The following is a 57,671-nucleotide window of genomic DNA, read 5'->3' as shown; positions in this document are numbered from 1 at the left end:
TTTAGTCAGCCATGAACTGGCGAAGCTTAAGAAATGGAATACGGGTGATTTCATTACATTGGATACAGGTCGAAAAATAGGACCGATCCTTGTCGATGATTCAGAAAGAATACGAGGCGTTCGTATTCTTGCTGATATGTCGCTATTAAGGTCACTGAAGAAATCATCAGGTTTGATGGTGATCGCATGTGGGCAAATGTCGTCAGATAAGGTTGAACTGCTTAGAAAGATGCTGCCAAATGGCATGACCTTATCAAGAAGCTCGCAAGCTGAGCTTGAGTCTCTTACGCAGGCATTTCATACAAATCTATCTGCAATGAGCATGCTATCATTTTTAGTCGGCTTGTTTATTTTTTATCAGGCAATATCTTTGTCATTGGCACAGAGGCAACCCCTAGTCGGAATATTGAGGCAGGTTGGTGTGTCTGGGTGGCAGTTAACCATGGCTTTGTGCATAGAGTTGTTTGTTCTCGTTTTCATTAGTTGGCTTGGTGGCAACTTACTGGGCTTGGTGTTAGCAAATCAACTTATTCCTGCGGTATCACAAAGTTTGAGTGATTTATACGATGCCAATGTCGGTTTGTCGATTGAGTGGGCATGGCAATGGAGTATGTACAGCTTCATGCTAGCTCTTGGTGGCGCACTTGCTTCCTGCGCCTGGCCGCTAGTTCGTCTTCTAAAAACTCAGCCAATTCGTTTGAGTGCTCGTTTATCATTGATGCGTTACACAGGGATCGAATTCACTTGGCAAGCTTTTGCTGCTTGTGCGCTGTGTGTATCAGCTATAGCGATCTACCAGGCTCCAAAGACCCAAACGTCAGGTTATGCGATTATTGTGCTAATGCTACTAAGTGTTGCTCTAATTACCCCATTTATTATTTGGAAGATCTTTACGGCACTTTCGTACTCTTTAAGGTGGGTTAAGGCTCGTTGGTTCTTTTCTGACGCTGCTGCAAGTATGAGTTATCGTGGCGTTGCTAACATGGCCTTCATGCTTGCCATGGCGGCGAACATGGGGATTGAAACCATGGTAGGGAGTTTTCGTGATACGACAGATCAGTGGCTAACGCAGCGTTTGGCTGCAGATATCTACGTTTATCCGTCTAATAGCACGGCTCAGCGCATGAGCCGTTGGCTTGAAGAACAACCAGAAGTCGATAAGGTTTGGTGGCGTTGGGAAGAAGAAATCCCAACACCGCAAGGTATGATTCAAGCCGTAAGTACTGGCGATTCTGTCGGTGAGCTGAACTCGCTAACCGTTAAAATTGCTGTTCCCAACTATTGGTATCATTTGCATCACTCAAAAGGGGTGATGGTCAGTGAGTCTATGGCTTTGAAGCAAGATTTAAGGCCTGGTGATTACCTAGATATGGGAGCCCCAATGGGTAGTGGTTGGCAGGTCATTGGCGTGTTTTATGATTATGGTAACCCTTATCACCAGTTGTTAATGTCACATGAGCGCTGGCTTGCAACCTTTGCTGGTACTGGTGATGTGGCATTGGGCGCAGTACTCAAAGACAAGGAACAATCTTTGATGGTGCAAAGAAAACTGCAAAGCACCTTTAGATTGAACGGTGAACGTATTTACGACAATTCTAGTATTCATGAAAGGGCAATGAACACGTTTGATCGTACTTTCTCCATCGCTGACACCTTAGGTAATATTACTTTAGTAATTGCGGTTTTTGGCATCTTTTTCTCGACAATAGCGGGTGAAATCTCGAGGCAACGTAACACCTCGCTTATGCGCTGTTTAGGTATTTCAGGTACGGAACTCGTCATATCAGGAAGCTTACAGTTGTTTGTCTTTGGCCTGATATCTGCCATTATAGCGATGCCTCTTGGCTTAACGTTAGCGCAGCTAATGGTCGATGTTGTTATTAAGCAGTCCTTTGGGTGGACGCTTGAACTGCATGTCGTTCCATGGTTATATTTTAAAACCTGTTTATGGAGTATGTTGGCATTGATGTTGGCGGGGGCGATACCTGTACTTCGTATGCTACGCAATACACCTATCCATTCCTTGCGAGACGCTTTATAGATGAATCGAACTTTTAAGTTTGCTGCTTTAGGTATTGTTTTATCGGCGTTTGTCGGTGTGCTTATTTGGTATATCCAAAGTGTGAAGCACACCGAGGAGCGGGAAAAAGTCAGTCATATTGAACATCTATTTGGTTCAGAGACACTTAAAGTCTTTGAGCCTGTATTGCCAAATACTCATGCAGAGCTTCCTAGGGATTTCGATTTTCATCCAGAATACCAACATGAGTGGTGGCAGCTAGTCGCAGAACTTACCGATCCTTATGGACAAACCTACTGGTTGCGTTGGCGTTTTTTCCGTTATGCTAGCGATGACAGAATTGCCACAGGTTGGGATAATCCACAAATATACATTTCAAATGTAGTGCTCAATAGTCATCTAGGAAGCTTGACGGATCAACGGTTCTCACGAGGTGGTATTGGGCAAGCTGGTGGCTTGAGTCGTCCATTTCGGGTATGGATTGATGAGTGGTCATGGCGTTCATTGAGCGAAACCCCTTTTCCGGGAAAACTATCAATCTCTACCGACGATTTTTCGGTTGATCTACTAATGATGAATAAGGGTCAAGCAACACCGATCGGCGATCGTGGCTATCATAAAAAGCACGATTTTTTACCACGCGCTTCGTTTAATGTTGAGATCCCGTTTCTCTCGCTTAGTGGTGTCTTGATGAACAAGCTCTCTTCTCAACATATCGCAATTCCTGTCACTGGTAAGGGGTGGATGGCGAAGGAGTGGGGCAGTGAGCTTGTCGGAACCCATTACATTGGCGAAGACAACTTCATGTTTCGGTTAAGTGAAGACAAAGTACTATTGGTTACTCAATATCGTTATGAAACGAACCTACCTTATGTCAGTGCGACGATCATAAGCGATGGTGGTGAGGTAACAAATATTGCCTCGAAAGACATAAAACTTGAGCCATTAAGCACTACATTCTTTGCACCCGGTAAACGAATACCACTAAGATGGCATATTGAAATCCCAACTCAACACATTGATATAATAGTGTCTGCGGATAGAAAAGATAACCGCGTTAATTTCGTACTGCCGCAATGGCAAGGCGAAGCGACAACACGGGGAAGTCATTTGGTCAATGGTTATATCCAACTAAGTGGTTACTAGAGAGATTATCCAATATCAGGCCGCTTTCTTGCTGTTCATCGTAAAATCGCCACTACAATTAAGTTAATGGCATGGTTATCAACTTACCTAGGGTCCTCAACCTCTTATTATTGTCGAATCCGTTGGTAAGAATATGACTTACTTTTTGTAAACTAGCCTGTCGACTTACATTTACTATAATTTTTGTATGTATCTGTGCTTGTTATATGGAATATCCGAATGTTACATGGATGAATGTTCGGTTTTTTCGAGGTTTAACATCCGTAGAATCGATTTTTGTTGGTTTGTAACTAGATATAAACTTCCTTTATTCGCGTTATATGAATAATTATTAAGGGTAAACAATATGAGTGACACCATTCGTGACTTTTTTAAGATGGAGTCTGCTGGGGGAATCATTCTTGTAATTGCGGCAGCAATTGCAATGATGGTCGCTAACTCTCCTCTGAATGAGTTGTATCAAGAGGTGCTTCATACATACGTGTTCGGCTTGTCAATTTCACATTGGATCAATGATGGCCTAATGGCGATATTCTTCTTCCTGATCGGCTTAGAGGTTAAGAGAGAATTACTTGAGGGGGCATTGAAGTCGAAAGAGACGGCAATTTTCCCTGCCATTGCTGCGGTTGGTGGTATGGTTGCGCCGGCGTTGGTTTACGTTCTGTTTAACAGTGGTGATCCTCAAGCTTTAAGTGGGTGGGCAATCCCAGCGGCAACAGATATCGCCTTTGCATTGGGCATCATGGCACTACTGGGGAATCGTGTACCTATCGCACTGAAAGTATTCTTGCTGGCACTAGCAATTATTGATGACTTGGGTGTTATCGTCATTATTGCTTTGTTCTACAGCAGTGACTTATCAACAATAGCATTGACGATAGGCTTTATGATGACGGCCTTGTTGTTCTTCTTAAATGCTAAGCACGTTACAAAAATTTGGGTCTATTTGGCGGTTGGCGCAGTGCTGTGGGTGAGCGTGCTGGCATCAGGTGTGCACGCGACATTAGCAGGCGTGGTATTAGGCTTTGCGATCCCGCTTAAAGGCAATAAAGGTGAGCCTTCGCCGTTGAAGCATCTTGAGCACGCATTACACCCTTATGTGGCTTTTGCAATACTGCCTATTTTTGCTTTTGCAAATGCAGGTATTTCATTGGAAGGTGTCTCGTTGTCAGGTTTGACCGCTATGCTGCCACTGGGTATTGCTCTTGGTTTGCTTGTCGGTAAGCCTCTGGGTATCTTTACCTTTAGTTGGGCGGCCGTGAAACTGGGTATTGCTAAACTACCAGAAGGTGTGAACTTCAAGCATATATTTGCAGTGTCGGTGTTGTGTGGAATCGGCTTTACCATGTCGATCTTTATCTCTTCACTTGCCTTTACCAATGTAAGTGCAGAGTTTGATACCTATGCTCGGTTGGGAATCTTAATGGGGTCAACAACAGCAGCGTTACTTGGGTATGCGTTACTGCACTTCTCATTGCCAAAGTCGAGAAAGGTTGAGAAAGCCGAAAATCTAAGTTGATAGTTAGCCAAAGTTTAAGAGCCCAGCAATGCTGGGCTTTTTTGTTTGCAAGTACAAAAGAGCGTGTCGGATGACCAACTTAAAATAGGCAAAAAAAAACCCAAACTAAAAGTGTTTGGGTTTATAAAAAAGGAGTTAATAAGAAAAAGCAGCATAATGTTCAATAGCGTTTGAGATTCAAATTTGAGTATCTCATAGTGGCTATAGTTAGTAGACTCGTCGTGTCGGCTAAAGTTCAAAATTTTTCCGTTTCCATCGCTAATTTTTTTCGCCTCTCAGTCAATTACAGTTTTGATAGAACCTTCCCTGTTAAATAAATGAAAAGCGTGATGTTAACCGCTTGTTAATTTAATAACCTGGGTGTATATTCAAACGACTGTTTAATACGGGCGATTGAAATGGCAAGTAAATTATCAACTAAAAATAAAATCCTTGATGTCGCTGAAGCGTTGTTTGCTGAACAAGGTTTTAACGACACATCTCTGCGTGCTATCACGAGCAAAGCCAATGTTAACCTAGCCTCGGTTAACTATCACTTTGGTGACAAAAAAACACTGGTTCGAGCCGTTCTAAATCGTTACTTAGAAGCTTTTATGCCTGCGGTTGAACAAGCACTCTATGAGTTAAACGAACGCGATCGTTACTCTATGAAAGATGTTTTTGAAGCGATGAAAGGCCCACTACTAGCACTCAACGAGGTAAGAACTAATGGGGCGAGTCGTTTTATGCTGCTCGTCGGTAGAGGATATACCGATGTACAGGGGCATCTACGCTGGTTTATCACCACCCGATATTCTGAGGCGTTAGCGATGTTTACACAGTCAGTGACGAAAGCTAACCCTAATCTTGATCCTGTGACTCTATTCTGGCGGCTGCATTTCACCTTAGGTACGTGTGTTTTTACCATGGCCTCGAGCCAGGCTTTATCAGAAATTGCCTTAAGTGCTTTTGAGCAACAAACTGACGCAGAGGTCATTATTGACCAAATCATTCCTTACTTGGCTGCGGGTGTCGCGGCTGAGTAGAAACAACCAATAACATAGTTACAGAAAACAATAATTAAATAGAACAAAAGGATAGGTATTATGAGCTCTCTGAGAAGAAAATGGGTCAGTGATCCAGCATTTAAACTGTTCAAAAAAGTACTGCCGCCGCTATCAGCCACAGAACGTGAAGCGATGGAAGCGGGCAGTGTTTGGTGGGATGGTGAATTGTTCTCGGGTAATCCTGATTTCAATAAGCTTCACCAATATCCAAAGCCGCAACTTAACGATGAAGAGCAATCGTTCATTGATAACGAGCTTGAAACGCTGTTGGAAATGCTTGATGACTGCAAAATTGTTAAAGGTGATCGTGATTTACCTAAGGAAGTTTGGGATTACCTACGCAAAGAACGTTTCTTCTCATTAATTATTTCAAAAGAGTACGGTGGTCGTGAGTTTTCACCTTTAGCTAACTCTACTATCGTGACAAAAATCGCGACGCGTAGTATTAGTGCGGCTGTAACGGTCATGGTCCCTAACTCACTAGGCCCTGGTGAGCTTCTTTCACACTATGGTACACAAGAACAAAAAGACTACTGGTTGCCGCGCTTAGCCGACGGTACAGACATTCCATGCTTCGCGTTAACTGGCCCGGAAGCAGGGTCTGATGCAGGTGGTATTCCTGATGTGGGTACGGTGTGTTACGGCGAGCATGACGGTAAAGAAGTTCTCGGCATTCGTCTTAATTGGAATAAGCGTTACATTACTTTAGCCCCTGTAGCTACGGTACTTGGTCTTGCGTTTAAGCTGCACGATCCTGAACAACTACTTGGTGACAAAAAAGATATCGGCATTACTTGTGCTCTTATCCCAGCAGACCATAAAGGTGTCATTATCGGCGAGCGTCACGATCCTTTGCATTTGGCCTTTATGAATGGTCCGACTCGTGGCGAGGACGTATTTATCCCGATGGATTGGTTGATTGGTGGTTCTGAATACGCTGGTCGTGGTTGGCGTATGTTGGTTGAGTGTCTATCTGCAGGGCGTGGTATTTCACTTCCTGCACTAGGCACAGCAATTGGCCACGTCACCTCTCGCACTACGGGTGCTTATGCGTATGTGCGTAAGCAATTTGGTATGTCTATCGGTAAATTTGAAGGTGTTGCCGAAGCTATGGGGCGCATTGGCGGCCTGACTTATCTTCTAGAGGCGTCTCGTACGTTGACAACGACGTCTTTGGATATGGGTGAAAAGCCTGGAATTGTCACCGCAATTGCCAAATACCACATGACAGAAATGTCGCGTACCATCCTAAATGACTCTATGGACATACACGCTGGACGAGCGATTCAAGATGGACCAATGAACTATCTGGCTTCTTTATATCTTGGTGTACCTGTCGCCATCACAGTAGAAGGTGCGAATATTCTGACGCGCAACCTAATGATCTTTGGTCAAGGCGCAACTCGTTGTCACCCGTACGTATTGCAAGAAATGGAAGCGGCGGCTAACCCAGATCACGAAGCCGGCGCCAAGGCCTTTGATGGCTTGCTGTTTAAGCATATCGGTCATGCAACTAAAAACACTTTTGGGGCCTTTTTCTCAGCGTTAACTGGTTCTGCTTTTGTTGGATCGCCAATGAGTGGTGAAACGAAACGCCATTACAAAGATTTGACTCGTTTAAGTAAAGCGCTTGCAGTGAGTGCGGACTTTGCAATGTTAACGCTTGGTGGTGATTTGAAGCGTAAAGAGATGATTTCTGCGCGTTTGGGCGATGGGCTGGCATACCTGTATATGGCGTCAGCTGCGTTGAAAAAGTACGAAGACGAAGGACGCCAAAAAGCCGATCTAAACTACGTGCATTATGCGGTAGAACACTGCTTCTACCATGCGGCTAAGTCATTGAACGAAGCGTATCGTAACTTCCCAAGTCGTGCTGTTGGTCGTGTACTTAAAGGGCTGCTGTTCCCGTTAGGCAATCACTTCGAAAAACCGACTGACGGTGTCACGTTGGATATTGCCAAGAGCTTAATGGTACCAGGTCGTGACAGAGATCGTTTAACAGAATTGTGTTATATCGGTAAAGGTGATGATGACAATGTTGGCCTGATCGAAAACGCATTCATTGCAATGTACGGTATCAGAGACCTTGAGAAAAAGCTGTTTAGCGGTGTGAAAGCTGGCAAGGTAGCACGAAAGGGTCTGTTGGAAGATAGATTACAACAAGCGCTCGATGCGGATGTTCTTACAAACGACGAAGTCGAGAAGATTAAAGAAGCCGATGCACTTAGATACAAAGCGATTCAAGTGGACCACTTCAGCCATGATTTCTCAGAAGTGTTGACTAATAAGGTCACAAAAGCGAAGTTAAATAGCGTTGCCTAATCGCAGCTTTAGTTAACGAGAAAGAAAAATGGGCACCTAGAGTGCCCATTTTTTTATGGCACACATCACGGAGCAGCGGTTAACTGCTCGTCCAGACATCCAACCACTTACTAATTTCGTCGATTTTGACAGAAATTAGATGCGATCTGCCCTCGAAACTTTTATGCTACGTGGGATTTTTTGAGGAATTGAATATGATCATCAAACCAAGAATTCGTGGATTTATCTGTACTACTACTCACCCAGTAGGCTGTGAAGCTAACGTAAAAGAACAAATTGCTTACACTAAAGCGCAAGGCGCTATCAAGAACGCACCGAAGCGTGTATTGGTTGTAGGTTCATCAAGCGGCTACGGTTTATCTTCTCGTATTGCTGCGGCATTTGGTGGTGACGCGGCGACTATCGGCGTGTTTTTTGAAAAACCAGCAACCGAAAGAAAACCAGGCACGGCCGGTTACTATAATTCAGCAGCATTTGAGAAACTTGCGCATGAAGCTGGCCTTTACGCAAAAAGCGTAAACGGCGATGCTTTCTCCCATGAGGCGAAACAGAAAGTAATCGATCTTATCAAAGAAGATTTAGGTCAGATCGATATGGTTGTTTACTCACTGGCCTCTCCAGTACGTAAGCTTCCAGATTCAGGTGAACTAATACGCTCATCTCTAAAGCCTATTGGTGAAACGTATACTTCAACAGCAGTAGACACCAACAGCGATACCATCATTGAAGCTAGCGTTGAGCCGGCAACAGAACAGGAAATCAAAGATACTGTTACTGTGATGGGTGGTGAAGATTGGGAACTCTGGATGACGGCGCTGAATGAAGCAGGCGTTCTAGCAGAGGGTTGTAAGACTGTTGCGTATTCATACATCGGTACTGAGCTAACTTGGCCAATTTATTGGGAAGGTGCGCTAGGTAAAGCGAAGATGGATTTGGACCGTGCAGCGCACGAGCTAAATGACATGCTCGCTAAGACAGGTGGCAGCGCCAATGTTGCTGTACTTAAGTCTGTTGTAACTCAAGCAAGCTCAGCGATTCCTGTTATGCCACTGTACATCGCGATGGTATTTAAGAAGATGCGTGCTGAAGGCCTTCATGAAGGCTGTATGGAGCAGATCTATCGCATGTTCAGCCAGCGTCTATACAAAGATGATGGCTCTGCTGCAGAAGTGGATGACAAAAACCGTTTACGTCTTGACGATTGGGAACTGCGTGCAGATATCCAAGAGCATTGCGAAAAGCTATGGCCACAAATTACCACTGAGAACTTGAAAGAGTTAACGGATTACGTTGAATACAAAGAAGAGTTTTTGAAGCTCTTTGGCTTTGGCGTTGAAGGCGTTGACTACGATGCGGACGTAAATCCGTTAGTAGAGTTTGACGTTATCGATTTATAAGATCGATTGAATGAATAAAGGGGCGCGAAAGCGCCCCTTTTTTGTTCTGGTGAGAGTCGCAAGAAACCGCTACTCCAAAGGCTATGAAAGAATAATCAAGACCGTACCTGCCAGCGTCATCAAAATGTTGGCGATAGCATAAGTACCCGCATAACCTAAAGCCGGGATGGTTGAACGGGCGTGTTCGTTGACAACGTCCATCGCTGGAGCACAGGTTCTTGCGCCAACAACGGCTCCGATTAATAACGCGCGGTTCATTTTCAATATGTACGCGCCAACTAAATAGGCGAGAATAACCGGTAACACACTGACAATGAAGGCAATGGCTAACACTTGTGGACCAACCTGAGAGAGGTATTGAAACATTTTCCCACCAGCACTTAAGCCAATACCTACCATAAAGAACATCAAACCAAGATCTTTAACCATATTTAACGCACCTTGTGGCACGTATCCAAACGTAGGGTGGTTTGCTCTTAAGAAGCCCAATGAAATACCGGCGAGTAATAGCCCAACGGCATTACCTAGGCCAAACGACACTTGGCCAAAAGTCATCGTTATCAGACCAAACATAATGCCAAGAATAAAAAAGCTACAAAAGGCTAAAAGATCTGCGACCTGGCTATGAATAGAAATAAAACCGATTTTCTCAGCTAAAGCATGTACGCGACTTTTTTCGCCACTGACCTGTAAAATATCACCTTTAGAAAGCACCACATTGGCGTCCATCGGCATTTCAATCTGAGCGCGGATCACTCGGCTTAGGAAGCATCCATCTTCGGACAAATTAAGGTTGGACAAACTTTTGCCAGCAATATTATCGTTTTTAACGACGATTTCCTCTTCGACAATTCTCAAGTCGAGTAGGTTGCGGTCAAAGACTTCTTTACCATGGCGAAAGCTAGGATCTAGACGGGCATGGCTATCAGGGAAACCCACCAAAGCGATTTCATCGCCATCTTGCAAGATGGCATCACCATCAGGGTAGCCAAGAATGCCGTTGCGTCGAATGCGTTCAATGTAGCAACCCGTCTGGCGATAGATGCCAAGTTCTCTTAGGTTTTTGCCATCAGTCCAGTCGATAAGTTCTTGTCCAACGCGATAAGCTCGAATAATAGGTAAATAAACCTTGCGTTGTGATGAGCCGCCCAGCCCGCGCTCTTGAGCAATCTGTTGAGCGGAGTCATGCAAATTTTGCTTTTGTAGTTTGGGTAATAGTTTGGCCAGCATAATCATGCTCACTAAACCGACCAAATAGGCCATGGCATAACCGACAGAAAGGTTTTCAATGACTAGGGAAAAATCCATCCCTCTTGGGATAGTTGCAAGGCCTGAGTTAAGCGCATCTTGCGCACCAACAAGTACTGGAGTTGCAGTAAGAGCGCCGGCCATCATACCAGCAGACAATCCATAGTCTAACTCTAGATAATGACTAAGGAAATAAGTCAGCGTTAGTGCTGTGGTGAGTACCACGAGACTAAGGATAAGATAGTGTTTTCCATCTCGAAAGAAAATACCAAAGAAGTTAGGCCCAGCTTCAATACCGACGCAGTAAATGAAAAGCATGAAGCCGATAGTGAGGGCTTCAGCATTAAAGGTGAAGCCGAGGTGGCCCATAATTAGTGAGGTAATCAGAACCCCAATAGAATTACCCAGTTGTAATGTTCCGAAGCGGATTTTTCCAAAGGCTAGCCCTATTGCCAGCACAACAAAAATGAGAAGGATTGGGTTTTGATTTAGCAGTTGTACTACGTCAATGTTCACAGCAATGGCTCAGAAAAACGTGATAGCGATAATAAAGTGTGGCGATTGTAGCGGAATAACGCAAAAAGATAAGTGATTTTTTTTAGGTTTTGCCATTAGCTAACATATTGATGAAGCGCGCCTAATAAACCGTCTCGTATAACATTGGTAGGTTAACGTAGGCATAAAAAAAGCCAGCGATGGCTGGCTTTATCGAGTTAGATATGAACTATACTCATTGCTGTGCAGTGATTAATGATTAGTCAAATAGACCTAAGTTTTCTTTTGCGTAAGCTTCAAACTCAGTGCAGCCGCCGATATGTTCTTGATCAATGAAAATCTGTGGAACAGTGTCAACAGGTTTGCCCACAGTTTTTTCTAGGTCTGCTTTTGAGATGCCTTCTGCGTGAATATCGACGTATCGATAGTTAAAGTCGTCACGCTTTTCTTTTAGAGTGTCAGCGTGCTCTTTAGCGCGAACACAAAATGGGCAACCTGGGCGACCAAAAATAACGACGAACATGAATGTTTCTCCTTGAAGCTGAATTTAGTGAGAGAGTTCGACACCAAATTGTCTGATTGATAACTCTTTCTTTTCGTTGCTTTCAACTATGCACTAACTGTGGAAGGAAATAAAGAAGGAATAGTCACTTGATGTGATAGGCAGAACCTATCGAACAAAAGTTATACTTAAGGGGTCTCATGATTTGCAGGCTTGTAAATATGACTAAGAAATAGGAGAGCTTACATGACGATCTGTGACCCAATGCAAAAGATGTAGAATAGTGCACGAAATGTTGTTTCGGTTTGGTCTAAATCAATATGTACAGACAATGAAGGGTGCATGCTTTCAAGAGCCTTGATTTCAAATTACCGACCATACTTTCTGGTAACAGCGAGATTCGATTTTTGTCACCGTGTGGATGTCAGCATTCAATCACGCTTTGCATAGATTTCGATGCTATTGGTGAGTACGACGGTCCAGTGAAAGGAATGTAGTATGTTTCAGTTTATGACATCGAATAGGATCATCTTTGGCGAAGGATCGTTAAAATCCTCTCTCTCAATCATTAATCAGTTTGGTTACAGTGTGTTACTTGTCACTGGGCAAGATCGTCAGCGTGCCAAGCCGCTCATCTCATACTTAGTTAGCCAGAAAATGCGCTACCAGCATGTCGCAATTCGCGGTGAACCCAATATCACTATGGTTGAAGAAACTGCCATCATGGGCAGGCGCTTTAAGCCCGATATGGTGGTAGCCATTGGAGGCGGGAGTGTTTTAGACATGGGTAAAGCACTGGCTGCGATTATCCCCAATCAAGGTGATGTCTATGACTATGTGGAAGTGGTCGGCCGTAATGTTCCTCTCAAAACCAAACCCTTGCCAATGATCGCTATTCCAACAACAGCGAGTACTGGAGCAGAAGTTACCAAGAATGCCGTACTAAAATCAGGGCAAGATAAGGTAAAAGTGAGCCTGCGTAGTCCAGATATGCTACCGGATGTTGCGATTATCGATCCAACGTTGACCTATGGGACAGATCCCTATACTTCCGGTCGAGGTGCCATGGATGCATTCACGCACTTAATGGAAGCGTATGTATGTGGTGACGCCAATCCATTGACGGATATGATTTGTGAACAAGGTTTACAAAAACTGGGCAAATCTATTCTATCTGGTTGTCGTCAGGATAACCCCAAAGCAAGAGCCGATCTTTCATTTGCAGCTATGCTTGGTGGGATGGCGATTACCAATGCAAAATTGGGCGCTGCTCACGGCTTAGCTTCAGCGCTTGGAGGTAAGATAAATGCACCTCATAGTGTGATTACAGCTCGCCTTGCACCCCATGTTATGACCGAGAATATAAAAGCGGCCAAGAAAGCGGGCAGAAGTGATGTACTGAATCGTTATCGTAAGATCGCACAAATCGTAACAGGGCGCACGAATGCCTGTATGGAAGATGGCATATTGTGGGTCAATATGATTTTGGATCGATTAAAGTTGCCGTCGTTATCAGAATTTGGTGTCTGTACAACCTCATTCGTTACCGTGGCGGGCGATGCGATGAAATCGGTGGCAATTAAAGGGAATCCGCTTCCGTTAACTGAAGACCGCTTGATCCATATTTTAAACCAAGTGTGTCAATGCCAGTGTGATAGTTCAGCTGAGCAGAAAGAGGGCGATCAACAGCAAGTGGAGTTCCGCTCAAGTACGACAGAGTTTGAAGATCATCTGTGATTATTATCAGCATTAAAAAAGAGGCCGTTGGCCTCTTTTTTTAATTGTTTAGCTTTTCGTAACGAGAATCTTTAAGCGCTTCTTTAACGCGTTTAAGGTTATCTCTAAAGCCACTGCCACGTCGTAATGTAAAGCCAGTCGCAAGTACATCGATGATCGTCATCTGAACAACACGGCTTGCCATTGGCATATACACATCGGTGTCTTCAGGTACATCAACAGTAATTGACAGTGAACTTGCTTTGTCTAGAGGAGAGTCTTTTGCAGTCACAGCGATCACGGTAGCACCGTTTTCTCTCGCTAAGTGTGCGATCTCTACCTGACTTTTTGTACGACCAGTATGTGAGATAAGTACAATAACATCGTTATCAGTACAATTGATGCAGCTCATTCGTTGCATTACAACATCTTCAAAGCAAGAAATTGGGATGTTGAAGCGGATAAACTTGTTTTGAGCATCGCGAGCAACAGACGAAGATGCACCAAGTCCAAAAAACGAAATACGCTTTGCTTGAGTCAGCAAATCGACCGCTCGATTCACCTGCATTGGATCCAAGCTGTTTTTCGCAACATCCAGACAGGCCATAGTAGATTCAAAAATCTTATGCGTATACGCGTCTGGTCCATCGTCTTCTTCAACGTTTCGGTTGACGTAAGGTGTACCATTGGCAAGGCTTTGCGCTAAATGTAATTTAAAATCAGGAAAACCTTTAGTGTCTAGTCGACGACAGAAGCGGTTTACCGTAGGCTCACTGACATCGGCCATTTTGGCCAGTGTCGCAATGCTTGAGTGAATAGCCGTTTGCGGTGAGGCCATAATTACTTCAGCAACTTTTCTTTCAGATTTACTAAAGTTTTCTAAGTTATTTTGAATCTTCTCTAATGTATTCATAGTGTTCACGAGGGTAGGGAGAACAACTTGCTGATTTATTTTCAGCTCCAATTAAGATCTTTATTGACGATGTTGGTCAACAGCAACGAAAATCAGCGTCATAACCCCAGTATAAACTGAACAAGGCTAATAGCTTCAATAAAAGATTACACAAAATAGTGAGAATATGACAGGCATCAAACAAACTTTTGGAAGAAAAATACAAATGCAGCAAATTTGAGCGAAATCATAGGCTTTCTAGCGCAGATTTGTCGTATCACTGTGGTGAATTAGAAATAAAATTTCATAATTGTAGTGATATGAGTATTTGCCGAATCTTCTCTTGCAACCCCCGTTGTTCAGTTTGTTTTTACTTGCCCACTATTTGATTGGCTATGGCATCTAAATCAAATAGTAGTGAACCCGCCAGGGCCGCGATACTTCGTTGCTCGGCCAAGATATTTTCTAAGATGTCATTAGAGGTAAGTGGATTCGCTAATACTACTCTAAATACGATGGAATCTCGTCGACCCCATTGACTTGGATTAAGTTGAGTTCGAGAAACAAAAGACAGGCCCGTTTCACGCTGAGTCTTTTGAATATGTTTGGTGAGCTCGTTAAGTAAGCACGTTATATCACTGAGTTGCTGCTCGTTGGCTTTTAACATAGCTTGTTTGATCTTATGTGGAACGTAACGATAGGTGAGTAGGCATAGCTCAGGTTCCGATACCAACTCAAAGTCGTCTTGTTGTTTGATCAGGTTAGCGAAAAACTGTGCCTTTTCGATACTTTGGTTGATCAGCAGTTCATAGCCCGGGCGGCTAATAATATGCATGCTTGCATAAACCAGCATTGCCATACCAGAACGAGAGCCCTCTAAAGTATGACTGCCGAGATCTTTTGAACCTTTTCGTAAAATGTACTGCGCATGATGTTCTACACTTCGCATGGCATCGGGATTCTTAAACAGAACCATGCCTGCACCCATAGGGATGTAAAGTTGCTTGTGGGCATCAATTGTAACGGAATCTGCCAGCTCGATGCCGGATAGTAGTGGTCGGTACTTGTTAGACATTAAAGTAGCGCCACCCCATGCAGCATCAACATGAAAATGACATTGTTCTTGGCGGCATATATCGGCGATATCTGCCAATGGGTCGACGGTTCCAGTTTCAGTCGTTCCAGCCACGCCTATCACAGCAAATGGCTTAATGTTTTTGGCTTTTAGCGCTGCGATTTTCTCTTTCAAATCTTCAGTGCAGAGACGATTATTTGAATCAGTTTTTACCGGCACCAGACCATCTTGTCCTATACCGAGGACATCGGCGGCTTTTTTCAAAGAATAATGGCCGCGCTCAGAAACCAAGACCGCGAGTCCTTGATAGCCGTAGTGCAGAATAGCTTTGAAAAGTCCTTCTTTCTCAACCCCCTGGAAGCTCCCTTGTGCTTTAAGGGCATTATTTCGAGCTACCCAGAGCGCAGTAATATTTGCAATAGTTCCGCCAGAGCAGAATGCACCGAGAGAATGTTCAGAGCTGTGCATCCACTGGCTATAGAATGGGTCTTTTTCACCATAAATTAAGCGGTGAAGCATACCTAAAACCTGACGCTCTAAGGGTGTAAAAGCCTTAGATGTTTCGATTTTAACCAGATTCTGGTTCAGAGCGATCATGATTTTTGACAGTGGCATCAAGAAATAAGGAAGTGCCGACGTCATATGACCGATAAAACTGGGGGAAGAAGTATGCACTGAATGCGCGACAAGTGTATCGAGTAGGTGCTCAGTATGGTCAGAGACGAACTCAGGTTGCTCTGGTATTTGAGAAACGGAGAAATCTTTCTCAATCTCAATCAATGGTTTTTCTTCGGCGACAATATGTTCGCGCAAAAATTGATTCAAATTGTTTGATAGGCTGTTTTCGATTTGTGTCAACGTCGAGTCTGGTCCTTCTGGGACGGTAAAAATTCTTAAAAGGCTCTCGAAGTTTACATCTGCCGTTTTTTGCTCAGATACCATAGGTGTAACTTTTTCTATTCCATTTCAGCAAGCGACACAATCTATACGAAATGCTGGAAAATGTCTTGTAAAAAATTGGGTCAAATGAAGGTTTAATTGTTTGGTGAATAACGCGATAACGTATTTAAGTAACGGTGAGGAGGAGACCCTTCGCATTGATATTGAAATTGAATGCGAAGGGCAGTGCTTGGCTACTGGCAATCCATTTTTTCGACCAGTTTTATCGACGAGTTGTACTTGTTTAATGCGGCATCAATTTTCTTAGGATGGCTTAGAAGATCAGCAAAAGCGCTTCTTAAATCATAATTCTGAGTATGAGGGGTTGATTGACGGTCTTGGTATGTGGCTTGCGCGGCTTTACCTAGTTCATCGTCTCTTTGTGCTAACGCACGGATGTCAGCTTGTTCAAGCATCAACCAGCTTTCAACTGAGCGTTCTGTTGCTATTTTTGTGGGGTCGTTTTCCAGATAGTAGTTCACAGCCTGTCGGTTCAATTCGAAGTGGTTTTTTCTACCGTCTAAGAACCAGTTTCCGACTTCTTCTAAGTTTGGATATTGCTTGCTAGTAAGAACAACAAGATCTTGATACCACTGTACCGATGCATCTACATAGGCTTCGTATTTATCGGAAAAGCACTGTTGGTCAGCTGCAACCGTTGAAAATGAGCTAACGAGTAAAGTCGTCGCTAGAAGCAACTTGTTCATATGAATATTCCTTTCTTGGGTGTATTTTCCGTTTCAGACGGATTTTTAGTGATTATAACTGTTAATTAGAATTCGTCAGATAAACTAACCTGCAAGCGAGACGAAGAAAAGCATTAAGACAGGTACGAGAATACTCAATATGAAGCCACTTACAATAGCTACAGGGACACACCTTACGCCTCCAGTACTTTGTATTACAGGAAGTGTGAAGTCCATTGCAGTTGCACCTGCGTAACCAATCGCGGTACATGGCCTAGAACGAATGAACAGTGGAATAAAGACCAGTGCTACAAGCTCTCGAAGCAGTTCTATCATAAAGGAGGCGCCACCGAAAACGGGTCCAAAGGCATCTCCCATTAGTATCCCCGCTAGAGAATACCAGCCAAATCCTGAAGCCATTGCCAGCCCCTGGAAAATGGGCAGGCCTAAAAAAATGGCAGACAGTGCTCCCCCAAGCAGGGAGCTCGATACAATTACTGATGCAATCATAATTCCCTGCTTGTTAACGATGATCTGCTTTAACGTCAACCCACTATTTCTTAGTTGGATTCCGATAAAAAATAGCAACAATATTAAAATCCACTCACTGGCGGTTTCTACCCAAGAAAGGCCAATCGGCAGCATTAATCCTGCGAAAAGACCGGCGCCCACCACTAGGATCAGCTTTAGAGACTCTAGAGCCATGCTAGAAATAGGCAGTTTACTATGGCGGCTTTCTGTTTCTAAAGGCATAACCCGATCAATCAACGGCAAGAATGCGAGATTGCAAAGGCCAATCACAATGAAGAAAGTGACTGTCATCGTTAGAATCGTTTGTAAATTGGAGCCAAAATTGTCTAAAGCTGCGAGACTAAGGCCCATCAAAGATAGAATGACTAATATTAGCCAAGATGTCGTTTTGTTTAGACGTTCGAGTAAAAGTTTATTTTCGATGGAAAATAGGTAGCCTATTACCAGTGGAGAGAATATAAAGAGCATCCCTGAAAACATAGCTTAGTGTCATCCTGAATTCGCGAGTGAGGTGTAGGACGGTCATTCTCTATTGGTTTTGTTATAAAAACAAGCTTGGATGCAATTGGTATTAGAGAAGAGCTTAATCGCCTAATAGAGATACGAGAAATGGCAAATAATTAAAGAGCCATCAGCCCCTTAATTATTTTTGGTTTATTGCTATCGTTATGATAAACCCGTTGAACTAATGACGTCTTGAGTTCTTGCCTTAAACTCGTCGTCACTTAAGTTGCTAAGTGCATACAACACCTGTGCGCCGTCAGTATTGATTTCAACATCATGTTCTTCAAGTGCCTCGTAATCATCGCGACGAAAGAGAAGTAGGTGGTTGGCAACTCGAGCAATATCCAAGTAAGACACTTCAGGGCGTTCCGATGAGGTTTCTTTGTTAGAAGCAACTTCAATAAAATTACTGTCAAACCCCCATGTCTTGAGAACTTGTTTACTGGTCACAGGGCAGCGTGAGTGGAAAATTTGCATGGCCAGATCTGGTTGCAAATAATTGCCTTTGTCTAAGTACAGGTGGTACTCGTTTACTAAGCAGAATAATCCAATATCGGCTAGTAGACCGACCAGTAACGCCTTTTCAACTTCAAGGTGTTTGTATGTATCTGGTGCTACTTCATGAAAGCCTTTTACCACCATAACCATTGTCGCTGCGAGCTCTTTTGAGACAGCGGCGCTTTTTACCAGTACTTCTTGACACTCAGGAGTCAAGTTAACAGAGTTTTTTAAAAGCTCTATTGATTGGGCGGTTACAATATCTCTGACGCGGACAATGCCTAAACGAGAAACGGCAGTGGTTAATTCATTGCACGTTATATTGCGTCTGTTAAACACAACAGAGTTGGCTACACGGATAACAATAGCAGCCAAACCTGGGTCTTCAACTAAGCAATCAGCCACATCGGCAACGGAGGTGTCTTCTAGTGTGCAAAGCCTTTGTATTTTGAGTACGACCTCAGGAATCGGCGGTAGAGTGATCTTACCGGTGCTAATAGATTGCTCAACGAGTTCTGCAAACTCTGTTTCTAGGCTTTCGATAAATAGTTTTTCATTTTCAGGAAGCCAATAAAAGGATAAGTGGTTCATGCTACTACGCCAAAGAGTTGATAGACCTAGTGTACCTTTGCATACGAGCAATTGACAATAACCACAGCGACAAAAAATTAGCGACTGGTCAATTATTTGACTATAGAAAAAATCACACAGCCTTGTTGTTCCACTTCAATTGTCTTCTCGGAATGCATGTTATGTGAGCATTATCTCATATGATTCGCCTTAATTTGACAGTAATGTGACCTTTACACAGACTTAATTTTCAAGGTGAACTATGATGTTTACAAAATATATAAACAATAAGTAATGGTTCGACTGCTTATTATATAAACATAACTTTATCGCAAATAACATAATTGTTATTAAAATCTGCTGCTTTTCTGGTGATCACTTTAATCGGGGTAACAAGATTAAGGATCAAGGAAATGATAGAACAATCTTTTTACGACTATACGATGCAATTTGGTGAATCTCAAACCCGCTCAATGTTTGGCGGTACCGGGCTTTTTAAACACAACGCAATGTATGCTCTGATAAGCAACGAAAGTGTGTTTATTCGGGGCGGTGGTGAATTGGATGAGATTCTGAAGTCTTTAGAGTGTCAAAAATTTCGCCACATTAAAAAGCAATCAACAGCAACGGTCAATTATTACGATGTGACTCAGTTGTTTTTGGAACGTCGCGATAAGCTTACCCCGTTGGTAAAATTATCGATAGAAAACTCAGTATCTCAACGCAGTGTTAAGAAGTCACCGTCGAGTAGACGGTTACGCGATCTACCGAACATGCAATTAACTCTTGAGCGCATGGTGAAAAAATCAGGTGTAGAGGATGTAAATTGCTTTATTGAGTTAGGTGCTGCTAAGGTATTTCAGCGCGTAAAACGTACGTACGGAAAAGATGTTGATGTTAAACTATTGTGGAAGTTTGCTGGAGCTATCAGTGGTGTTCATTGGGAATTAATTCAAGAACCTGTGAAAAAGCAGTTGTTAGAAGTATGCGCTAGTATCGACAATTAAGAGTGTTGGTTCATTTATTAAAAAAGGTCGAGTGTAAACTCGACCTTTTTGCTTTTGACCTCTCCAATATTAGGATGAGATTAACGCGATCAGAACTTGAAACGAGCGGTGAACATTAATTGGTCACCGTAAATGTGGTTAATACGACCTTCTAAACCAAGAGAAAACAGCTCTGTTGAATGGAAACGACCATAGATAGAACCCATCCATCGATCGAAATCTTCGATATTGAGATAGCCAGCTTTACCACCGATTTCCAACTGTGGACCAAGCCATTGGCGCACACCTAAATTGATTTCCATACCTGCTTTAGTTTTATGGTGATCACCGCTGTCAAAGACATGTGCGAGCATTTCACCAGTGAAGTCAGCCCAGTTGTTCACTGGAGCATGAAAGCCTAAGCCGCCTGAAATGTCGTAATCGCCTTTAAATTTAGAGTCGATACTACCCACAACGTGAGCATTTGGATGAATCGATTTGCTCATAGCTGCACCAAAAGTCATTGGGCTACCGCCAATACGAGCTTCAGCATAATCGTAACTAAAGTTACTCATGGTGGCTTGATTTTGTGTCTGCTCGGCGAATGCTGAATGAGATGATAGCAAGATAGCTGCGGCTATAAGAGTTTTGCGCATAGTTTCAATAAACCTTTTTATGTTTGTTAATTTCCTTGCCAATAATTATGCAGTGCTTGTGCTTATGGCGCTAACGTATTGGTGCACATGATAATCCAATTCACGTACTGTTCACCAATAAAAATCACGACTATTTGCTCAATTTCCCAAAAAATTACAATTTCATACAGTAATCGGTCAGTGCTAACTACTTATTAACATATAACACTATTCACCGAATGACATTCTATTGGCAGAAAGCGCATTGAATATTTTTTCGGTATCAAGCACTGTTGCCCAGGGGGCGAGATTTTTCTCGTTGGCAATCATATATTCTGTTAGTTGTTGTGTGACGACTTGGCGCAACTGTTTACCACTCCATGGCTTGGCGATGTAAAAATCCAAACTAGAGTGATTAACCGCTTCGATAGTGTCGTCATGACCAGCCTGACCCGTTAATAGTACCTTACGCACTGACTTATACTTATCATCATCATTGAGCTCAATTAAGAAACTCACTCCAGTTTGATTAGGCATGATGTGATCACAAAGAATAAGAGCAAGGTTTGTCCCTTCATTTTGATAGTCTTCTATTACTTTTTTTGCTTCCTCGGCGGATTCCGCGCCCTCAACGATAAAGTGATCTTCAAAATCAGATAAATCTTGCAATACACTATCGAGTACTTCTCTTTCATCATCGACACACAAGATTAAATAGTTACTCATAAGATGACTCCTTGTTAGTTGTTGTATTGCCACTTATTGATTTATAGGTAACCACACAGACATGGTGGTAAATTTTTTTGGCTCTGAAGTGACCTCAATCCAGCCATTATGTTGTGCCAGGATTTGTTGGCACACAGAAAGCCCTATTCCAAGGCCAAAATTGCCTTCTTTCTTGGTCGTAAAGTTCAGCTCAAATATAGAGTTTTGTTGCTCTACTGGAATACCGCATCCATTATCAGTAAAGCGAAATACGCCATACATAACCCCATCTTTCTCTTGTTGTTCACTACAAAGCGTTAATGTGCCTTGCTCTGGAAGAGCATCGACAGCGTTAGCGATGATATTTGTCCAAACCTGCTGTAGTGCAATCGGTAAGCAGAATATGTCAGGTAATTGCCCATATTCCTTAACGACCTTATGCCGTTTGAGTTTATTTTCAAAGATCACCAGCGTATCTTCAATACCATCATGGACATTGACGTATTGGTACGACTCATTGTCTTGGCGCGCGTAACCCTTCAAGCTCCTTACCATATCAGCAATACGCTGAGCACAGACCTGAATGGATCTGAGCGTTGCACCGGTAAGTTGGAAACTTTCGAGTTCCCGGAGTTCTTTGGCCAGTTGCTCTGGTTGCTGGAGAGCCTTCTCGACAAGTTGCGTGTTCTGTTGCAGGTTTAAAGATACGAGCCTTTTTGCGATTCTTCGATCATTTACCGTTTCTTGAAGCTGCTTAGAACGACTTCTGAGTTCAGAGGTGGACAGCGGTTGAGCCTGTTTAGCCTGCGCTAAGATCTGTGAACCTAGTTCGTACGTCGGGGTGGTTGCTGTACCAATGGCAATGATCTCGTCGATTCTGTCTGTTAGCGTTTCAGCACCCCTTAAAATGGCCGCTATTGGATTGTTGAGCTCATGAGCGACACCGGCAACCAACTGGCCTAACATGGCCATTTTTTCCCTTTCAATAAGTTGCTGGTGTGCTGATTCTAGAGATTCTAATGTCTTCTGAAGTTCGATTTTTGTATTAATACTGCGTTGTAGTCTACGGTTGAAATGACGTAACAACAGATTGGTAAACAACGGCAATAGCTCAGTGTTGGAATGCATGACCTGAGTAAATACGTCGCGGTCGAGCTTAATGACCTCAGTGTGAGTTAAGGTCATGGCCGTGGAAAATGAACTCTCACCGGTGACGAACGACATTCCGCCGATGATGTTGCCTTTGCTATGGCGGACAACTTCACGTTGTTGCCCCAAGTCATCCTTTTTATAGAGCGCTACTTGACCCTCTGTGATAAACCACAAAAACTGATTCTCTTGCCCTTCAACGGTGAGTAAATGTTCTGCTGAATAGCTTCGAACGGCTCTGGTTTCATCTTCTTGACCAAAGAAGTCATGTAGAGCACCAATTACCCGTTCAGCTAAATCTGAATCTGATAAATCATGGAAATCATGGATAAAACTGGCACGGTAGCTGTGCATTTTATGATCGATGTGGGCGCGAAGGATACGCTGCTGATCAAGGATACCACTGTATCGTAATATTTCGTTCGGTTCGACACTGATGACAAAGGTCGTGAGTTCCTTAACCACGGTTTTATGCAGTTCTTGTTCGTTGAGAGGGATTGTCAAACAGTGATCTAGGCGGCCTTCGTTAATGGCAGCCAAGATTGCGTGAATATCCTCTGAATCTGTTTTGGTCACAAGGACTTTACGTGCCGATTGAGTATGAGGGGATTTTTCTAGCTGAATAAGAAAGTCACCGCCGTCAAACTGCATTGAATGACGAGCAATAACAAGAGCGACTTCTTGGCTTTTCAACCCAATATGGTTGAGAACATCATGACCTTCCTCTACTGAGGTCGCCAAATGAATATCGAATTTTGTTTGAAATGTAGACAGTTCGGTATCGAGTTTATCCAAATTGCATAAATCGTTATCGAGGCATAACACCGCGTACCGATTGTGAAGAGTCATGTCGATATTTAACCCTATATTGATGTGGATTCCAAAATGGTTAGTCTAGATTAATATAACAATAAAAAGCATAGGGTTATGAGAAGTAGGTATGAGATTGGAGATCTAATCAAGTTGAGTTAGACTGAATGAAATACACTTCACAGAATATGCGAATCATATGCATCAGTTTAAGAAAATAGGCGCTATTGGCGGCGCTATCACACTTGTTTTATGTTGGCCTCTTGCGGTTGGGCACATTGGTGAGCGCGTCATCGAAGATGGTATCGCCCAGCTTAGTAATGAAGGTGTGACAGCTGAAATCGTTTCTTATAAAAGAGGTTATTTATCTTCAACAGTTGAAACACGCTACTTTGTTGCCGATCCTGAACTTAAAGAGCAGCTGGATATTGATGGAATACCCACTGAATTGGTGGTTCAAAGCAACATATCTCATGGCTTGTTAAGTCTTTCGGCACACTCAACGATCGTTAATTTCCCCACTTTCCCATTGACCGTTGATACGGTGACACAGCTAAATGGCAATACCGACTATCAAGCCAATTTACAAAGTTGGAGTTATCAGTCAGAACAAACCAGTCAGGGTGATCAGGTGACAATGTCTTTGTCACCTGCAAGTCTTTCTGGAACCGCGACAGTGTTGGGGCAGGTGACTTTTGAAGCGAAGTTGCCCTCGCTGCAGCTTGATTTCGAATCCGGTGAAAAACTTATGATTTCGGAATTAAGCGCGTCAGGGGACGGTCAAAAAGAAGGAGGCTTTTGGCTAGGTGAGCAATCGCTTTCTATGAAGAAATTTAACGTTGACGATACGCAACTTGATAGCGTGTTTGCAATGGACAACGCTTCGTACAAATTTGTTTCGAGTCAGGACAGTGAACGAGATCGTATCGATACTCAGCACTTAGTTGATGTTGCACAGGTGACTTCAATCAATGGCAATATGACTGAATTTTCTTTGGATTTTGCTCTAAAGAGCTTAGACAGTACCGCCTTTAGCGGTTTGGTCGATTTGTATCAACGCAATCCATCTCTTGGTCAAGCTGATATCACAGAAATAGCACCCTTAATTGAAACTTTGTTCGCGCGGGGATTTCAAGTTGAAATGAACAACATGAATTTCCGTCTGGACGAAGGTCAGTTTAAGAGCAATTGGCTACTTGAAATACCAGAAGGCACAAATAATGTTTCTCGTGATCCGAGCGTTGTTCTACCCGCACTTCAGGGACACTTAGATACCCAAGTATCTGATGGTATCGTTAATTTGTACCCACCGCTTAAGCAAGGTGTGGATGAATTAATGGTGATGGAGATGGTGAAGCAAAACGACACCGGATATCAGCTTAAAGCGAACATAGAAGGCGGCGAATTAGTGTTTGAAAATGGCCAGAAGGTGCCAATTGCAGCATTGTTTCTACCTTTGATGATGTCAGGCTCTGCGGGTTACTAACTTGCGCTGAGCGTTTGTTTTTGTGCCAAGCATAGATTTCGACGTTTAATAAAGAAAAGAGGCCGATGGCCTCTTTTCTTTCTTTTGCTCCAGTGAAAAAAATGGTATTACTGACTGCTTACTTCTATTTCAAGTTTTTGCAGGAGCATCAAGGTCATGGAGCCGATTTCAAAGAGCGTATTTAATTTTAGTGCCGGTCCCGCGGGTTTACCGAAAGCGGTAATGGAAAAAGCACAATCTGAGTTTGTTGATTGGAATAACTTGGGTACGTCCGTTATGGAAATCAGTCACCGCAGTAAGTCATTCATCAAAGTTGCTCAGGATGCTGAACAAGATCTTAGAGATTTACTGAATATACCAAGTAACTATAAAGTTTTGTTTTGTCAGGGTGGCGCACGAGCGCAGTTTTCCGCGGTACCTCTAAACTTACTTGCGGGTAAAAGCAAGGCTTGTTATATCAATGGTGGCTACTGGGCCGAAAGTGCGGTTCAAGAGGCCCAAAAATACTGTGAGCCAGTAGTGTTCGATGCAAAGGTCGAGTCTGAAGGTAAAGTCGCCATCGTCCCAGCCAGTGAATGGAAAATTGACGACGATGCAGCGTACGTGCACTTTTGCCCGAATGAGACGATTGATGGCATCGAAATTAATGACTTACCAGAGACTGATAAACCCATCGTCGCTGATATGTCATCAACGATTTTATCTCGTGAAATTGACGTATCGAAGTTTGGCGTTATTTATGCGGGTGCTCAAAAAAATATCGGCCCGGCTGGAATTAGCATTGCCATTGTTCGTGATGATTTGCTCGAGCGGGCCAGTGATGCAACTCCAAGTATCTTAAGTTATAAGACACTTGCCGAGAAAGAGTCGATGTACAACACACCACCGACATTCGCATGGTATCTCTCTGGGCTGGTGTTTAAATGGCTAAAAGAGCAGGGCGGTGTTAAAGCTATTGAAAAAGTGAATCGAGAAAAAGCCGCTCTATTGTATAACTGCATTGATAGCTCTCCTTTCTACAAAAACACGGTTGCCAATAATAACCGCTCGATTATGAACGTCCCGTTCCAGTTAGCAAAACCTGAACTTGATGGACAGTTTCTTGAACTGGCGGAGCAACGTGGTTTGGTTGCGCTTAAAGGCCACCGCGCAGTTGGGGGAATAAGAGCCTCGATATACAATGCTATGCCATTAGAAGGTGTGCAGGCTTTAGTGGACTTTATGAAAGAATTTGAAACGCAGTACGCTTAAAGTGTGACGGTATATTTTCCACTTCATAAAAAAACACCCGCGAATGCGGGTGTTTTTGTGTAGAGGTTGTAGAGCTTACTAGAGTGTTTGCAACAGTTCGCAATAGCGCCCTTTTGCTTTAACGAGTTGCTCGTGAGGGCCACTTTCTACGATTTCTCCTTGCTCAAGTAGACAAATCAGATCCATCTTGTCCAAGTCGACCAATCGATGCGTGATAAATATGACCGTTTTGCCGGAAAAGTGCTCATTAAAGAGAGACATAATTTGTCGCTCTGTTTGCTTATCAAGGCCTTCGGTAGGTTCATCGAGCAATAATATTGGCGCGTCATGGAGCAGAGCACGGGCAATGCCAATACGGCGCTTTTCGCCACCGGATAACTGACGACCGCCACTTCCTAGCCAGGCGTCCAGTCCGTTATCATCAGACAGAGCCTCTAGACCGACCTTTTGCAAAACCAGTCTTAACTCTGAATCCAAAGCCTTTGGTTTAGCCATAATTAGGTTATCACGCAAAGTGCCGTTGAGTATGTCGACCCGCTGACTGACAATGCTGGTGGCCTTTCTAAGTTGAGCTTCACTCCAGTGTTCAATTGGCTGGCCCGCTAACTTAATGCTACCGCCAGACACATTCCAATAGCGAGAAAGTAACTGGATTATGGTTGATTTACCCGAACCTGTTTGTCCCACAATTGCCAGTTTTTTCCCGGACTCTAGTGATAGGTTAATAGTGCTAAGTGCATTGCGAGAGCCATCTGGGTAGCCAAAGCTCACGTTATCAAACTCAATACTGAATTGATTGTTATGAGCAACATCCTCCTCTGGGAAGCACACTTGTGGTTTTGACAAAATGACTTCGTTGAGACGTTTTGCAGACGTTAATGTTTGACCAAGGAATTGAAAGGCTCCGGCGATGGGCATTAACAGCTCAAAGCTAGCCATAGTGGCAAAAGCGACTAAGGCAATCATAGGATCCGGTTGTTGACCTCCTACGCCGTCTGCCGCTAACCAGAGCATTAATACCAATATCCAGCCATTGATGAGAATAAGCAGTCCCTGAGCCATTCCGCTGATATTGGCGTTGAATCGTTGATTGCTAATCAGTCTATGCTGCGCCTTTAAGATAGCGTCTCTATAACGCTGCTCTGCGCCAAAGAGCGTAAGTTCGCTGTAACCTTGTAGCCAGTCGAGAGTTGATACTCTTAAGTCTGCTTTGTTGCGAGTTAGTGCTTCGCCATTTCGTTTGCCCAACTTATAGAAAACGACGGGCCAAATGAGTAGCAATGTTAGTAGTAAACCCCCTAGCACAAGGCCTAAAGTCATATCCACCCAACAAAGAAAAGCGGTAAGGCAAACAATGCCAAGCGTACCTACAACGATGGGGCTAATCAGTCTTAGATAGACGTGATCCATCGCATCAACGTCGGCAACGAGACGGTTGAGCATGTCTGCATCACGGATATTGACCGCTTTTCCTGGGATAAGCGGCGTTAGTTTCTTAAAAAAGAAAATACGCAGATCGGTGAGCAGCTTAAAGGTAGCGTTGTGGCTAACAACGCGTTCACCCCAACGACCAGCTGTGCGACCCATTGCAAAACCGCGTACGCCACCACCGGGTAGCATGTAGTTAAAGGTTTCTCTCGCGATGGTTAAGCCTGCTACTGCGGCGGCTGAGATAAACCAACCGGAAAGGGTCAGTAATCCAATTGAAGCAAATAAAGTCGCAAACGAAAGTAGCATGCCAAGGGATAGGCCAAACCAATGTTTCTTATAAAGTTTGATATAAGGAAGTAACTCACGCATCGAGATCTCCTTTGTACTTTTCAAGTTGGTCTAGGTTGCTAGAAAGCATGTCTTTGAAGGTTCCTGATGTTTGGCTCAATGTTTGATAGTTGCCACTTTGGACAATATCTCCTTTATCCATCACAAGGATTGAATCGACGTTCTTAAGGTAGGCCAACTGGTGAGTAACCATCAACGTGGTCTTGCTCGCTGCGAATTTCTCGATACCGGTATTGACCAGTTTTTCGCTCTTTGCATCAAGGCTGGCCGTTGGCTCATCAAGTAACCAAAACTGTCCGTTTTGTAACATGGCCCTTGCGAGCGCGATTCGCTGTGCTTGTCCGACTGACAAGCCACCAGAACGGTCGGAAATAGGGTAGTTGAGTCCATGCTCATCGACAAACTCACTGGCGTACGCTTGGTCAAGAACACGGTTGACTGCATGGTCGTCAATGTCGTGCTTACCCAGTGTGACATTGTCACGTATCGTCCCGTGAAGTAAGAGTGGATTTTGTCCTACCCAACTTATCACTTGACGCCACGTCGTATTGTCCAATTCGTTTAGCTCAATGCCATTGATGAGTAGCTGCCCCTGATAGGGCATAAAACCGAGTATGGCATTCACCAGGCTTGTCTTACCTGCGCCACTAGGGCCGACAAGAGCCGTTGTCTCACCAGCAGAAAGTTCAAAGTTAAGTGGCCCTGCCAACTTAGTGCCTTCAGGGCTGAATATTTCCAAATCATTCGCTTGAATATGTATATGCTCTTGACTGGGTAAAGGACGTGAACCGTTTGACGTCTGTTTGGTTTCTATCTCGAGAAAGTCAACGATACTTTCAGCCGCGCCCACCGCTTGCGCCTTAGCGTGGTAAAAAGTGCCAAGGTCACGCAGGGGTTGATAAAACTCTGGAGCCAAAATCAGGATAAACAAGCCAGTAAATAGCGTTATGCCAACACCGTAGTGTCCAAAGTTAAGCTCCCCAATAAAGCTAAACCCAAAATAAACCGCGGTGATGGCGATAGAGATTGATGTGAAGAATTCGAGCACAGCAGAAGACAAAAAGGCAAGTCTTAGGACATCCATAGTGCGCTTACGAAACACTTCAGATGCGCCGTGAAGCACTTCGGTTTCTGCACTTGCACGATTAAATAGGCGTATTGTTGTCATTGACTGCAGACGGTCGTAGAAGTGCCCCGATAATCTCTGCAGTGCTTTGAAGTTCTTGCGGTTAGCGTCGGCCGCTTTCATTCCTACCAGTGCCATAAAAAGGGGAACCAATGGAGCTGTAATCAAGAAAATTAAGCCTGCCGCCCAGTTGATAGGGAAAACAACGATCAAAATGATCACAGGAACAACAACGGCAAGAGACATTTGAGGTAGATATCGGGCAAAAAAGTCCTGCATATCCTCAACTTGCTCTAAAACAAGCGTTGCCCATGTGCCTGCCGGTTTTCCTTTGATATAGGCAGGACCTAGAGTGCGGAGCTTTTCTAAGACCAGTTCTCGAATATAGCAACGAATCTGCTCTCCGCATTTGAATCCCGCTATCTCACGTCCCCAGGCGCAGCCTGCACGTCCTAGTACAGCACACGCAAGCCCGGCAAAGTGTGGTACCAGAGTTTGCTTCTCAACGTTTTCGATAATAAGTTGGTGCAAAATTGTGGCGATGAGAGCCGCTTGCGCTAAAAGGAAAAAGCTTGAAAGTACACCAAGGCCAATAGCAATAAGTAGCCACTGTTTGGCAAGCTTACTCTGTTCCTTGAGCCATTGATTCAAGCTTCGTTGTTTTTTCTTATCCATGTAGAAGGCTTATGGTTGGTCGTTATTGTTATAAGGGTTGGCATTATATACCCAATTCCCTTGATGGAGAATCTTGTGGACTATACACAACAAAACCCAGTGGAAATACCCCTGGGTTTTAAGGTTTATCAGATAACGTGGCTATTAGTCTTCAAGTGAATCTAGATACTTTTCAGCATCAAGTGCAGCCATACAACCAGTGCCCGCTGAAGTGATAGCCTGTCGGTAATTATGATCCATAACATCACCGGCGGCATACACGCCAGGAATGCTTGTTTGAGTAGCATTTCCTTCTAGGCCAGATTGAACAATGATGTAGCCATTGTTCATCTCTAGCTGTCCTTCAAAAATCGCCGTATTTGGTTGATGGCCAATGGCAATAAAGGCACCCATCACATCAATGGTTTCTGTACTGTCAGATTGAGTATCTTTGATACGAACACCCGTCACGCCCATATCATCGCCCAAGACTTCGTCTAAAGTTCGGTCGGTATGCAGAACGATATTGCCACTTTGCACTTTATCCATTAAGCGATTGACGAGGATTTTCTCTGCTCGGAAGCTGTCTCGGCGATGGATAAGGTGCACTTCAGACGCAATATTAGACAGATAAAGTGCTTCTTCAACTGCGGTATTACCGCCACCGACAACGGCTACTTTTTGATTCTTGTAAAAGAAGCCATCGCACGTTGCACAAGCTGATACACCGCGACCTTTAAAGGCTTCTTCGGATTCAAGCCCCAGATATTTTGCAGAAGCGCCCGTCGAGATGATTAACGCATCGGCCGTGTAAGATTGTGAATCGCCAACGAGTTTAAACGGTCTGCTGCTAAGATCAACTTCATTGATATGGTCAAAAATCATCTCGGTTTCGAAGTTCTCAGCGTGAGCCTTCATGCGCTCCATTAAAGCCGGACCGGTTAAGCCTTCAGGATCGCCGGGCCAGTTTTCAACGTCGGTTGTCGTGGTTAGTTGGCCACCTTGTTGCATCCCAGTCACTAGCACAGGATTGAGGTTGGCTCTGGCTGCATAAACTGCGGCGGTGTAACCCGCAGGACCCGATCCTAAGATTAGAAGTTTACAGTGTTTTGTTGCGGCCATCTTTACTCTCACTTTAGGTTAAGTGTTTTGTTGATTATGTTCCCTATATTGGGGTTTGTTGGCCAATTTCAATAGTTAGAGCGCCGCAAATTGGGCTTTTCCTCACGTAAATTAGTGGCAGTGAGTCATTTCTGTAAAAAACCGGTGAACAAGGGTTATCACTATGAAAAATAGCGTAAAACCATATCACCTAGCTATTTCTGCTGGTTTATCAACCTTGCCAATCAAAAAATTAGACTTATTGACTGCTATTTAATTCCCTTTTGGTTTTATAGGTCGTTTTATTTGTTGGGGTGATATTTTGTGCTGATAATTCTTGATTTTGCAGCAGGGTTACTATTGAATGAATGTTAATTTATTGTTAACCGTAATCGTCAGCTAAATGGAGTTTAAAATGTTACCTTCTCATAGCAACACTTTGCATCTTACTCAGTTAAGTCATCACGCCATTGAGCAATTGTCACCGACTTTTGAGTCGCTACCAAAGACGCAGCACGCAGACGGGCAATATCGATTGAGACGCTATTCCGTGATCAGTTTTTCTGATGGGAAGTTACAACAGCTGGGTAAGCAAAAGTTTATGCAGACAAACGATATCAATCGTTTTCAAGGTAATGTGGTTAGGCAATTTGAACCAATCCTAGAAAGCACACTTGCTAGCGCTGGCATGAGGGAGTTAGTCGAGCTGTTCGCTTCGGCAAATTCATTGCCCAACAATCAGGAAATTGAAATTCATCAAATGAGGATTTCGGCGGTTTTTGATGAAACGCAAGTAGCACCCGAAGGTATTCATCAAGATGGCTTTAATCATATTGCCCTCGTTGGGATCGACAGAAGCAATATCGTTGGTGGTGAAATTATGCTGTATCGAAATAATAACGAAGCGCCGTTTTTTCGAAAAGTGCTGGAAGATGGTGAGGTGGCAATGCTGGCCGATGATAAACTATGGCATAACGCCAAACCTATCCGGTGCATTAATAAAAATCGCGCTGGGCACATGGATGTTTTTGTCCTGACTGCAAAGGAGCCAAGCCATGCGCTTCACTCCTGAGAAGGTTAGAGAACAGTTTCATGCACTGGCTCAAATTCATAATCAAATGCCGGTAACCTTTCTTGATGGGCCGGGTGGCTCTCAAGTGCCAAAACAAGTCATTGATGCAATGGGGCACTATCTTGGACGGTATAATTCAAATTTGGGTGGTCATTATTTTAGTAGTCAGCAAACCGTTGATGTAATGCAAAAGGCTCGTTGCAGTGCCCAGGCATTGTTGAACGCAGAATCAAAGCACAATATTGTATTTGGGGCGAATATGACGTCTTTGACGTTTCAACTGAGCCGCTCTATTTCGAGAGATTGGCAGCAAGACGATGAAGTCATTGTCACTGCACTCGATCACTACTCCAACGTTTCGAGTTGGCAGCAAGCTGCGGATGATAAAGGTGTAAATGTGCACCAGGTACGGCTTGATGAGCATGATTGCACTCTGGACATCGACCATCTAGAAACCCTGATTTCAAATAAAACCAAATTGATTGCTGTTACTTATGCTTCAAACACCACAGGCTCTATGGTTGATATCGAGCGTGTCGTGGAGCTGGCTAAGAGAGTCAATGCGATGGTCTACGTGGATGCGGTGCATTGTGCGCCGCACCATTTGATTGATGTTCAAGAACTTGGATGTGATTTTCTGGTCTGTTCGGCCTATAAATTCTTTGGCCCTCACTTGGGCATTGCGTATGTATCACCTAAGTGGTTACAGCGTCTACAGCCATACAAAGTGGAGCCTGCAACCGAACTTGGCCCAGGGCGTTTTGAAACGGGCACTCAGAACTTTGAGGCTCTAGCGGGATTCATCGAGACAGTCAATTATTTAGCTCAGTGGGCAGAACGTAGTCTGACTTTACGACAACGTTTGATAGAGAGCTTCAAGCAATACACAGAGCATGAGGCTAGGCTCAGCGAGCACTTTTTATTGAGGTTAAAGGAATACCCAGACATCACGTTATTTGGCATAAATGACCCTAGCTCTCTAAAGCGAACGCCCACTTTTGCTCTGCGTATAAAGGGTATTGAGCCAGAGCTGATTGCGCGATCGCTTGGTGAGCAGAATATCTGTGTTTGGAATGGCCATTTTTACGCTTTGGGACTGGTTCGTCAGTTAGGAATAGAAAAAGAGGGCGGAGTGGTGCGTGTTGGCTTTATGCACTACAACACGTTTGAAGAAATTGATCGCTTCTTTGATGCCCTTGCAAAGCTGATGTAACCATAGTCCACTCTCAGGCCGGGTCGTATTAGTCGCCAGGCCTGAGAGCAAGGTTTTATTCGTCGGACACTTCGACTTCGTATGACGTGAACTTTCTAATGTTGATCACTCCGGTATCGAAAATCAGGTATTGGCCTTTAATGCCTTGTAATGTGCCAGTGACCAAAGGCTCTTTATCAAAGTTATGCGATACAATTTTGGTTGGGTAAGCATCAACAGGATAACTCAGTTGCGTGATATTTTCGTTTAATACGGTGATGGCATCGTCACCATATTTAGCTTTGATTTCAGCAATTTTGTCTTCAACCAAAGGCAGTAGTTCACTCGCCCTTTGTTGCAACTCTATCGGCTCTCCATCCTGCTTTAGCAAGGTGCGCCAATTGGTTTTGTCGGCAATGTGCTTCGCCAGCTCTATTTCGATCAATCCCGAGATATGTCTTGTCTTAACCTTTAATATTGGTAGGCCCTGAGTCGCTCCTTGATCTATCCAACGCGTTGGGATCTGTGTGTGGCGAGTAATGCCAACTTTTAGACTGGATGTGTTCGACAAATACACAAAGTGATCGACCATACAATTGTCTTCACCCCATTGTGGCTCACGGCAGGTTCCCTGTTCATAATGGCACGTTTCTGGCTTCATGATGCACATATCGCAACTGGCCAACTTGCGCATGCACACGAAGCAGTGACCTTGTGAGTAGCTTTTCTTGGTCTTCTTTCCGCATGAGCTGCAAAAAATATTACCCGTATGTTTGAGTGAAATTGATTTACCGAGATATGGGGCTAAATCGACCTCTTCATCACCCACAGGTAAACGGTAGTGAAGCGTGTTTTCAAGACTTGCTTTCATTTTCGAAAGCGTTCCTTTTGCAAGAAGTGACATTGTATTGCTCTTTTTATGATGTTGTTTCTGCCAGTCTACCAAAACTCTTCACGGCAGTTCTACTGTTAATCGGTGAGAGAATAGTGTTGTGGCAAGGCTCGAGGTTTAACCCCAAACGATGGATTTCGAAAAATAAAGATCGCGCGTTGTTTATGCCCCAGCCAGCAAATAATTCGGCAAAGTAAACAAGGCTTATTCGGGCGATGTTGAGCTGAGTATCGGCTCTTTCGGCCCTAAGAACTTAGGCTGAGTATTCATGATGTACAAATCCAAAAACGCTTTGGTTCTAGCAAAAACTTCTCTTAACCTAATAGAGAATCCCGTTTTTTTAACAGGGCCAGGGACGGCAAGACAACGGGCGTTGATGTCATAGTAATTGGCGATAAACAGGGCGCGCTCGCAATGGAATTTTTGAGTGATGATAAGAAAGTCGTCAGTATCAAAGATCTTCTTGGCACGAACGATGGAGTCTAAAGTTCGAAAACCAGCGTAATCGAGATGGATATTCGCCTCAGGGACTTCGGCTTTTAGCAGATCGCGCTTCATGGTCCAAGGCTCGTTATAAGAGCGATGGGCATTGTCGCCGCTGAGCAAGAAATGAGAAACTTTTTGTTGCTTAAACAAATCAATGGCCGCTTCTATACGGTGGCTGTAATACTCATTGAGTGTGCGGCCAAGATATTTACTGGTTCCCAAAACTACGGCCACTTCAAACTCTTCGAGATTGTCGGCAGTGCTGACGATGCGGTCTTGTGCTTGCCAACTCACCCAACGGTCGATACTGATAACAAACAGCCCTGCGAATAAACAGGCAAGCAATATCGAAAGGCTAATTCGTTTGAATAGCCGGATATGAATGCGCCAGCGAAATGGCACTTTATTGCCTAAGTAGGTCACTAAATCTGTCGATTCCTTTGAGCCCAAATTCCTATACTCACAAAGCTGAGAACCACGAGACTGAACATCAGACCGGGTTCGGATTTACCCAAGAGTTTGGCCAGGTATGGAGTAAGCTTAATGATCACCAGTCCATATCCAAATGCATTAAGCAGTATAAAGCACACCGTGCGAACAAAAAAGTTAGTATTTCGTAATGAATTGCGTAAAAGGCGGTTTACGTCAGCGCCAATAACCACGAGCAAACAGGCCACGAGCGCCGTTGAGATTTCAATTAGATAGTTCGAGATGAACTGACCACCAGGAGCAAAAATTTCAAACATAAAGAGTTACCGATACTTAACTGCAAAAACACATTAGACAAGAAAAAGGCTCTTGTAAACAAGAGCCTTTATGTGATGTTGCTTCAGATTAAAACGCTGTTCGCTTATAACGTCGATACACTGGTTGCCAGAAGTGCTGATCGATGGCGGCTTCAAGGGCTTCATCCGTGATCTCTAGCGCATGTCCTTGCTCAATCGCTTTCTTAGCGACAGCAAAGGCAATACGTTTGGACACGAGGTGAATCTCTTCTAAAGGTGGCAGTATCATGCCTGTGCCGTTTTTAGCCAAAGGAGAACACTCAGCAAGCGCTCGGCTTGACTCCATTAACATTTCATCGGTGACACGTGATGCTTGAACAGCGAGCACTCCGAGGCCAATGCCTGGGAAAATGTAGCTGTTGTTGCATTGTGCAATAGGGTATTTTTGACCATCGATAACGACAGGGTCAAATGGGCTTCCTGTTGCGACCAACGCCTGACCATTGGTCCAGCGTAAGATGTCATTTGGGGTAGCTTCAACTCGGCTAGTGGGGTTCGACAACGGGAAAACGATCGGCTTCTCACAGTGTTGATGCATTTCTTGAATGACTTCTTTGCTAAAGAGACCAGGAGCTCCAGAGACGCCAATAAGTACCGTCGGCTTAGCATTGCGAACAACATCCAATAGCGAGAAGCCAGAGTTATCTGATTGCCAGCTAGCAGTGTTGCTGTCTTTTTGAACCAGACGCTGTTGGAAATCAAGAAGGTTCTGCATACCGTCTTGGAGCAAACCCCAACGGTCGACCATGTACACTTGTGAACGAGCCTGCTCATCAGAAATGCCTTCAGAAACCATTTGCGCGATAATAGCTTCAGCAATACCGCACCCAGCTGAACCGGCACCTAGAAATGTGACGCGTTGCTCAGACAATTTATTGCCAGCCGCTTTACATGCTGCTAGCAAGGAGCCCACAGTTACCGCAGCGGTTCCCTGGATATCATCATTAAAACAACAGATTCGATCTTTGTATCGCTCAAGCAACGGCATAGCGTTTTTCTGAGCGAAATCCTCAAATTGAATTAAGGCATCTGGCCAGCGGCGCTGCACCGCTTGGATAAAGTCTTCGACGAACGCTTCGTATTCTGCACCTGTAATACGCGGGTGACGCCAACCCATATACATAGGATCTGCTAGGCGTTGCGGGTTATTGGTGCCGACATCAAGTACGATTGGTAAGGTGTAGGCGGGGCTAATGCCACCACATGCAGTATAGAGAGCGAGCTTACCAATCGGGATACCCATGCCCCCGATGCCCTGATCTCCGAGACCGAGAATGCGCTCGCCGTCTGTCACGACAATGACTTTTACATTGTGGTTACGAGCGTTATTCAGTAAGTCATCGATTCGGTCACGGTTTGGATAAGAGATAAACAAACCACGACCACGACGGTAAATATTAGAGAAATTTTCACACGCAGCACCCACAGTAGGAGTATAAATGATAGGCATCATTTCGCTGATGTGGTTTTGTACCAAACGATAAAATAGTGTTTCGTTGGTGTCTTGAATATTACGCAAGTATATGTGCTTATCCATGTCACTTTCGAAGCCACAATATTGCTTATAGGCGCGATCGACTTGTTCTTGGATAGTCTCTGTATTTTCTGGAAGAAGGCCTTCTAAATTAAAGGAGATACGTTCAGATGCGGTAAATGCACTGCCTTTGTTTAACAGTGGCGCACTAAGCAATGCTGGTCCAGCATATGGAATATAGAGGGGTCTTTTATCGTTGTTCATGACTTACCTGTGTGGGTAAAGTTTTGGATTGGGCTGTTTAAGTAACAAAATTAACACATTTTGAGGGAAATCGCGATTGAGAATTTTGGTAGAGCGTTTAAAACACTTGGAGTCGAAGTTCCAATAATCACACTGCAAGCGGTTGTTGTTTCGGTATATACTGGATCAAAAAACCAATAGTAGCCTTTAAATGACGTCACTTCCTATCGATTCTATTGAATCTGAATTTCATCAAATCATTTCATCTAGCCATTTAGTGGTAGAAGCCGAAACTGGCTCAGGAAAATCCACCAGATTACCTTTGTGGGCGAAACAGCATGGCCGTGTGCTGGTGGTTGAACCCAGACGTATCGCTTGTACTTCGCTTGCGACTTATCTTGCGCAGTGTGAAGGGCAAAAAGTAGGTGAGCGTATTGGCTATGCCATCAAATTGCACAACGTATATAGTGATGATTCCCGAGTGGTCTTTGTGACTCCGGGAATTGCGCTGCGCTGGTACGCGGAAAACAAATTGGCGAATTTTGATATCGTCATGGTGGATGAATTTCATGAACGTCGCTGGGACACAGACTTGTTGGTGGCATTGCTTAACACAGAGCAGACGCATCGAATCATTGTCACGTCAGCCACCATTGAAGGCGAAAAATTAAGTCACTACATTGATGGGCACCGAATGGAGGCGCACGGGCGCAACTATGGCGTGGACATTGAGTATCGACGTACCGATAGTCGCCAGTTGCCTGACGCTAGGCAGCTTGAAAACAAAGTGGCTAAAGAGGTGGAACTGCTTCTTATCGAGACTACAGGTGATGTTTTGGTGTTCTTGCCGGGTCGGAAAGAAATCTCTTTGGTGCGGTCGGCCCTTAAGAAAATGCCCGTTGCATCGGATGTCATTATTGCGCCTTTGCACGCCAGTGTCTGTGATGAAGAAAGACAGTGCGCACTGGAGGTACAGTCAAGGCGCAAAATCGTACTCGCTACCAATGTCGCTGAAACTTCGTTAACCATCCCCAATATTGAAGTGGTTGTCGATTCGGGACTAGAACGCAGAAATATCCAGCGCAATGGTCGGACAACGCTGATGCTGACTCATATTTCAAAAGCGAGTGCAAAACAGCGCAGTGGACGTGCAGGGCGTGTGATGCATGGGGTATGTGTTCGATTGTATGGAGAGCACGCCGCACTCGAAAATGTGACTCCGCCAGAGTTGCAACGAGAGTCATTGGTTGAGCCTATGCTTGCCGCCGCCACGTGCGGCCATAGCCTTGAATCTTTGGACTTCATCGATGAACTGCCAAAGAAAACTCTGCTTCAAGCCTCTGAACAACTAGAGAAACTCGGAGCGCTTGATGCTAATGGCATCACAGAACATGGTCGTAGACTGTATCCTCTGCCAGTGGATACCTTATACGCAGATTTGATTACTCGCATGCCAAACAAAGCGTTAATGGAAGCGATGGTAGATTTAACAGCGGCTCTTTCTACAATAGGGCGTATTGCTCAGCCATCCAGTGATCCAGAAAGCGTAGAGAGGCTGAATCAACAAGAACCCAACTTATGTGATGGCGAACTGCTCATTCGATTGTTAAGAGGGCAAGTGTTTGATGGGGTAACGGTGGACGAACAAGCTCTCAACGAAGCGCAATTGTTAGCGGCTCAAATGCGAGATATCTTCAAATTGCCGAATCTAGAGGTGGCATCTCGTTTTAAGCGCCAAGAGTGGTTGACCGCTATTCTGACCAGCCATCCTGAGCTTGTTTTTGTGCGTCGTAAAAAGAGGCGAGACGCGCTGGGAAATGGATCTTTTGAAGTATTGCCTGCACGCAACACACGCTTTTCAGATAAAGAAGAAGCCGCAGTGGTCCTTGATACTCACAGTCTGCCTGGACGTGGGGTAAAACAAACACTCAATCTAGCGACCGTCATGTTGCCTATCCCACTGTCGCTGATGATACAGCACGAGTTTGGAGAGTGGATTCAGGGCGATACAATCACAGGCGAAGAAGGCGTATTGTCTGAGTTGAGACTTGAATTTGCTGGTCGTACGCTCACCACGAAACAGATCCAAGCCAAAGGGGAATTTGCCTTAAGACCCATCATCGAGGCGGTTCAATCTGGGGTGGTGATGCCGGGCTTTGCCAAACAAAGACAGCAGCAAATCAGTCATTGGAAAATGTATGTTGAGATGGGACTTTCTGAAACCCATGTCACTATTGAACATACGAATTTTGAATCCTGGTTTACTCATCAATTGTCACAACTTGAGATCTCTGATTTTCAAGAACTTGATCTGTTTGAAAGCGATGACTTCGTGTTTGAGGGTATCCCCGACTGGGAATACCCTGAGTTCGCGGAAAAGTATCCTCTAGAAATTAATTTGAGCGGATTAAGGCTCGATGTGGAGTATTACCCTGCAGGAAAAAGAGTGCTTGTCGTTTACCAATCAGGATCGAGAAAGGGTGACCCAAAGCGCAAAGAGTTACCAGCATGGCAGGGCTGGAAAGTGCAGTACCGTAAAGCCAGCCGATTACTCGATCTACGTTAGTAACGAAAAGTAGTGCCGTCAGTATCTTCTTACATGTATTAAGTGATTGCTATCGAGGTTGTATACACATTGTTTCAGTGCAATGTAATTGTTTGTTTTATGTTGCCATTTCGCTTTTTATATAGCGCAATGTAAGGGTTATTCCCTGTTGAGATGATTTTCATCTATCCTATTGCGATATTGGCTAAAGTCACTGATAGTAAGTTTAATGGTTCTGTGTCTGTAGTATCGGAGAAGTTATGCAATCAAGTGAAATAACTGAAGCAGTATTCGATTACACCAGTTTTCTTGGGGAGTCGAGCAGTCAAAAGTGGACCTTTGTCGATGCACTGTCGTCAATCGCACCGATATTTAGTACTGTGTGGGATGAGGCTACGAAGGATGTCAGCGATCCAAATGCTCGCTTGTGGGACATGGCAATGAAGAGTCTCTCGTCTCGTCGCAGTGACGAATCCAACTTAGTGACTCTTATCAAGATCGCTCGCCATGAAAACATCGAAAGGGTACAACTAATGATGCCTTACTCATTAGAGCCAGAGCAAATTGACGTTATTCAAGAAAAAACAAAAGCTAAAATTGTTCGTTTACAAGCGGATGACTTTCTTATTTCGATCTAATCAATCTTGATATCGAAGCAGTTTGTGGCGGATTTAAGTCCTAGTTGTTTTAACTAAACCAATTAAAAAAGGGAGCAAGTGCTCCCTTTTCTATTTGTATGGCTAACACCCCTTAGACAGGTGGCTTACCATTCGTCGGCAATCAAATCATAGTCACGACGTAATACATCAATGATTTCTTGCTTAGGGTTCTCACTTAGTGTGATGGCTCTGCCTGTAATCTTTTCAGCGATTCCCGTATAGGTTTTTGATACTTGCATTAGAGCATCGAGAGGTAGCTCATTGTCGCGTGCGAGTGCTTCTCGTTCGGGCATACGCTCTTTGTTCAACAAAATATCGGGATCAGGGAAGTGATTTAGTAAGAATTGACGGAAACTCTCTTTCGAGTTTTCGACGACTTCTCCTTGTTGATATTTTTGGGTATCCCAGATTCGTGAAGAGTCAGGTGTTCCTACTTCATCCATATAGATAAGCTTTTCATTACCTTGTGCGTCATTCACGTAGCCGAACTCAAATTTAGTATCGACAAATGTCTGGTCAACTTTTTCTAGCGCATCACTGATCACGTTAAAGCCTTGCTCTAATAAGTTCTCATAAACAGCAATATCGTTTACAGAAGAGAAGTTAAATGCAGCGAAGTTGTCGCTAATGTTTTGACGAGTGATATTCACATCATCAGCTTCTGGTACACCGGGGATCCCTTTGAGGATGCCTTTCGTGGATGGTGTCATTAACAAAGAATCGAGTTTGCTGTCTTTTTCCAGGCCTTCAGGAAGGGTAATACCACAAAATTCACGCTCACCTTTATCGTAAGCTCGCCACATTGAACCCGTAATATACTGGCGGCAAATCGCTTCGATCATTATTGGTTTCGCTTTTTGAACGATCCAAACAAACGGGTGAGGGATATCGAGTATGTGGCTATCTGCTAGTCCATTGTCTTTGAAAAGCTGGAACCAGTGATTAGAGATAGCATTGAGAGCCGCACCTTTACCAGGAACGCCTTGCAAACCACCTTCACCACGCCAAATGCAGTCAAATGCAGAAATACGGTCACTAATTACCATGATTGCCAGTGGGGCATCCGGAGCGACATCGTAACCTTTGTCTTGGATTAATCGGCGGCTATCTTCTTCGGTCAACCAATATACTGAACGAACTTTACCACTGTGTACCGGTTTGTCAGTACGAATTGGGAGATCATCATTAACGGCGAGTACTTGATCAGCGAGACTCATGGAGACATTCCTATCTTTGTAAGGTCATCAAATGGGTGATGACGAGCAACTACAGAGTTCTGTCGAAAATGGCAATGACAGAAGGCTCAGACATGCTGGGCATCATACCAGAACTAATCGTGCTATCCAGATAAAAAGCAAACGTTTGCTTAATTTTTTTGAAAACGGCTAAGATTCGATTAATTATCGACAATTTAGTGACAAAAAAAGAGGCCAAGTAATGTTGGCCTAATAAAGAAAGCAGTGATCAAAAAAGTATTAAGCTAAAGAAATAAGCCAGTCAAAATCGATTAATGAAGGTAATTTGACGAGTCTCTGGTAAAAAAGATTTCACATCCACACTGCGCCGCTAACTCACGAAGAGAGACTTGTTGGTGATCAGGAATTGAGTGACTCGCTACAACCGCGCAAGCATTGCGTGAGCGTAATGCTTTTTCGACGATCTCAAATTCAGACAATGTTGATGACGGTTTTATTTGCACCACAGTGTGGCTGGTTATGTTGTGCCTAGTGAGATCGTTATTCGTTGGTCGACGGCATTGTGATGTGAGCAATACCCACTGACGTTTGCATGCAAGGGAGGATAGTCTTTTAAGGATCGACGGAGAAAAATCATGTGCCGCTTTTGAATGTAAAGGGTGTGAATGAGATCCGTTATTAACTGCCACTATTGAAGTTTGAGAGTGCAACATAATCCTGTCCTTATATACATGCTGTATGTATACACAGTAGTTTTTTGCGGAATGAAGATCAAGCATTTTGTGTGTGTTTTTTGCACTGTTTATTTTAAATTATTGATTTTAAATGTTTTAAATTTTTTATGAGGTTAAGGGGTTGAACGCAGAGAAGAATCGACAGAGGTGATATACAGTATTTTGGTGAACAGATCTTTACGAGAACAAAAAACGCCTCGTTAATGGAGGCGTTATAGAGTGTGACAAGTTTAAATTTGAAACCAGATTAAGCTTCTTGTTGGCTGCGGAACTCAAGCTCAGCCTTGTTAAATTGACGGACGTCCATTGCCGCAAAATCGAGGCACTCTTTGCAAGAAAAGTTGCACTTGCCGTCAACGTATTCATGACGTGTTACGAATTTAGGTGCCTGACACCAATCACAGAAGCCTTCAATAGCGAATGTATGCATTTGTTCTCCCCACCAGTACATTCATGGTAGTAATTATCGCGGAACATTATGACACAAATTAACGATAAATGTTAATGAATTGTTTCATTTAATGCTCATATTCACTTTTTAATTCCATTTTTAGCTGATTAGTGAATGTTTTGTGTCTTTTTAAGCCTATCGAGGATGGTTTTCAGGGCTGAATTTAACTGTTTCATTTCTTCATCTGAGCCGCGAGTATCTGGATGATAGATACGACTCAATTGTTTATAGCGTGCTTTAACCAGAGCTGGTGTTAGGTTATGGATCTGAGCTTGGCTGAAACCAAAACGTAAGTACGCTTCAGCAAGGGTGCCCACAGGGTAGCGAATGTAAGAAGGTGCTGAATCTTGCAACGATTTCTGTTTTTTGAGCTGTTGATAGAGTGCCTGGAGCTGTTTTTTCTGGCGAGCAATAATATCGGCCTGATCTTGATACAGTTCAGTGGGATCTTGTGGTAGGCGCGAGAACGTCAGACGGTAGCCTTTTTTACGTAGAGCAAATAATGCGCAACCGAATAGAACCGTCACCGTAATAGTTGTGAGATATCCTACTAACCCAAAATGGTTCTCAGGCTTGGTGGTTGGCTGTAAAGCGACTGGTGTTACAACTATGGTATCGGCTCGCTCACGTTGATGGAGCTCTGCCATTTGTTTTGCCTGACGGCGGTCAAATTGCATTTGCAGTACGTGATCATATCCAGCGAGATAAGATTGGTCGTATTCGGAGGCAAGGGCATACCACAACACAGCGTTGTCGAGCGCCGAAAATACGACACTGTCTGATTCATAAAGTTTAGCGAGTTTTCCATAGGCTGTTTGGTCGCCTAGTGCCGCAAGTTGAGTGTAAACCAGTGCTGCCTTAGAGGGGTTTTTGCTTACGCCACGGCCAAATTGTAGCGCCATCGCGTAATTGTGCATCGCAGCGCGGTGACCATGAATGCTGGCTTTTTGGTACCACTTGGTGGCCTCGGTAATATCCCTGGCGACACCGTCACCCGTTTCGAAAGCCAATCCCAGTAAATATTGAGCGTTGGCATCCTCTTTGAAGGCTTTTTGCTGGAGTGATTCAATGGAATTTGCATGGGCGAACGTGATGTTCAAGATCGCTATTATGCAGGTCAACACGCTGTGGTAGACAACTTTTCTCATCAAAAAGCACTTATTTATTAGCCTAGGGTAAGCCTACTTTAAAAGTTTTGGCGCCTGAGCTCCATTAATTGGTCGATTAACTGAGATCTTTCTACCTTTTTTAAGGCCAACTTCATAGTCAGCGGTGATGTTTTTCATCGCTTCTTTAAGTTGCTGCTTAAAGGTTTCTCTATCGATGTTCTTAAATTCCTTATCGATATAGTTATTGATCTTGTTGGCTGACTCATCATCTGGTGTGATTGTTGGCAGTTTTTCAAGTGCCCCCTCGACCCAGCCAGTGACAAAGGAATTCACTCGGCGGGTAACTTCGGTTGTTGGTGTCCCAGAGCCTGAAAACTTATTTCTGAACTGACCAGTATGTTCGTTCATTTCGCGATAAATAATATCAAAAGCAAAAGCGGCGAAAATGGCTCTGTCAGCCTCACCGATGAACTCAACGCGTTTTAAACCTTTATGATTTAGCAGTACGGCTTCAACACCAAACTTGGTGTTAATACCACGGATCACGCGAAGCAGGGTAGAGCTGATATTAGCTGGGAGGAGGTGAGTAGACTGCGTCTTTCCCATTTTAATGAACTCAATATCATCTTTATCAAGACCATATTTCAGCATTAAACGGTGTGCCATCCTGATAGCATTTGCTGCTTCATTGACATTAGCTGAATTACCCAACTCGAGGCATTTCGCTATTTTTTTAAGGGCCTTACGTTTGTCCATCGACACTCTACTGCGGTTTAGGGCTTTAAAAAGGGGGGAGGTATTCTAGCGTTTTTAAGCAAAGAGGGGAAGTCATCTAATGGGTTATTAATAAGGGGGGCTCACAGAAAGGCCCCCAGAGTAACGTGAGATTAAATGCCCAACTCGTCGAGTAGATCTTGAGCCGCAGCTTCATTGCCTGAGTTATTGTTCTTTGATTTTTCGGCTTTTTCCTTTGCCTGCTCGATAATCTTATCTGGGCACTGGTCCGTTTCGATTTCGAATTCTTCTAGCTGGATGAACTCGGTTTTATCCATGGCCAATTCTAAATAAAAGATATTGTTTTTTTCGGTCGAGAAAGTGACTCGCCTGGCTTGTGGGCGCTCGAGATTCGTATCGATCGATAACACAACGTTTTTGTTAACCGTCATCATTTTTGGTTGGTTTTGGGTGATGTTGGTTTGCAGTTCTTTACGTATCTTGTTAGTGAAGTCACCAACTAATTGATTCATTAGCTCGCCAAGGATATCGCCTACTTCGTCGGCATTGTGGTGAATCGCTAACTCATCTTCTGGCATACCCATATTACGCATATAACGACTGTACAGCTCCAAGGCGGCTTGTGACGTGAAATTGATAACCACTAATCCCGAGAAACCACCATCGAATAAGACAAAACAGCCGAAATCCGGTTTGAGTGTGGTTTTTGAAATTTTTTGCACCATAGCGGAATAGCGCACCTCAGAATCTGTCGCTGAGGTTAAAACGCTTGAAACCGATTGGCAAAGTTTTAAAAGGATGTCTTCTGTAGTAACGACTTTATTTTTCTTCATTAGGTTCGCTCATTGTGTTCTTTCTGATGGATTCGAGTGTGTCACGAAGTCCAGATTTTTAAAAGTGACCAGGTCTCATCTGCACTACCTGAGTATCGGTAATTCGATACAGGTATAAGAATACGTTTTGAACGCTATATAAAATGTTGTAAAGTGACATCATTAATCACATCGTCAACGTTGAACTGCTACTGAGTTTAGACGATGTTTTCAAAGCAAATTTTTAGTTATTTTCTCCTTAGCTGATCGGAACAGCAGGTGTAGGGGCAGGAAGCAAAATGTTACCAAAACTTAATTCACAATCTGATATTCATCCAACCGTACGGGTTTTTCTCCAGCAATTAGAGCAATCGGGGTTTTCTGGCGATATTGAAACCCAGTATTCAAGCCGATTGGCCGTTGCAACCGATAACAGTGTTTATCAGAAGCTTCCCCAAGCCGTTGTTCACCCTAAAACCAATCAAGATGTAAAAGCGCTTGGTCAATTGGCCTCGCAAGACAAATTTGCCAATGTGACGTTTTCACCTCGCGGGGGTGGCACGGGAACTAACGGACAATCTTTGACTGAAGGAATCGTGGTGGATTTGTCGCGATACATGAATCAGGTTTTAGAAATCAACGAAGAACAAGGATGGGTTAGGGTTCAGACAGGGATCGTGAAAGACGCGCTAAATGATGCGGTACGTCCATTTGGGTATTTTTTCTCACCTGACCTATCAACCAGCAATCGTGCAACATTAGGTGGCATGATTAATACTGACGCGTCTGGGCAAGGCTCTTTGAAGTACGGTAAAACCTCGGATCATGTGTTGTCTTTGCATGCCGTCTTTGCCGATGGTTCTGCGCTAGAAAGTGATGGCAGTGGCGAGCAACCTGACCAAAATAGCTATGCATATCAAGCTTTGACAATTTCAGAGAGCGTGTGTCGTGAAAACCGAGCACTCATTGATGAAAAATTCCCGCCACTCAATCGATTCTTAACTGGCTACGATCTTAAAAATGCGCTAGATGTCGAAAAAGACGCGTTCGACTTCACGCGAATTTTGTGTGGGTCGGAAGGCTCTTTGGCCTTTATCACTGAAGCGAAGCTTAATCTAACGCCTATCCCTAAAGCGCGCACATTGGTCAACATCAAATACAATAGCTTTGATTCTGCACTGAGAAACGCACCATTGATGGTAGAAGCGAACGCATTATCGGTTGAGACCATTGATTCAAGAGTGTTGAACCTAGCCAAGCAAGATATTGTTTGGCACACCGTGAGTGACTTGTTGACCGATGTGCCTGGTCAAGAAATGCAAGGCATCAATATGGTTGAATTTGCTGGGCAAGACATTGATGAAGTTAATGCTGCGGTTGAGCAGTTGACCGCAGAGCTTAATGTAATGGTCCAAGCCAAGCAAGCTGGCATCATCGGTTATCAAGTTACAAGTGATTTAAGCAGCATTGGCCGCATCTACAACATGCGCAAAAAAGCCGTTGGACTTTTAGGGGCCGTTAAGGGAAGTGCAAAGCCCATCGCGTTTGCCGAAGACACCTGTGTTCCGCCTGAAAATCTCGCCGATTTTATCGCTGAGTTTCGTGAACTTTTAGACAGCTACCAGCTGAACTATGGCATGTTTGGTCATGTGGATGCTGGTGTGTTGCATGTGCGACCAGCGCTGGACATGTGCGATCCTCAACAAGAATTGATGATGCACCGCGTGTCCGATGAGGTCGTTACATTGGTTGCAAAATATGGTGGCTTAATGTGGGGTGAGCATGGTAAAGGCTTCCGTTCCGAATATGGCCCAGCGTTTTTTGGTGAGCAGCTTTTTTCTGAGTTAAGACGCATTAAATCGGCATTTGACCCTAGCAATAAAATGAACCCTGGAAAGATCTGTACGCCATTAGAAAGCGATGCAGAACTGGTTAAAGTGGCAGATACAAAACGCGGATATTACGACAGACAAATCGACATAGAAGTGCGAGACAGCTTCTCGCAGGCGATGGAATGTAACGGTAATGGCTTGTGCTTTAACTATGACACATCTTCACCAATGTGCCCTTCGATGAAAGTGACCGCTGATCGACGTCAATCACCGAAAGGTCGGGCTGGATTAGTCCGTGAATGGCTAAGACAGTTGTCAGAGCAGGGAATTGACATTCTTAAACTTGAGCAATCTGTGCAAGAGTCTTTAAGTGTCAAAACGCTGATTGAGCGTTTACGTAACTCCTTTAATAAACGTCACGAATACGATTTCTCCCATGAGGTGTATGAGGCGATGAACGGTTGTCTTGCTTGTAAGGCGTGTGCAAGTCAGTGTCCGATTAAAGTGGATGTGCCAAGCTTTAGAGCGCGATTCCTTAACCTTTATTACAGCCGCTATCAAAGGCCAGCGAAAGATTACCTTGTTGCCAATATAGAGACCTTGCTGCCGTACATGGCAAAAGCGCCTAAAGTGGTCAATTTCGCGTTGAAGCAGAAATGGATACAGGGGCTAACCAAGAGCACGGTTGGGTATGTAGATACACCTTTACTGAGCGTACCGACTCTAGATAAAAGATTGAAGAGCCAGGAACTATTGAGCTTTGATTTGCAGCAGCTTGCGGCGATGTCTAGTGATGAACGTAAGCAATGTGTGTGCATTGTTCAAGACCCGTTTACCAGCTATTACGATGCACAGGTTGTTGAAGATTTCGCCAAACTGGCGACAGCACTTGGTAAAACACCAATATTATTGCCTTTCAAGCCCAACGGAAAAGCAGCGCACATAAAGGGCTTCTTAAAGCAATTTGCCAACAGTGCTCGCAATACGTCTGAGTTTCTTGAGCGAGTTTCTGATCTGAGGATCCCGATGGTGGGCGTGGACCCGGCATTGGTTCTTTGTTATCGCGATGAATACGTCGAGATCCTTGGTAAAGAGCGTGGCGAATATCAGGTGCTTACCGCACACGAATGGCTGACCCCTTTATTGACTGAGCGACCAGCGCAGGATAACCCATCGGCGCAGCCGTGGTATTTGTTCGCACACTGCACCGAGAAAACCAAACTACCAAATGCTGAAAAAGAATGGGGCGCCATTTTTGCTCACTTCGGTGGCAAACTGACCACTGTACCGGTTGGTTGTTGCGGCATGGCGGGTACGTTTGGTCACGAGGCTGATAAGCTGACAATGTCTTCTGATATTTACGATCTGAGCTGGCGACCAAATTTGGAACAACTGCCTAAAGAGCGCTGCTTAGTGACGGGCTACTCTTGCCGAAGCCAAGTGAAGCGATTTGAAGGCGTGAAAGTCAAGCACCCTGTACAAGCCTTGCTAGAATTGGTGTAAGGCATCTATTTAGGGCATAGCGATTAATTAGGGTTTCTAGATTAGGAGCCCTTAATTTTATCGTTTGTCTATATGCTCGAGTTCAACATAAGGATGTGAAAATGAAAGCTTTGGAATTAAAGATTCCGCCTGTCGCCGTGTTCTTACTCTTCGCGATCATTATGTATGCGATGGGTAGAATCCAACTTGGTATCTACACCAATATACCTGGCAAGCTGCTGTGGGTGAGCGCATTCGTGATCATTAGCGTTGTGGTTGGGTTTTCTGGAGTAAGAGAGTTCCATAAAGCCACGACCACAGTCAATCCAACAACGCCAGACAAAGCGAGTACGATTGTCGATACCGGGATCTTTCGTCAGACCCGTAATCCAATGTACGTATCCTTGTTGCTGCTATTATTCGCATGGGGTGTGTGGCTGGAAGATATCGTAGCACTGATATTTTCCTGGTTGTTTGTCGCTTATATGAATCAGTTCCAAATCAAGCCAGAGGAGCGCGCACTTGAGCGTTTATTTGGTGAGGATTACCTCGATTACAAATCGAAGGTTAGACGTTGGATTTGAGCAAAAACGAGAAAAGGCCCGAAAGGGCCTTTTTAAATTCTGTGTCTTCAATGGCTATAGAGCACTAAGCGGCATTAAACAACGTTAGAAAGTGTTCTTTTCGGGCGTTGAAACGTTCTACTAGCTCTTCAACAGCCTGATCATCATATGGCTTAAGACCGCTTGCCACCATGCGCTTAACGCCTTTACCAACCACTTTGCCGTCTTCTTTAAATGCAAAGTTTAGTGTCACAAGACCACGTTTTCCGTCAACATCAAAAGTAGCGCCTGTAAAGTCGACTTCTGGGTGAGTTAGATCAAGTCGCTCAAACTCGACTTCCATGCTCTCGTAGATCACTAATGGACGTTGACAATTGATCATCATCTGCTGCTCTTCCATTAGAGGCACCATGATGTGTGGAAAGTTCATGCCCGAGAATTGAACATAGTTAGAGACAACATGTTCAATGAACTCTTGATTGTGACTCACTTCGCCTTCGCGAGACATATGCAAATACTCTTTACCAGCCTCGTCAACCAGTGCGCTCTCTTTTTGGCACTTGTTCTCAACTGATAGATTTACTCCTTCCGTAACCATTCCGGAGAAGTCAAAGCGCATTTTTTGGCTGATACCTTCTTGCTGTAAAAGCACAGCAAATAGCAGATCACCTGGTACACAGAAACGCTTGTTGTCTTCATCGTGAATTGGGTTGTAATCACCTGCGACTTTTTTAGCGAAGTGACTGGCTTGCTGTCGAGTGAATTCGAACTGCTCGCCATTTTTTGATACGTAAGGAGTTAAAAACATAATTCTCATTTAGTAAATGTAACTGCGACGGATTATATCTGACAATCGATCAATAATGGTCCATCCAGTGATAAAAAAAAGGAAAAAATCTCTTTCATCAGAAAGAAAGGCCGCAATTATTATTCGATTTGGATTTTTCATGGAAGCAAAACGTGGTTTTTCGCTGACTCATGGGCTTATTTTGCGACAAAAATCAAAAAAGTTATTATTGAATCGAATTCTAATGTTTGCGGCTAGCGTTAGCACCGATAAAAGACACCGGCGCTAACGAGACGATTGACGTTTAGGCAATGGATGCCTTTGGCTTACCTGATTTCATCAAAGAAGTGAGCCACACAATGCATGCAAGAGCAATAAGAATACCAATCAAAGACAGATCGAATACCGAAGCGTAGCCGAACTGGTCTATTGACATACCTGCTAACATTGCACCGATACCAAAACCGCCAGCCATACATAACATTAGTAATCCTTGTGTTAATGCAGGAGATGCTGGGCTTAGCCTATCGGCAATAGCAGGGATGATCATATCGTTCCAGCACATTGCTTGCATTAATACGACCAACAACAAGATTGGCAACAATTGTGGAACATCTTTCCCCGCCGTGTACCAGAAAGTCGCCCCGACAATCAAATAGACAACTTGGGCAGCGTACCAGACCTTGAAAGGGCCACTTTTTTGCATCCATCGGCCAGCTGATTCAAGCATAAATAGACTAATAAAAGCAGAGGCAGCCATACCAAGTGCTGAATTGCCTATTTCGACCATGAAGACCTCTTTGATAAGCAAAGGCCCAAGTTCCATTAAATTTGCTGATAGGAACATAGAGAAAAAGACAGCGGCTAAAAACAGTGGCCACACTACTTTAGAAAATGCCAGAGTGTCTTGTGAATTTTCAACGGGGTTATCGGATTCCATTTTACCCTTAATCACAGGGGGTGGAAAAGCCAACACTATCAGAAAAACGATGAGAATAAGCGCCGCAAGGATAAGTAGTTGCTCTTCAGGTTCAATAAGAAAATGTTCAGCCGCTGCGATCAGCAAACCAGTAACAATGATGCCAAAGAACTGACATTGAAATAAGCTGGCTAGTGATTGACCTTCTTCTTTTTGATTTTTGCTTCCCGCCATAATAAAGGTCGGGTTAAGCACTAACAAGGCAACACTTCCTATGCCAATCATTAACCCTACTGTCCAATAAATAAATGAGGTGGTCTCTGCAAAATAAAGAATGAGTACAGCAATGAAATGAATACAAAGAGCAAGCTTTTGGAAAAGGCGATGACACGATAGCTTATCAGCAGTTGCACCAATGAGCGGCGCTAGTAGGCCTGCGGCCCCGATGACAGCCATCACTTGACCAAGTAGGGCACCACTGCCGGTTCTGTCAATAATGATAGGGGAGAGTAGGATGGCGATGCCCACCCATTGCACAATACCAAGTGAGGCTTGTGCGAGATGCCACATTCTAAAGCTTCTCATGAGTCTTTTTCCTTAATTAATAATCTAATCGCGGATTCTCCGTGCTGGGGCGAGAGTTGCAAGTAACATACTCCCTGTTACCCTCTCAAAATTGTTTTAACAAATGCTTAACGTCCCGTATTATCTATAAAACTGTGATGTCAGTTGTCATTTTCTGTGATTCATTTACTATATGCTTCTTTACAGTCGCGAGTACAAAATCGTATTTGTGCCAAACACTGTAAAATGCTGCAGTATCAAACAACTAAAACGATTTAATACTGACTGATACTTAATAATTCATGTCTTGCTTGGTATGCAAGACCACTGTAATAGGACATAACATGCCTGTAATTACTCTTCCTGACGGCAGTCAACGCCAATTTGATAACCCAGTTTCGACTTTGGATGTCGCGCTTTCTATCGGCCCTGGTCTTGCGAAAGCAACCATTGCTGGCCGTGTAGATGGTCAACGTGTCGATGCGTGTGATTTGATTGAAAACGATGCAAGTCTTGAGATCATCACTACAAAAGACGAAGACGGCCTAGAAATCGTTCGTCACTCTTGCGCGCACTTACTTGGTCACGCAATCAAGCAACTATACCCAAGTGTGAAAATGGCTATCGGTCCTACGATCGACAGCGGTTTTTATTACGACATCGATCTGGAAGAATCTTTGACTCAAGAAGATATCGAAAAGATCGAAAAGCGCATGAAAGAGCTTGCGAAGACCAAATATCAAGTTATCAAGAAAACTGTTAGTTGGCAGGAAGCACGCGACACTTTTGAAGGTCGTGGTGAAACCTACAAGATGGAAATCTTGGATGAGAATGTTTCAAAAGACGACCGTCCTGGCCTTTACCATCATGAAGAATACATCGATATGTGTCGTGGTCCTCATGTTCCAAACATGGGCTTCTGTCAACATTTCAAACTGTTGAATGTTGCTGGCGCATATTGGCGTGGTGATAGCGATAACAAGATGCTACAACGTATCTACGGTACCGCTTTCCACGATAAAAAAGCATTAAAAGCTCACCTAACGCGTCTTGAAGAAGCGGCCAAGCGTGACCACCGTAAAATTGGTAAGCACCTGGATTTATTCCACATGCAGCAAGAAGCACCAGGTATGGTGTTCTGGCACCACAACGGCTGGTCTATCTTCCGTGACCTAGAAGTGTTCGTGCGCGAAAAACTCACCGAGTACGACTACCAAGAAGTAAAAGGCCCATTGATGATGGACCGTGTACTTTGGGAACGCTCAGGTCACTGGGATAAATACGCAGAAGCGATGTTCACAACTTCATCTGAAAACCGTGAATACGCGATTAAGCCAATGAACTGCCCAGGCCACGTACAGATCTTTAACCAGGGTTTGAAATCTTACCGTGACCTGCCATTGCGTATGGCTGAGTTTGGTTCTTGTCACCGTAACGAGCCGTCGGGTGCACTACATGGCATCATGCGTGTTCGTGGCTTTACTCAAGATGATGCTCATGTTTTCTGTACTGAAGAACAAGTACAGCAAGAAGTAAAATCTTGTATCGAAATGGTGTACGACACCTATCAAACATTTGGTTTTGACAACATCGTTGTTAAGCTATCAACACGTCCTGAAAAGCGTGTAGGTTCTGATGAAATGTGGGACCGCGCAGAAGCTGACCTCAAGCTTGCTCTTGAATCTATGGAAATTCCATACGAGATCCAAGAAGGTGAAGGAGCGTTCTACGGACCTAAGATCGAATTTACTTTACACGATTGTTTGGACCGAGCTTGGCAATGTGGTACAGTGCAGCTCGATTTTGCACTACCAGAGCGTTTAGGCGCTACTTATGTAGGTGAAGATAACGAGCGTCACACGCCTGTTATGATTCACCGTGCTATTCTAGGTTCACTAGAGCGTTTCATTGGTATACTGATTGAAGAATATGCAGGCTTCTTCCCAACTTGGTTAGCTCCAGAGCAAGCCGTCGTTATGGGAATTACAGATAAACAGTCTGAATATGTTCAAGAAATTACGAAAAAACTGCAAAAAAGTGGAATTAGAGTAAAAGCGGACTTGAGAAATGAGAAGATAGGCTTTAAAATCCGCGAACATACTTTGAAACGTGTACCGTATATGCTTGTTTGTGGCGACCAGGAAATGGAAGCCGGAGAAATCGCAGTACGTACTCGTAAAGGCAAGGACCTTGGCAAGTTTAAAGTGGATGACTTTATCTCATACATCCAAGCCGAGATCGCAAGCCGTAAGCTCAATCTGGAGGAATAAACTATTAAAGGCGGAAGACGTGGCCAACAACCGGCCAAACAAAACCAGCACCGTTTAAACGGTGAAATTCGTGGCGTTCGTGAAGTACGTTTAACAGACGCCGATGGCGAACCTGTAGGTGTAGTTCCAATTCAAGAAGCGCTGGATTCAGCCTTAGAAGCTGGTATGGATCTCGTAGAGATCAGCCCTAACGCCGAGCCACCAGTTTGTCGTGTGATGGACTATGGCAAGTTCCTCTTTGAGAAGAGCAAAGCTGCTAAAGAGCAGAAGAAAAAGCAAAAGCAGATCCAGATTAAGGAAGTAAAATTCCGTCCTGGAACTGACATCGGAGACTATCAGGTAAAACTACGCAACCTGACGCGTTTCCTTGAAGACGGCAACAAAGTGAAGGTAACAATTCGCTTCCGTGGCCGCGAAATGGCTCACCAAGAGATCGGTGTCGACGTTCTTAATCGTTTGAAAGAAGATACAGTAGATTTAGCTGTTGTAGAATCTTTCCCAACGAGAATCGAAGGTCGCCAAATGATCATGGTGTTGGCCCCTAAAAAGAAGTAACTAACGGCTTACAAGTAATCAAAACCCTGTAGCTTCGGTTACGGGGTTTTATTCGCCCTGGTTATATGTTTATTTACACTCAACAATGCGGAGTTCTTCATCATGCCTAAGATGAAAACCAACAAAGGTGCTGCTAAGCGTTTCAAGAAAACTGCTGGTGGTATTAAATTTAAGCACGCTGGTAAACGTCACATCCTGACTAAGCGTACTACTAAGAACAAGCGTCAGCTACGTCCAAATGCAATCCTTCCTAAGTGTGAAGTGGCTGCAGTTGCTCGTATGATGCCATACGCTTAATTCTTTTTAGTTTATCAATCGTTTAGTTTAGGAGAAGCATAATGCCTCGCGTAAAACGTGGTGTACAAGCTCGTGCACGTCATAAGAAAGTTCTAAAACAAGCTAAAGGTTACTACGGAGCACGTTCACGTGTTTACCGCGTAGCTTTCCAAGCAGTTACTAAAGCTGGTCAATACGCTTACCGTGACCGTCGCAACAAGAAACGTCAATTCCGTCAACTTTGGATTGCACGTATCAATGCTGCATCTCGTCAAAATGGTCTATCTTACAGCCGTTTCATCAACGGTCTTAAGAAAGCATCTATCGAGATCGATCGTAAGATCCTTGCAGACATCGCGGTATTCGACAAAGCTGCATTCGCAGTTCTAGTTGAAAAGGCGAAAGCTGCTCTTTAATTAGCAGTTTAGGTCTACGATAAAGGAGAGCATATGCTCTCCTTTTTTATTGCCTGTTAAAAAATATCTGAGAGAGGGCTTTTCACACCGCTCGCGCCTCTATCAAGCACATGGGTATAGATTTGGGTTGTTTTCACATCACTGTGCCCAAGCTGTTCTTGTACTGTTCTGATATCTGAACCACTGTCTAAAAGGTGCGTCGCAAATGAGTGCCTGAGTGTATGGCAGGTAACGGATTTACTTATTTCGGCCGACTTGGCCGCTGTTTTTACTGCTCTTTGAAGCGTGCTGGGATTAATGTGGTGCCTTCTGGTTAAGTCGCTGCGTGGATCAATACTCAATTGAGTTGCAGGAAATAAATAGTGCCAGCCAAAATCCAGCGCGGCATCGGGGTACTTTCTTTCCAAAGCATTGGGTAGCCATACGCCGCCGTACCCTTTAGTCTCCATATCTTTTTTGTAATACGATAAAGCGATGTGCTTTTGGTGCTCAATACTAGGCAGTAACTCTTTAGCCAGCGTAACAATGCGGTTTTTTCCACCTTTGCCTTGCCAGATTCTTATCGCCCCGTAATCCTCATCTATGTCATTGACCCTCAATCGGCAGCTCTCTAATACTCTAAGACCAGAGCCATACAACAGTTTCACTGGTAGCTGAAACTTAGGCTGAACCTGAGCCAATAACCGCATGACCTCATTTTTAGTTAAAACCACCGGCAATTTGGCCTCACGCCTTGAACGTTTAAAATTTAGATCTAATTCAAGAGGTGTTTTAAGTATTTCTTTATAAAGAAACACCAAAGAGTTCAGAGCAACTGATTGCGTTTTGGCTGCTGAGTTCTCTTTTACGACTAAGTCAGTTAAAAATCTTTCAACTTCGTTTTTCCCCAAGTATCTGGGGTGCTTCTTATCATGATATAGGATGAAACGTTTGATCCAATAGAGATAAGCCTCGACGGTGCGTTTGGCATAATGTTTACCGTACATCACCTCAGAAACATACAGTAGAAATTGCGATTTCACGTTGAACACTCCAAAATAACATGCATGTATATTTATACAGTATAGTGATTTTATATAACTTAACCTGGATATAGTGCAAAATGTTGCTTATCGAGACTTGGCTCACATTTTGATGTTGTGTAACTGGCTGTTTATAAATGATTTTGTGATAGGATTTTACAATCTATTACATATAGAGGCGGTAGCGTGGATAGCGGATATACGTGCACTTTGCCGTCTAGAGTATGTTAGGTGAACAGGGAAGTTATTGCGGTGAAAATAGTCCCAGAGTTATATGTCCAAAGTATTGATGACAATTTAGCATTCTTTGTTGATATTTTGGGCTTTAGTATTAAGTACCAGCGTGAAGAAGAGCAGTTTGTGTATTTAACTCGAGAGGGTCTAGATTTGATGCTCGAAGGTGTTCATGGCAGCTCTCGTAAATGGTTGTCAGGAAAGCTCGAACCACCTTTTGGTAGAGGTATTAACTTCCAGTGGGATGTAACTGGCATCGAAACACTCTACTCGAAGGTTCAGTCAGCATGTAGTGACATGATATTTCTTCCCAAAGAAACAAAGTCGTATCGAGTCAATGAGCAGCACGTAACACAGGTGCAGTTCATTGTGCGTAGTCCAGATGGGTATCTTTTCAGGTTCTGTGAGGATATGCGGTAACAATGTTCACCTAACAAATTGTTCAAGCAGACAGCTAACAGTCGGCGATTTTGGTTTGGTTGAGTTTAGTGATTACGGTGGCTTTGTTTGGGTGAAGTGGTAGTTAGCTGCTACTTAACAAGGCGTTAAGTTTATATAGGAGTATTTAGTTGTTAGAACAAATATTGCAGTGGCCACCAATCGTACAAAGTATCATTGGTTCGGCTATTTTTGCGGCAGCACTTTGGATCTTGAAGAAAGTATATTCATTTTGCTTTAGTAAGGTTTCGAAGCTCAATAAGGAGTTCAATCGTAGCCGAATCAATGCCGCGTTAGTTCATTTTACAGCAATGGAGAGCGACAATGTGAGCATCCAGTCTTTCTCGTTGATTGGGCTAATTTACGTTGCGTTCATAGATGTTCTCAAGGCTCTAATATGTGTATGTTTGGGCGTGATTTTGGCGAACATCATGCCAATTCTGAAAGACGTTAGTATTGTTTTTGCGTTGTACTTTTTGATGAATGCTCTAAACGTAGTTAAACGCACCTCCAAAGATAGTGAACTGACTTATAAGGAACAAATAGAAGCTCTCGAAAAAGAGTTAGCTGCGCTTGAAGGTAAAAAATAAACTTAACAAATTGTTCAAGCAGACAGCTAACAGTCGGCGATTTTGGTTTGGTTGAGTTTAGTGATTACGGTGGTCTTGTTTGAGTGCAGTGGTGGTTAGCTGCTACTTAACAAGGCGTTAGTTGCTTTGAGATTGTGAAGGCTTCAGAGGAAAAATCAGGTTGGTTCAAATGTACGGTTCTGAGAAAACAAAGGCGTTCTGCTGCAATTGCAAAGAGGTCACCCTCCACAAATATGAAAGCTTCTCACAACCCCAAAAATCCAGTGAGTCAAAAGCAACAGGCTTTTTCGCATCAATAGCTAATGCATTGATGGGGGGCGAGGCTAAGGGTGATTACAAGTGCGAAGTTTGTGGCACTAATCTTCATACACCAGACAACTTGGATTAACTCTGACAGTCAGTATTTAAGTGCAAAATTGCAAAGTTTCGCAACTAACAAACTGTTCAAGCAGACAGCTAACGTTTGGCGATTTTGGTCTGGTTAGGTTTAGTGATTACGGTGGTCTTGTTGGAGTGTAGTGGTAGTTAGCTGCTACTTAACAAGGCGTTA

The 57,671-nt window shown here is 43.8% G+C and carries 49 protein-coding genes (1 of these 49 running past the window's edge); 23 read left to right on the top strand and 26 right to left on the bottom strand.

Translation table 11 applies throughout. The features are described 5' to 3' along the window. The 6 genes from LNL84_RS11460 to fabV form a co-directional block, all read left to right on the top strand. Positions 1-2,041: the 3' portion of an ABC transporter permease gene (locus LNL84_RS11460; protein WP_244357402.1), read on the top strand. The gene continues 413 nt to the left of window position 1, outside the view; the window shows 2,041 of its 2,454 coding nt (coding positions 414-2,454); its start codon lies beyond the left edge, outside the window; the stop codon is at positions 2,039-2,041. Next, positions 2,042-3,166 (top strand): lipocalin-like domain-containing protein, encoded by a 1,125-nt coding sequence (locus LNL84_RS11455; protein ID WP_244357400.1) that lies wholly within the window; start codon positions 2,042-2,044, stop codon positions 3,164-3,166. Between the two features lie 346 nt (positions 3,167-3,512). Further along, positions 3,513-4,685, top strand: a complete 1,173-nt coding sequence (gene nhaA / locus LNL84_RS11450) for a Na+/H+ antiporter NhaA (protein ID WP_244357398.1) — start codon at positions 3,513-3,515, stop codon at positions 4,683-4,685. Between the two features lie 398 nt (positions 4,686-5,083). After that, positions 5,084-5,710 carry a TetR family transcriptional repressor PsrA gene (gene psrA, locus LNL84_RS11445; RefSeq protein WP_244357396.1) on the top strand — a complete coding sequence of 209 codons (627 nt, stop codon included), beginning with the start codon at positions 5,084-5,086 and terminating at the stop codon, positions 5,708-5,710. A 60-nt stretch (positions 5,711-5,770) separates the two neighbouring features. After that, positions 5,771-8,053, top strand: coding sequence for an acyl-CoA dehydrogenase (locus LNL84_RS11440; protein ID WP_244357394.1), 2,283 nt, complete (start codon positions 5,771-5,773; stop codon positions 8,051-8,053). Between the two features lie 194 nt (positions 8,054-8,247). Beyond that, positions 8,248-9,450 carry an enoyl-ACP reductase FabV gene (gene fabV, locus LNL84_RS11435; RefSeq protein WP_244357392.1) on the top strand — a complete coding sequence of 401 codons (1,203 nt, stop codon included), beginning with the start codon at positions 8,248-8,250 and terminating at the stop codon, positions 9,448-9,450. An 81-nt stretch (positions 9,451-9,531) separates the two neighbouring features. Here fabV and LNL84_RS11430 read toward each other — a convergent pair whose 3' ends face one another. Together LNL84_RS11430 and LNL84_RS11425 are read right to left on the bottom strand one after the other, a co-directional pair. Next, positions 9,532-11,214, bottom strand: coding sequence for an aspartate:alanine antiporter (locus LNL84_RS11430; RefSeq protein ID WP_244357390.1), 1,683 nt, complete (start codon positions 11,212-11,214; stop codon positions 9,532-9,534). A 238-nt stretch (positions 11,215-11,452) separates the two neighbouring features. Beyond that, positions 11,453-11,716 (bottom strand): GrxA family glutaredoxin, encoded by a 264-nt coding sequence (locus LNL84_RS11425; RefSeq protein ID WP_244357388.1) that lies wholly within the window; start codon positions 11,714-11,716, stop codon positions 11,453-11,455. Between the two features lie 477 nt (positions 11,717-12,193). On the opposite strand from LNL84_RS11425, the gene LNL84_RS11420 reads away from it, so the two are divergent. Continuing rightward, on the top strand, positions 12,194-13,432 hold the full coding sequence (locus tag LNL84_RS11420) for an iron-containing alcohol dehydrogenase (RefSeq protein ID WP_244357386.1): 1,239 nt from the start codon (positions 12,194-12,196) through the stop codon (positions 13,430-13,432). Positions 13,433-13,472: 40 nt separating this feature from the next. Here the strand turns inward: LNL84_RS11420 and LNL84_RS11415 are convergent, their stop codons facing one another. From LNL84_RS11415 to LNL84_RS11395, 5 genes are all read right to left on the bottom strand, one after another. Next, positions 13,473-14,324: a MurR/RpiR family transcriptional regulator gene (locus LNL84_RS11415; RefSeq protein WP_244357384.1), complete on the bottom strand. Its 852-nt coding sequence runs from the start codon at positions 14,322-14,324 to the stop codon at positions 13,473-13,475. A 349-nt stretch (positions 14,325-14,673) separates the two neighbouring features. Then, positions 14,674-16,320: a pyridoxal-dependent aspartate 1-decarboxylase PanP gene (panP, locus tag LNL84_RS11410; protein ID WP_244357382.1), complete on the bottom strand. Its 1,647-nt coding sequence runs from the start codon at positions 16,318-16,320 to the stop codon at positions 14,674-14,676. A 191-nt stretch (positions 16,321-16,511) separates the two neighbouring features. Further along, on the bottom strand, positions 16,512-17,024 hold the full coding sequence (locus tag LNL84_RS11405) for a hypothetical protein (protein ID WP_244357379.1): 513 nt from the start codon (positions 17,022-17,024) through the stop codon (positions 16,512-16,514). 84 nt (positions 17,025-17,108) lie between these two features. After that, a complete protein-coding gene (locus LNL84_RS11400) occupies positions 17,109-18,014 on the bottom strand; it encodes a LysO family transporter (RefSeq protein ID WP_244357377.1) in 906 nt (301 codons plus the stop codon). Between the two features lie 186 nt (positions 18,015-18,200). Next, entirely contained in the window at positions 18,201-19,127 is a 927-nt protein-coding gene (locus tag LNL84_RS11395; RefSeq protein WP_244357375.1) for an HDOD domain-containing protein, read from the bottom strand. 392 nt (positions 19,128-19,519) lie between these two features. On the opposite strand from LNL84_RS11395, the gene LNL84_RS11390 reads away from it, so the two are divergent. After that, positions 19,520-20,113 (top strand): TfoX/Sxy family DNA transformation protein, encoded by a 594-nt coding sequence (locus LNL84_RS11390; RefSeq protein ID WP_244357373.1) that lies wholly within the window; start codon positions 19,520-19,522, stop codon positions 20,111-20,113. 89 nt (positions 20,114-20,202) lie between these two features. On the opposite strand, the gene LNL84_RS11385 is transcribed toward LNL84_RS11390, so the two are convergent. The 3 genes from LNL84_RS11385 to LNL84_RS11375 all read right to left on the bottom strand — a co-directional run bounded on the left by LNL84_RS11385 (position 20,203) and on the right by LNL84_RS11375 (position 23,430). Continuing rightward, on the bottom strand, positions 20,203-20,748 hold the full coding sequence (locus LNL84_RS11385; protein ID WP_244357371.1) for a hypothetical protein: 546 nt from the start codon (positions 20,746-20,748) through the stop codon (positions 20,203-20,205). A gap of 207 nt (positions 20,749-20,955) precedes the next feature. Then, positions 20,956-21,453, bottom strand: a complete 498-nt coding sequence (locus tag LNL84_RS11380; protein ID WP_244357370.1) for a response regulator — start codon at positions 21,451-21,453, stop codon at positions 20,956-20,958. Positions 21,454-21,486: 33 nt separating this feature from the next. Then, positions 21,487-23,430, bottom strand: coding sequence for an ATP-binding protein (locus tag LNL84_RS11375; RefSeq protein ID WP_244357369.1), 1,944 nt, complete (start codon positions 23,428-23,430; stop codon positions 21,487-21,489). Positions 23,431-23,590: 160 nt separating this feature from the next. Between LNL84_RS11375 and LNL84_RS11370 the strand changes: the two genes are divergently transcribed. Together LNL84_RS11370 and serC are read left to right on the top strand one after the other, a co-directional pair. Further along, positions 23,591-24,877 (top strand): DUF945 family protein, encoded by a 1,287-nt coding sequence (locus LNL84_RS11370; protein ID WP_244357368.1) that lies wholly within the window; start codon positions 23,591-23,593, stop codon positions 24,875-24,877. A gap of 156 nt (positions 24,878-25,033) precedes the next feature. Next, positions 25,034-26,128 (top strand): 3-phosphoserine/phosphohydroxythreonine transaminase, encoded by a 1,095-nt coding sequence (gene serC, locus LNL84_RS11365; RefSeq protein ID WP_244357367.1) that lies wholly within the window; start codon positions 25,034-25,036, stop codon positions 26,126-26,128. 78 nt (positions 26,129-26,206) lie between these two features. Here the strand turns inward: serC and cydC are convergent, their stop codons facing one another. The 3 genes from cydC to trxB form a co-directional block, all read right to left on the bottom strand. After that, on the bottom strand, positions 26,207-27,928 hold the full coding sequence (cydC, locus tag LNL84_RS11360) for a heme ABC transporter ATP-binding protein/permease CydC (protein WP_244357366.1): 1,722 nt from the start codon (positions 27,926-27,928) through the stop codon (positions 26,207-26,209). Beyond that, positions 27,921-29,708, bottom strand: a complete 1,788-nt coding sequence (cydD, locus tag LNL84_RS11355; protein ID WP_244357365.1) for a heme ABC transporter permease/ATP-binding protein CydD — start codon at positions 29,706-29,708, stop codon at positions 27,921-27,923. The genes cydC and cydD overlap by 8 nt, the downstream gene beginning before the upstream one ends. A 144-nt stretch (positions 29,709-29,852) precedes the next feature. Then, a complete protein-coding gene (gene trxB, locus LNL84_RS11350) occupies positions 29,853-30,809 on the bottom strand; it encodes a thioredoxin-disulfide reductase (protein WP_244357364.1) in 957 nt (318 codons plus the stop codon). 394 nt (positions 30,810-31,203) lie between these two features. Here trxB and LNL84_RS11345 point away from each other — a divergent pair, with 394 nt between their 5' ends. Then, positions 31,204-31,860, top strand: coding sequence for a 2OG-Fe dioxygenase family protein (locus LNL84_RS11345; protein ID WP_244357363.1), 657 nt, complete (start codon positions 31,204-31,206; stop codon positions 31,858-31,860). After that, on the top strand, positions 31,844-33,073 hold the full coding sequence (locus LNL84_RS11340; protein WP_244357362.1) for a cysteine desulfurase-like protein: 1,230 nt from the start codon (positions 31,844-31,846) through the stop codon (positions 33,071-33,073). Before LNL84_RS11345 ends, LNL84_RS11340 begins: the two co-directional genes overlap by 17 nt. A gap of 55 nt (positions 33,074-33,128) precedes the next feature. Here LNL84_RS11340 and LNL84_RS11335 read toward each other — a convergent pair whose 3' ends face one another. The 4 genes from LNL84_RS11335 to LNL84_RS11320 all read right to left on the bottom strand — a co-directional run bounded on the left by LNL84_RS11335 (position 33,129) and on the right by LNL84_RS11320 (position 36,953). Next, positions 33,129-33,956, bottom strand: coding sequence for a DUF2797 domain-containing protein (locus LNL84_RS11335; protein WP_244357361.1), 828 nt, complete (start codon positions 33,954-33,956; stop codon positions 33,129-33,131). Between the two features lie 192 nt (positions 33,957-34,148). Continuing rightward, a complete protein-coding gene (locus LNL84_RS11330; RefSeq protein WP_425244304.1) occupies positions 34,149-34,880 on the bottom strand; it encodes a SanA/YdcF family protein in 732 nt (243 codons plus the stop codon). Next, positions 34,853-35,176: a DUF3392 domain-containing protein gene (locus LNL84_RS11325; RefSeq protein WP_244357360.1), complete on the bottom strand. Its 324-nt coding sequence runs from the start codon at positions 35,174-35,176 to the stop codon at positions 34,853-34,855. The genes LNL84_RS11330 and LNL84_RS11325 overlap by 28 nt, the downstream gene beginning before the upstream one ends. An 88-nt stretch (positions 35,177-35,264) precedes the next feature. Beyond that, a complete protein-coding gene (locus tag LNL84_RS11320; protein WP_244357359.1) occupies positions 35,265-36,953 on the bottom strand; it encodes an NAD-dependent malic enzyme in 1,689 nt (562 codons plus the stop codon). Positions 36,954-37,143: 190 nt separating this feature from the next. On the opposite strand from LNL84_RS11320, the gene LNL84_RS11315 reads away from it, so the two are divergent. Further along, positions 37,144-39,498 (top strand): helicase-related protein, encoded by a 2,355-nt coding sequence (locus LNL84_RS11315; RefSeq protein WP_244357358.1) that lies wholly within the window; start codon positions 37,144-37,146, stop codon positions 39,496-39,498. 239 nt (positions 39,499-39,737) lie between these two features. Next, the gene (locus tag LNL84_RS11310; RefSeq protein WP_244357357.1) at positions 39,738-40,115 is read left to right on the top strand and encodes a transporter; all 378 of its coding nucleotides are present in this window, start codon (positions 39,738-39,740) and stop codon (positions 40,113-40,115) included. A gap of 125 nt (positions 40,116-40,240) precedes the next feature. On the opposite strand, the gene LNL84_RS11305 is transcribed toward LNL84_RS11310, so the two are convergent. From LNL84_RS11305 to LNL84_RS11280, 6 genes are all read right to left on the bottom strand, one after another. Then, positions 40,241-41,353, bottom strand: a complete 1,113-nt coding sequence (locus tag LNL84_RS11305) for a phosphoribosylaminoimidazolesuccinocarboxamide synthase (RefSeq protein ID WP_244357356.1) — start codon at positions 41,351-41,353, stop codon at positions 40,241-40,243. A gap of 290 nt (positions 41,354-41,643) precedes the next feature. Next, entirely contained in the window at positions 41,644-42,045 is a 402-nt protein-coding gene (locus tag LNL84_RS11300; RefSeq protein ID WP_244357355.1) for a hypothetical protein, read from the bottom strand. Positions 42,046-42,313: 268 nt separating this feature from the next. Continuing rightward, positions 42,314-42,496, bottom strand: a complete 183-nt coding sequence (locus LNL84_RS11295; RefSeq protein ID WP_244357354.1) for a hypothetical protein — start codon at positions 42,494-42,496, stop codon at positions 42,314-42,316. Positions 42,497-42,624: 128 nt separating this feature from the next. Next, positions 42,625-43,665, bottom strand: coding sequence for a J domain-containing protein (locus tag LNL84_RS11290; protein ID WP_244357353.1), 1,041 nt, complete (start codon positions 43,663-43,665; stop codon positions 42,625-42,627). Between the two features lie 33 nt (positions 43,666-43,698). After that, positions 43,699-44,382 (bottom strand): DUF2786 domain-containing protein, encoded by a 684-nt coding sequence (locus LNL84_RS11285; RefSeq protein ID WP_244357352.1) that lies wholly within the window; start codon positions 44,380-44,382, stop codon positions 43,699-43,701. Between the two features lie 131 nt (positions 44,383-44,513). Continuing rightward, a complete protein-coding gene (locus tag LNL84_RS11280; RefSeq protein WP_244357351.1) occupies positions 44,514-45,194 on the bottom strand; it encodes a DUF3334 family protein in 681 nt (226 codons plus the stop codon). Positions 45,195-45,472: 278 nt separating this feature from the next. Here LNL84_RS11280 and ydiJ point away from each other — a divergent pair, with 278 nt between their 5' ends. Together ydiJ and LNL84_RS11270 are read left to right on the top strand one after the other, a co-directional pair. Then, entirely contained in the window at positions 45,473-48,508 is a 3,036-nt protein-coding gene (gene ydiJ, locus LNL84_RS11275) for a D-2-hydroxyglutarate dehydrogenase YdiJ (RefSeq protein WP_244357350.1), read from the top strand. 101 nt (positions 48,509-48,609) lie between these two features. After that, positions 48,610-49,071: a methyltransferase family protein gene (locus tag LNL84_RS11270; protein ID WP_244357349.1), complete on the top strand. Its 462-nt coding sequence runs from the start codon at positions 48,610-48,612 to the stop codon at positions 49,069-49,071. A gap of 64 nt (positions 49,072-49,135) precedes the next feature. Here the strand turns inward: LNL84_RS11270 and LNL84_RS11265 are convergent, their stop codons facing one another. Beyond that, positions 49,136-49,858, bottom strand: a complete 723-nt coding sequence (locus tag LNL84_RS11265) for a DUF3581 domain-containing protein (protein WP_244357348.1) — start codon at positions 49,856-49,858, stop codon at positions 49,136-49,138. A 283-nt stretch (positions 49,859-50,141) separates the two neighbouring features. Further along, positions 50,142-51,341, bottom strand: coding sequence for an MFS transporter (locus LNL84_RS11260; RefSeq protein ID WP_244357347.1), 1,200 nt, complete (start codon positions 51,339-51,341; stop codon positions 50,142-50,144). Between the two features lie 323 nt (positions 51,342-51,664). On the opposite strand from LNL84_RS11260, the gene thrS reads away from it, so the two are divergent. The 4 genes from thrS to rplT all read left to right on the top strand — a co-directional run bounded on the left by thrS (position 51,665) and on the right by rplT (position 54,837). Then, positions 51,665-53,590 carry a threonine--tRNA ligase gene (gene thrS / locus LNL84_RS11255; protein ID WP_244357346.1) on the top strand — a complete coding sequence of 642 codons (1,926 nt, stop codon included), beginning with the start codon at positions 51,665-51,667 and terminating at the stop codon, positions 53,588-53,590. 3 nt (positions 53,591-53,593) lie between these two features. Beyond that, positions 53,594-54,145 (top strand): translation initiation factor IF-3, encoded by a 552-nt coding sequence (gene infC / locus LNL84_RS11250; protein WP_244357716.1) that lies wholly within the window; start codon positions 53,594-53,596, stop codon positions 54,143-54,145. A 102-nt stretch (positions 54,146-54,247) separates the two neighbouring features. Next, a complete protein-coding gene (gene rpmI, locus LNL84_RS11245) occupies positions 54,248-54,442 on the top strand; it encodes a 50S ribosomal protein L35 (RefSeq protein WP_244357345.1) in 195 nt (64 codons plus the stop codon). A gap of 41 nt (positions 54,443-54,483) precedes the next feature. Beyond that, positions 54,484-54,837, top strand: coding sequence for a 50S ribosomal protein L20 (gene rplT / locus LNL84_RS11240; protein ID WP_004401084.1), 354 nt, complete (start codon positions 54,484-54,486; stop codon positions 54,835-54,837). A gap of 56 nt (positions 54,838-54,893) precedes the next feature. On the opposite strand, the gene LNL84_RS11235 is transcribed toward rplT, so the two are convergent. After that, on the bottom strand, positions 54,894-55,859 hold the full coding sequence (locus tag LNL84_RS11235) for an integron integrase (RefSeq protein ID WP_244357344.1): 966 nt from the start codon (positions 55,857-55,859) through the stop codon (positions 54,894-54,896). Between the two features lie 246 nt (positions 55,860-56,105). Here LNL84_RS11235 and LNL84_RS11230 point away from each other — a divergent pair, with 246 nt between their 5' ends. From LNL84_RS11230 to LNL84_RS11220, 3 genes are all read left to right on the top strand, one after another. Then, complete coding sequence (locus LNL84_RS11230) at positions 56,106-56,513, top strand: bleomycin resistance protein (protein ID WP_244357714.1); 408 nt, start codon at positions 56,106-56,108, stop codon at positions 56,511-56,513. A gap of 149 nt (positions 56,514-56,662) precedes the next feature. Then, on the top strand, positions 56,663-57,121 hold the full coding sequence (locus tag LNL84_RS11225; protein WP_244357343.1) for a hypothetical protein: 459 nt from the start codon (positions 56,663-56,665) through the stop codon (positions 57,119-57,121). A gap of 169 nt (positions 57,122-57,290) precedes the next feature. Beyond that, positions 57,291-57,509: a hypothetical protein gene (locus LNL84_RS11220; RefSeq protein WP_244357342.1), complete on the top strand. Its 219-nt coding sequence runs from the start codon at positions 57,291-57,293 to the stop codon at positions 57,507-57,509. Positions 57,510-57,671: the final 162 nt, after the last annotated feature.

It is taken from the genome of Vibrio gelatinilyticus, assembly GCF_022836845.1.
Lineage (GTDB): Bacteria > Pseudomonadota > Gammaproteobacteria > Enterobacterales > Vibrionaceae > Vibrio > Vibrio gelatinilyticus.
Note: the sequence above shows the minus strand (reverse complement) of the source record. Positions and strands in the feature narration are given on the sequence as shown.

Excerpts from the sequence above, each read along its gene's own strand:
- LNL84_RS11455 (WP_244357400.1), top strand. The coding sequence starts at position 2,042 with ATGAATCGAACTTTTAAGTTTGCTGCTTTAGGTATTGTTTTATCGGCG.
- nhaA (WP_244357398.1), top strand. The coding sequence starts at position 3,513 with ATGAGTGACACCATTCGTGACTTTTTTAAGATGGAGTCTGCTGGGGGA.
- psrA (WP_244357396.1), top strand. The coding sequence starts at position 5,084 with ATGGCAAGTAAATTATCAACTAAAAATAAAATCCTTGATGTCGCTGAA.
- LNL84_RS11440 (WP_244357394.1), top strand. The coding sequence starts at position 5,771 with ATGAGCTCTCTGAGAAGAAAATGGGTCAGTGATCCAGCATTTAAACTG.
- fabV (WP_244357392.1), top strand. The coding sequence starts at position 8,248 with ATGATCATCAAACCAAGAATTCGTGGATTTATCTGTACTACTACTCAC.
- LNL84_RS11425 (WP_244357388.1), bottom strand. The coding sequence starts at position 11,716 with ATGTTCGTCGTTATTTTTGGTCGCCCAGGTTGCCCATTTTGTGTTCGC.
- LNL84_RS11420 (WP_244357386.1), top strand. The coding sequence starts at position 12,194 with ATGTTTCAGTTTATGACATCGAATAGGATCATCTTTGGCGAAGGATCG.
- LNL84_RS11415 (WP_244357384.1), bottom strand. The coding sequence starts at position 14,324 with ATGAATACATTAGAGAAGATTCAAAATAACTTAGAAAACTTTAGTAAA.
- panP (WP_244357382.1), bottom strand. The coding sequence starts at position 16,320 with ATGGTATCTGAGCAAAAAACGGCAGATGTAAACTTCGAGAGCCTTTTA.
- LNL84_RS11405 (WP_244357379.1), bottom strand. The coding sequence starts at position 17,024 with ATGAACAAGTTGCTTCTAGCGACGACTTTACTCGTTAGCTCATTTTCA.
- LNL84_RS11400 (WP_244357377.1), bottom strand. The coding sequence starts at position 18,014 with ATGTTTTCAGGGATGCTCTTTATATTCTCTCCACTGGTAATAGGCTAC.
- LNL84_RS11395 (WP_244357375.1), bottom strand. The coding sequence starts at position 19,127 with ATGAACCACTTATCCTTTTATTGGCTTCCTGAAAATGAAAAACTATTT.
- LNL84_RS11390 (WP_244357373.1), top strand. The coding sequence starts at position 19,520 with ATGATAGAACAATCTTTTTACGACTATACGATGCAATTTGGTGAATCT.
- LNL84_RS11385 (WP_244357371.1), bottom strand. The coding sequence starts at position 20,748 with ATGCGCAAAACTCTTATAGCCGCAGCTATCTTGCTATCATCTCATTCA.
- LNL84_RS11380 (WP_244357370.1), bottom strand. The coding sequence starts at position 21,453 with ATGAGTAACTATTTAATCTTGTGTGTCGATGATGAAAGAGAAGTACTC.
- LNL84_RS11375 (WP_244357369.1), bottom strand. The coding sequence starts at position 23,430 with ATGACTCTTCACAATCGGTACGCGGTGTTATGCCTCGATAACGATTTA.
- LNL84_RS11370 (WP_244357368.1), top strand. The coding sequence starts at position 23,591 with ATGCATCAGTTTAAGAAAATAGGCGCTATTGGCGGCGCTATCACACTT.
- serC (WP_244357367.1), top strand. The coding sequence starts at position 25,034 with ATGGAGCCGATTTCAAAGAGCGTATTTAATTTTAGTGCCGGTCCCGCG.
- cydC (WP_244357366.1), bottom strand. The coding sequence starts at position 27,928 with ATGCGTGAGTTACTTCCTTATATCAAACTTTATAAGAAACATTGGTTT.
- cydD (WP_244357365.1), bottom strand. The coding sequence starts at position 29,708 with ATGGATAAGAAAAAACAACGAAGCTTGAATCAATGGCTCAAGGAACAG.
- trxB (WP_244357364.1), bottom strand. The coding sequence starts at position 30,809 with ATGGCCGCAACAAAACACTGTAAACTTCTAATCTTAGGATCGGGTCCT.
- LNL84_RS11345 (WP_244357363.1), top strand. The coding sequence starts at position 31,204 with ATGTTACCTTCTCATAGCAACACTTTGCATCTTACTCAGTTAAGTCAT.
- LNL84_RS11340 (WP_244357362.1), top strand. The coding sequence starts at position 31,844 with ATGCGCTTCACTCCTGAGAAGGTTAGAGAACAGTTTCATGCACTGGCT.
- LNL84_RS11335 (WP_244357361.1), bottom strand. The coding sequence starts at position 33,956 with ATGTCACTTCTTGCAAAAGGAACGCTTTCGAAAATGAAAGCAAGTCTT.
- LNL84_RS11325 (WP_244357360.1), bottom strand. The coding sequence starts at position 35,176 with ATGTTTGAAATTTTTGCTCCTGGTGGTCAGTTCATCTCGAACTATCTA.
- LNL84_RS11320 (WP_244357359.1), bottom strand. The coding sequence starts at position 36,953 with ATGAACAACGATAAAAGACCCCTCTATATTCCATATGCTGGACCAGCA.
- LNL84_RS11315 (WP_244357358.1), top strand. The coding sequence starts at position 37,144 with ATGACGTCACTTCCTATCGATTCTATTGAATCTGAATTTCATCAAATC.
- LNL84_RS11310 (WP_244357357.1), top strand. The coding sequence starts at position 39,738 with ATGCAATCAAGTGAAATAACTGAAGCAGTATTCGATTACACCAGTTTT.
- LNL84_RS11305 (WP_244357356.1), bottom strand. The coding sequence starts at position 41,353 with ATGAGTCTCGCTGATCAAGTACTCGCCGTTAATGATGATCTCCCAATT.
- LNL84_RS11300 (WP_244357355.1), bottom strand. The coding sequence starts at position 42,045 with ATGTTGCACTCTCAAACTTCAATAGTGGCAGTTAATAACGGATCTCAT.
- LNL84_RS11295 (WP_244357354.1), bottom strand. The coding sequence starts at position 42,496 with ATGCATACATTCGCTATTGAAGGCTTCTGTGATTGGTGTCAGGCACCT.
- LNL84_RS11290 (WP_244357353.1), bottom strand. The coding sequence starts at position 43,665 with ATGAGAAAAGTTGTCTACCACAGCGTGTTGACCTGCATAATAGCGATC.
- LNL84_RS11285 (WP_244357352.1), bottom strand. The coding sequence starts at position 44,382 with ATGGACAAACGTAAGGCCCTTAAAAAAATAGCGAAATGCCTCGAGTTG.
- LNL84_RS11280 (WP_244357351.1), bottom strand. The coding sequence starts at position 45,194 with ATGAAGAAAAATAAAGTCGTTACTACAGAAGACATCCTTTTAAAACTT.
- ydiJ (WP_244357350.1), top strand. The coding sequence starts at position 45,473 with ATGTTACCAAAACTTAATTCACAATCTGATATTCATCCAACCGTACGG.
- LNL84_RS11270 (WP_244357349.1), top strand. The coding sequence starts at position 48,610 with ATGAAAGCTTTGGAATTAAAGATTCCGCCTGTCGCCGTGTTCTTACTC.
- LNL84_RS11265 (WP_244357348.1), bottom strand. The coding sequence starts at position 49,858 with ATGTTTTTAACTCCTTACGTATCAAAAAATGGCGAGCAGTTCGAATTC.
- LNL84_RS11260 (WP_244357347.1), bottom strand. The coding sequence starts at position 51,341 with ATGAGAAGCTTTAGAATGTGGCATCTCGCACAAGCCTCACTTGGTATT.
- thrS (WP_244357346.1), top strand. The coding sequence starts at position 51,665 with ATGCCTGTAATTACTCTTCCTGACGGCAGTCAACGCCAATTTGATAAC.
- rpmI (WP_244357345.1), top strand. The coding sequence starts at position 54,248 with ATGCCTAAGATGAAAACCAACAAAGGTGCTGCTAAGCGTTTCAAGAAA.
- rplT (WP_004401084.1), top strand. The coding sequence starts at position 54,484 with ATGCCTCGCGTAAAACGTGGTGTACAAGCTCGTGCACGTCATAAGAAA.
- LNL84_RS11220 (WP_244357342.1), top strand. The coding sequence starts at position 57,291 with ATGTACGGTTCTGAGAAAACAAAGGCGTTCTGCTGCAATTGCAAAGAG.